This window comes from Pedobacter anseongensis (genome assembly GCF_037482965.1).
In the GTDB taxonomy this organism is placed as follows: Bacteria; Bacteroidota; Bacteroidia; order Sphingobacteriales; family Sphingobacteriaceae; genus Pedobacter; species Pedobacter anseongensis.
On sequence record NZ_JBBHKB010000003.1, the window covers coordinates 230,687 to 288,357 of the forward strand.

Here is a 57,671-nt window from a genome sequence, read left to right on the forward strand (position 1 = left end):
GAGCAATCAAAACCGGAGAAATAATCTCACTTTTTTCCGTTTGTCTCTTTACTTTCTGCTGGGTGGCATAGTCAAGGCTGGCGGTTAAACCAAAATAATCTGTTAATTGTGCAATTGCGTAGAAATTATGATAAACTCTTATAACTCCTATGGTATTAATTCCTTCTTTTCCAACATAATTGCTATAATTCAAGATAAATTTACCGTTAGGTCTATAGGTAAGTTGCAAACCTCCGGCCGGTTTGCTGTTACCATCTAAACGGGTAATGCGCTGCCATCCATTTAAATATAGCAAGCTAGCATTAAACTTCCCTTCTGGAGAACCATACGTAATCTTTGCACCAGATTCATAGTATGGGGTATTTTCTGAGGAAATATTCCTTGTAAGCACCCAGCAGTCTTTTGAGATCGCACTTTCAAAACCGATATGGGAAGAGAAGACCCCGGCATCTAACCATACGTTCTGGCTCTCGCTCAACTTTATTCCGGCATTAGCCTCGAAGATATTCTTGAGTACACCTGGCTCTGCTGCAAGGTTGGCATTTGTATACGTACCAGCCATAAGTGCCACGTTCGCCCTGGTCTTCCCACTGTCATAAGTGGCCTTGATGAAAACAAGGTTCAGATTTACCTCGTTGTGCCTGTTATGAGAATAAATATAACCAGGTCTGTTGTTATTGGCCGGCTTGTTAAAGTCGTAACCATAATAGGTCTCCAGATAACCAGTAACCTTAATTTTAGGTATTTCTTGCGCATGTAAATAGATGGAAATGGCAAGTATTGCAGTGATAGTGAGTAATTTTTTCATATAATTAGTACTCATTACTTATTAAACTTATCCAAGGCTGTATTCAATTTGAGCACGTTAATTGAAGTTGGACCGAACATCCCTAGAAATGGCCCATCGGTATTTTCTACAACTAATTCAGCAATCTTGCGTTCATCGATCCTGCGGGCGGCCGCAATCCTTTTGATCTGGATGATGGCACCCTGCTCGGAAATGTTCGGGTCGATTCCGCTTCCAGAAGCTGTTACCATATCGGCAGGAATATCTGCTTTTTTGATAGTTGGGTTATATTTTAATAGGGTATCTATCCTCTCAGAAACGGTTTTCAGGTAATCTTCGTTAGCAGGGCCCTTATTTGATCCTCCCGAACCCGCAGCATTGTAGCCAACTGCCGATGGACGACCCCAGAAATATTCTGGATTGGTAAACGATTGTCCAAGTAGCGCATAGCCTACTACTTTTCCATTTTTGGTGATTTTTTCTCCGCCTCCGTTACCTTTGCTCATTCTTCCCGCTAGCGCGATGCTCAAGGGATAGATAATGCATAACAGTACGATGAGTACCAGTGTAAGGCGAATTGATTGTATGATGTACTTTTTCATTTTCTTGAATTTTATGGCCTAAACGAAAAGGCCGATCAATAGATCAATTAATTTGATACCGATAAATGGGGCCACCACGCCCCCTAGGCCATAGATGAACAGGTTTCTTCTCAGCAAGGCCGTAGCACCAATCGGTTTATAGGCTACGCCCTTCAGTGCCAGCGGGATCAAGATTGGAATGATGATCGCATTGAAGATTACTGCAGACATGATTGCACTTTCTGGACTATGTAGCCCCATGATGTTAATGCTCTGCAAAGCAGGGATGGAAGCGATAAATAATGCTGGTACAATGGCAAAATACTTGGCCACATCATTAGCGATAGAGAATGTGGTAAGCGTACCACGAGTAATCAGCAACTGTTTACCGATTTCAACAATCTCGATGAGTTTAGTCGGGTCGTTATCTAAGTCTACCATATTTCCAGCTTCCTTTGCAGCTTGGGTCCCACTGTTCATGGCTACGCCAACATCTGCCTGAGCAAGTGCAGGAGCATCGTTTGTACCGTCGCCCATCATGGCAACCAATTTACCAAGTGCTTGTTCGTCTTTGATGTAGTTCATCTTATCTTCAGGTTTGGCTTCTGCGATAAAATCATCAACACCTGCCTTTTCGGCGATGTATTTAGCGGTCAAAGGATTATCTCCTGTCACCATTACGGTTTTAACGCCCATTTTACGTAAACGTTCGAAACGTTCGCTAATTCCCGGTTTGATGATATCCTGTAGTTCGATTACTCCCAATACCTGCTCATTCTCACTAACTACCAACGGGGTTCCACCGTTTGAAGCAATAATTTTCACTTGATCCTCGATATCTAAGGGAAAGCTGTTTCCAGCTTGCAAAACAATATTTCGAATCGAATCAAAGGCGCCTTTACGGATTCTACGACCATCTGGGGTGTCGACCCCGCTCGAACGTGTCTCGGCTGTGAACTTAATAAATACAACTCCAGCAGGTACGGTTTCGATAACGAAATGACCATTCCCTCTTACAAGTTCAATAATCGATTTTCCTTCTGGAGTCTCGTCGGCCAGCGAACTTAATACACAGGCATCTGTAAATTTTTTGATGAGCATTCCGGCAGTTGGATAAAAATTTGTTGCCTTACGATTACCTATGGTAATGGTCCCTGTTTTATCTAACAATAATACATCGATATCGCCAGCTGTTTCTACTGCCTTGCCCGATTTAGTAATTACATTCGCCCGTAATGCCCTATCCATTCCTGCTATACCGATTGCCGATAAAAGCCCACCAATAGTGGTTGGGATCAGACATACAAATAAAGAGATTAGTGCAGCGATTGTAATCGGGGTATTGGCATAGTTGGCAAATGGCTTTAGTGTTACACAAACAATAATAAATACCAAGGTAAAACTGGCTAATAAGATGGTGAGCGCTATTTCATTTGGTGTTTTCTGACGTGAAGCACCTTCAACCAATGCAATCATTTTATCTAAAAAACTCTCGCCAGGCTCGGTACTTACCCGTACCTTTATCTGGTCTGACAACACCTTTGTGCCACCTGTTACTGAAGATTTATCACCACCAGACTCTCTGATCACTGGTGCAGATTCTCCTGTAATTGCAGATTCATCAATGGTTGCGATACCCTCGATAATTTCGCCGTCTGTTGGTATAGTATCTCCAGCCTTACAAATAAACACATCGCCTTTTCTCAGGTTATTGGAAGAACGCAGCTCGGTTTTTCCATTTTCTAAAACTACCTTTGCAGGTGTTTCTTCTCTAGTTTTACGCAAACTATCTGCCTGTGCTTTTCCTCTTGCCTCGGCAATAGCTTCAGCAAAATTGGCGAATAGAACTGTTAATAGCAGTACCAGAAAGATAAAAAAGTTATATAACGGTGAACCTTGTCCTTCGTTACTGATTGAATATATCATAACATAGGCCATAACCAAGGTTCCGATTTCCACAGTAAACATTACTGGGTTCTTAATCATTACCCGTGGGTCGAGCTTGATAAAGGATTGTTTGAGTGCAGTTTGCACTAAAGTGGGTTCGAATAATTTATTATTTTTCATCTGTATAAATTTATTAATACTTGGCTTACTGATTTTCATTTGTATTAATGAACTCGTAAACTCGGTTTGTTTTCAATGGTGATGAAGCTATCATGATTTTATTCACAAGTGGTTTGATTTTGGCATTCAAGAACTCGCAAGCTCGGTTATTCATTTCACTGTGTGATTAGTAAGCCCAATTAACTACTCTCCTCTTAAGATTCGAGGCCGCTTATTGGATGCCTACCCCTCATTGTTAACTTTATACATATTCCCTATTTTCCAACCAATGTAAAATATTCAGCAATCGGCCCCAGTGCGAGTGCAGGAAAATAAGAAAGTGAATTCAATACCAGAATTACAGCAAAGGTCATCAACGCAAAGGTTTTGGTATCTGTTCTTAGTGTACCTGCCGATTCTGGGATGAATTTTTTGGAAGCGAGCATGCCGGCGATAGCGACTGGGCCAATTATTGGGAGAAAACGTCCCAGGAAAATGATTACACCTGTTAACATGTTCCAAAATACGTTGTTATCGGCTAGCCCTTCAAAACCAGACCCGTTATTAGCATTAGAAGAAGTAACCTCATAGAGCATCTCCGAAAAGCCATGGAAACCGGGATTGTTAAGCCAGTTTTTAGGCTGCACAGCCCAATCGGCACCTGCTACATTTGAAAATACGTAACTCGAAATTGCTGTTCCAGCTAAGATCATAAATGGGCTGAGCAGGGTAATGATGGCAGCAATCTTAATTTCTCTTGCTTCTACCTTATGGCCCAAAAACTCTGGCGTTCTGCCCACCATTAAACCCGATATGAAAACGGCAATGATTAAGTAGATGAAATAATTTAACAAACCAACACCACAACCTCCGTAGAAGGCATTAATCATCATTCCCAACAACTGCCATGTATCCGACATTGGCATGGCACTATCGTGCATGCTGTTTACAGATCCTGTTGATATAATGGTGGTTACGGTACTCCAGTAAGCAGATGCGGCAGGTCCGAAACGCACTTCCTTTCCTTCCATGGCACCTGTAGTTTGGGAAATACCCATTTTAGCCAATGCCGGATTACCACCCAACTCTGCACTTAACATGGGAATAAGCAAAAGGAATAAACCTAAGGTCATTACACCAAAAATGGTCCAGCCAATTTTTTTTCTTCGAATAAAGAAACCAAACGCAATAACCAGGGCCATAGGGATGATTACCTGAGCAATTAGCTCGACCATGTTGGTAAAATAGCTTGGGTTTTCGAACGGATGTGAAGAGTTGACACCGAAATAACCACCGCCATTTGTACCCAAGTGTTTGATTGCAATCATTTGGGCGGCAGGTCCACGGGAAACGTTAACTGTATCGCCTTGCATTGAAATGAACTGATCCTTGCCCTCATAGCTCGCAGGTGTACCATTAAAGGTGAGCAGCAATGCAACTACAATAGAAAGTGGCAACAATAATCGTGTTATTGTTTTTACAAAGAATTCCCAAAAGTTTCCAAGGGCAACCGTGGTCTTGTCTCTGAATGCCTTGAAAAGTACAACAGCGGCAGCAATACCAGTTGCGGCACTAACAAACTGCAAAAACATGAGTACAAACTGCTGGGTTAGATAGCTCACCCCACTTTCTCCAGAATAATGCTGCAGGTTACAGTTGGCAACAAAGCTGATTATGGTATTAAAGGCCAGGTCTGGGGTCATCCCACGATTACCATCAGGGTTGAAAGGAAGCTTATCTTGAAAGATCAGAACAAAAAAACCATAAACCAACCAGACGAGGTTGATGGTAAGCAGCGCCTTTAGGTGCTGTTTCCAGTTCATTTGTTCCTTGGTATTAATTCCAGAAAGCTTATAGATGACATTTTCGAGCGGTTTTAGGAAATCCGTCCACACCTTTTCGCCTGCAAAAACCTTGGCAAGGTACTTTCCCAGTGGGATAGCGATGGCCAGTGTAAGCAGGAACGTAGCCATAATGCCGAGTAATTCTGTGTTCATGTTTAAAAATTTTCAGGTTTAATGAGTACGTAAACCATATACAGGAATACCAGTACTGCGATAATAAATAATGCGATCATTGGCTTTTAGATTTTTTCGAACCAGTCGATTGATTTGTACACTGTCCAACAGAGCAGTAGAATTACAATAAATAGAGTAGTAGTCATAATTTAAATTGTTTACATCCCCTATACCAAGTGGCGTACCACAAAAATATATTTATACATAAAATACTGTATTACAATCATATATATTGAAAATCAAAAATTATGGCATAAAAAAACCCTTCCATTTTGGAAGGGTTTTTTTCATTTCTACTCGATTAGGCGATCTGGTATTCTTCGATCTTTCGATAAAGGGTGGTGAGGCCTATTCCGAGCAAACGCGCCGTTTCGGTCTTGTTACCCTTGGCATAATTAAGTACCTTTATAATGTGCAGGCGTTCCATTTCGGCCATTTCCATTGAATTTGAACTCGGTTGATTTGTAGCGACATTAAATTCATAAGGCAGTAGATCTGCCCCAATTACATTACCGCCAGCCAAAATAACAGCTCTTTCGATAATATTCTTTAGCTCTCTGATATTCCCTTTCCAGTGATGATGGATTAGGAAGTCGACAAACTTTTTATCCATTGTTAATTCATTCCGATTTACTTTAGCAGAAAACTCTTTCAGGTAATGCTTTGCCAATAGTACGATATCGCTTTTTCGTTGTGAAAGGCTTTGTAGATGAATAGAGAACACCGATAAACGATAATAAAGGTCGGAACGGAAAAGGCCTTTATCTGAATCGGCTTTTAAATCACGATTTGTTGCCGCAATGATTCTAACATTTACTTTACTGGTTTGGGTTCCACCCATTTTTATAAAGGTTTTATTTTCGAGCACCCGGAGCAGTTTTGCCTGTAGATCGATATTCATCTCTCCAATTTCATCCAAGAACAAAGTACCCTCGTTAGCCTCCTCTAACAAGCCTTTTTTATCTTTATGGGCTCCGGTAAAGGCACCTTCTTTGTACCCGAATAACTCGCTTTCGAGTAGTTCATGATTAAATCCGCTACAGTTCAGTGCTACAAACGGTTTATTCTTTCTAGGGCTACCAAAATGGATCGCCTGCGCAAAAACTTCTTTACCGGTTCCGGTTTCGCCAAGTAACAATACGGTTGTATCCGTTACGGCAACTTTTTGAGCTAAGTTAATGGCTTCTTTAATTGCAGACGAACTACCAATAATGCTATCAAAACTATGCTTAAAGCCCATTTTTTTCTCCAAATCGAACAAACGAGCCTGGAGTTTTGCTTTTTCTAATGCTTTATGCAATAGTGGAATCATCTTGTCGTTATCATCACCCTTAATAATATAATCAAAAGCGCCATTTCGCATTGCGATTACTCCATCGGCAATGGTACCAAATGCAGTAAGGTTGATAACTTCTATGTAGGGCCTACTCTTTTTGAGTTCGATTACGAGTTCAACCCCGTTTGCATCAGGCAATTTTACATCGCTCAACACAACCATCACTTCGTTTGCAGCGAGAAGCTTTAATCCTTCTTTTGCTGTGGCCGCCTGCAGCACACGAAACCCTTCGAGTTCGATGATCCTAGAAAGCAGGCTTCTAATCTTACTTTCGTCGTCTATAATGAGGATAGTGTGTTCCATGTATATGCAAAGTTAATTCATTCCGTCTAAAATAACTTGATTTTTGCTATTGCCCATTAAGATAATCTTAGTATTTGGAAAGAGCGATTTCCTGTTGACAAGATTTTTTGATAATCGGCAATCCCTTCTGCCTCTAAACGCTTACGTTCTGTTCTTGTTTTTCTTTCTGTAGCACGAAGGTCATTTTTGGGCCTCTTGCTCGGGATTAATTTTAGATTCTATAGCGGTTTTACAGAAGCCGGTAAATTAACGTTTCTTACCAGTAACTGCTCTAAATCTAAACCCCGTTTGGCGAAACTCACCGCTATTTTTTTATATTTTTTTTGCCGAAATTCTTCACGTTTTTAACGAGAATAATGCAACAGCTTCGTAAGAAACGGCATTATATTGGAAGCTAGTTCTCCATCATCTGCGACAAGAAGCAGCTTCCCATCTGCAATAAATACTCCTTATCTATTGCAGCAACGACTAGAACTCTTGTTTTTCATCTTAAAGATTGTTCTTCGAAATTACGCTCCAATCGTCTGCACCATGCCCTTTTTCAATCCAATTATCCATCTCTGCAGCTACGGCTGGCAATACCGTTAACTTCACTCCTTTTTCATTTGCAGCGTTCATCATTAATCCTGCATCTTTACGTGCCATATCTAATTCCCACGATGGGTGGCTGAAATCGCCAGCCCGTAACTTTTCTAATCGTGCAGGAGCACCTGCGCCTGGATTCCACGAGCCAAAAAGTGCAGAAATATCTGCCGAATCAATACGAAGTGCTTTGGCCAGTGCAAGGGCATCGGATAAGCCGGCTGTCATTGCAATTAGAAAAAGGTTGCCTACCAATTTTATACCAGCTGCTTTTCCCTCTTCCTCGCCAAAATTAATCAACTTGCCTGTCATCTTCGAAAGTTCGGCCTCCACTTTTTTAATCACTTCTTGATCGCCAGAAACCAGCATATTGCCACTACTTTCTAAGGCATTTGGTGGCCCCATAAATACGGGTGCGTGTAAATACGTAAATCCTTTAGCTTTCCAGGTTGCAGTTCTTTCCACTGCTCCATTTGCAGAAGTGGTAGTGTGGTCTATTATTGTTACTCCGGGCTCAAACCCTGGGCTTGCAGCAGTCAATACTTCATTTACGGCAGCATCGTCTTTTAAAGTGAGGTGTATAACTGCTGCACCTCTTACCGCATCAATTATATTATCGAATGATTTTGCCCCATCGCTTTCGAGCGCCTTTGCTTTCGATGCAGTTCTGTTCCATACTTGAACCTGATCTCCTCTACGGAGCATTGCTTTCACAAAATTTGCGCCTAAAAGGCCTGTTCCCAAAAATGCTTTCATAAAATGTTATTATTATAGTAAAGATATGGACTTTTTATTAGCTCCTCAAGGTTTCGAATCGGCATTTTTTAAAAACATCGTTAATTGATCAATTAGTTATTCATCGCATGAATTTTCTGTTCGAATAATGTTCACATGATCAACAGATCAAAAGCAACCTATACTCGCCATTGTTTTCTATAGGTGCTCTATGAACACAAGGCAAAGCCTGTTGTTCAGGATGATCTACTGCCAATTTCCACAGATGGCCTAAACCTAAATTTAAAGGATTAGCATTGGGTTTGGGTTGATAATGCAAATCGAAAAAACATGCTGTTAGAAAATCCTCAAATTCTGTTTCTGGCCCACCGTATACGTGTTGAAGTTTTTGTCGAATTTCTGGAATTAAAATTTTCTGGTCGACCTGGCTATTCGGTATGATATCACTTGCAGCTCCAAAATACGTACATAAAAAAGTGTCGGCAGCAATAGGACAACGATCTACATGGTAAGAATATACATCTGTTGAAATGAAATCGAATTCTTGATCTCGTTCATAACTTTTGAGTAAATTGAGCACCGGCGATGCTCCCAAATTTACCAATACCTTTAGATCATTTAGGATACAATCTCTTGCTACATTACCTTCGGGCGATAAGGACAACGATAAAAGTTCTTCAATTGAAATATCAGTAACATTTTCTTTTAATTGAAGCTTAGCTACAACTTCACTGAAATCGCCAGCTAAATTTCTGTGCCAACAAATTGCGTTCATTGCCCCCTGAAATCTTGTATGAATGAGTTCATCAAATGTTGAAACGACTTTAACTTGTGCGCTATCGGAGAAATTGTTATTCATAATTTGTAGAACAATTTAGTCAATCCCTTTAAAATAGACAAATGGTTAAATAATTCCAACTTAACTATCCCCACTCAAACAAATAAGCACTAATTGAGTTTATTAATCAGTTTTAAACAAATTTCAATTGATGATACTAGCAATAGACTGGAGTAAATTTTTTATGGGTGAAGAAGATTGGGAGTTTCTTTTCGAAATCGGTCTCCGCACCTTTATTATGTACTTGATTATACTTTTCGGGTTGCGCTTATTGGGTAAACGCGGAGTTAAACAACTTTCTATTTTTGAATTGGTAGTAATTATCTCACTTGGTTCTGCCGCGGGCGACCCAATGTTTTATAAAGAAGTGGGATTAACCGTTCCGGTGGTTATTTTTGCTATAATTGTTGGCTGTTACAGGCTAACCACCTATCTTACGGCTAAAAGTACTAAAATCGATGATTTAGTTGAAGGAAAGGCTACCTATTTGATAGAAGATGGTGAGTTTTCAATTAAGAATTTTGGTAAAGAGACATTGGCACATGATGAATTTTTCTCTGAATTAAGGCAACAAGGCATTTCACATCTGGGGCAAATTTCGACGGCCATACTTGAAACATCTGGTAACATTAGCGTCTTTTTTGCACCAGACGAAAAGGTTAAATACGGCCTACCCATTTTGCCTGCCATATTTGAATCAGGCGAATGTGAGATTAAAACTGGGGGAAAATATGCCTGCTGTTTTTGTGGCAATGTAGAACAACTCAGCAAAAGACAGAACCATACGTGCAAAAAGTGTAGGCACGAACAGTGGGTAAAAGCCATTAATTCCATCAGAATAACGTAATTGGGCGTAGAAAACAGCAGCCCACTCTTCCCAGGCGCATCAGCTTGAAATATGGCTACAGATTGAACACCTAAAAGGAGGTTCGTCGTACAAGACAAATTAATTACTTTAAGACAGGGAAATTTGAACGCCGTTGAACAGCGTAATTCTGATTAAAATCACCTACAGTAATGTCTAGAATCACTTTAGCTTTAACTTCATTAACTAGTTTTGAATGGGTAGAATATAAGAGCAGGCTTGGCCTGTATAACATGTGAATCAAATGCAGCGCAACATAAAAATCAGACGTGGCTTGTTAAGTAGCTGGAAAAAATTTGGCCCTGGACTGGTTACGGGCGCGAGTGATGATGATCCCTCTGGGATAGCAACTTATTCACAAGCAGGAGCCGCATACGGGCTTTCGACACTTTGGACAGCTATATTAGCCTTTCCATTAATGGCCGCTATCCAGCAAATGTGCGCAAGAATCGGACTTGTGACCTCCCAGGGGCTAACGGGTACACTCAAAAAGCACTACTCGAGGCCTATCCTTTACCTTATGTTGTTGTTCAGTTTTCCTGCAATTGTAATGAACATCGGCGCCGACATCGCTGCCATGGGGGCCGTGGGCAATCTATTGTTCCCCGCTATAGATCCGAACTATTTCAGTGTAGTCTTTACCATCATCTTGTTAGGACTGATCATCTATCTTCCCTATCAGAAAATTGCAGCGGTGCTGAAGTATCTTTGCGTGGTGATGCTCGTATATTTCGCCGTTCCTTTTTTATATAAACAAGACTTGATTGCAATTCTGAAGGCTACTTTCATGCCTACTATCAAACTGGACAAGGGCTTTATAGCAATGCTTGTGGGAATACTGGGCACGACGATTTCTCCATATCTTTTCTTCTGGCAGGCCTCTGTAGAGGTAGAAGAAATGAAAACCAGAAAACACCGTATCATGGTCAACAAAAATCTTATCCATGAAATTAACCAAGATGTTGATCTTGGAATGGGGGTATCGGGGCTGGTCATGTATTTTATCATACTTACCACTGGAACAGTACTTTTTAACGGAGGGATCCACCAGATCGATACTGTAGAACAGGCAGCAGCCGCACTCAAACCCCTAGCGGGAAACCTTGCCTATCTTCTTTTTGCTATAGGAGTGATCGGTACCGGGCTAATCGCAATTCCAGTTCTGAGCGGATCGATTTCCTATATTATTACCGAAACGTTCGGATGGCAACAGGGCCTCGACAAAAAATTCCATGAAGCAAAAGCTTTCTATGTTATTATTGCCATTTCGCTTATCATCGGCCTCTCATTGAATTACGTTGGAATAACACCCATTCAATCGTTAATCTACACCGCGATTTTATATGGAGTAACAGCTCCTGTATTGATTGGCATCATCCTGCACATTTCCAATAATAAGAAAATTATGGGCAACAACACCAACACAAGAACAGCAAATTTCCTAGGATTTGTTGCACTCATTACCATGACCGCAGCGGCAGTGGTCCTCCTGTATTTACAGCTGTTTGATAGATAACTAAAAAAACTTCCCTGGTGGGAAGTTTTTTTAGTTTGAATCGATTAAATTCTAAATCCTCCCGAAACCTCTATTCTTTGCGCATTAATCCATTTAGAATCGTCTGAACAAAGGAAAGCCACTACACCTCCGATATCATCTGGCAAACCAACTCTTCCTAAAGCAGTTTGGGAAGAAACTAACTGATTATATTCTGCATTATCGCGAACAGCACCTCCACCGAAATCTGTTTCAATTGCACCCGGAGCTATCGAATTCACTCTAATTTTTCTGCTTCCCAATTCTACAGCCTGGTATCTGGATAATGAATCTATCGCTGCTTTCATCGCTCCATAAGCAGAATATCCTGCAAATGAAAATCTTGCCAAACCAGAAGACGTATTCACCACGCTACTCCCGTCATTCAATAAGGGTAATAATTTTTGAGTTAAGAAGTAAGGTCCTTTGAAGTGAATATTTGTCATAGCATCCAGAACTTCTTCTGTTGTGTTTTCGAAACTCTGATTGATGCCGATACCCGCATTATTAACCAAAGCATCTATTTTTGCAGTAGAGAATTGAGTATCTAAAATATTTTTCACTACACTTACAAAGTGATCAAAACCTGTTGTTGAAGCAATATCCAAAGGCAATGCAAATGCTTTTTGTCCGATGCGTTCAATTTCTTTTACGACCTCATCTGCTGCTTCCTTTTTCGTTTGATAAGTAAGAATGATATCAAATCCTTTTTTTGCCAATGCGATTACTGAATCTTTACCTAATCCACGGCTTGCGCCAGTTACCAGTGCTATTTTATTTGCCATTTTTTCTATTGTTTAAATTAATAGTACAAAGTTGACCAATAAAAGCAATACAGTATTTGCAGAAATCAAATGGAAATTTGTAAAAATCAAACAATTAAAAACTCCCTAAAATGTTGTGGCGATTGCTTGCCGTATTTTTTGAAGAAATTAGAGAAATGAGCAACTTCTTCAAAGCCTAACGTAAAGGCGATTTCCGAAATATTCCATTGCGTTTGGGTAAGAAGCATTTTAGCTTCCTGAAAAATTCGGCTACCAATAATTTCACCTGTCGTTTTTCCAGTTGTATCTTTCAATACTCTATTGAGATGATTAACATGAACACCCAAAATTCCAGCAAAATCTGCAGGTGTTTTCAACTGCAAAAGGTGGCTAATGTTCTCAATAGGGAATTGTCTTTCTAATAGTTCAATAAATAGTGTAGTGGTTCGAGAAGCAGCCGTTTTATTAATTTCAGTGGGGATAATTGGCTTTAATTTCTGTCCAAAATGAACCAATTCCATTAAATAGTTTCGTAGCAAATCATATTTATACACATAATCTGATTTGATTTCCGCATGCATTTTTAGGAAAACTGATTCAAAGATCTGATACTGTTCTGTGGAGATTTGATAAACAAAATCACTATTCGGCGAGAAAACCGGGAGATTATCGATTTCCAGTCCAATTTTAGCCGTGGGTAAAAAATCTTTTGTAAAGACACAGAAATGGCCAGATTGTTCTGTACAAAGATGCGTGTAATTGTACGGGATTTTTGGAGAAGCAAACAAAACGGCACAGTCATCAATCTCAATTGTTTTGTCAGCGTATTCCACTTTGTTCTTACCATTAATCAGACTTATTTTGTAATAAGTTCTCCTATTGTAAGGCATTCCTGTTTTAGACGTGCAAGTTTTTGAGATTTCCGAAATATCAAAAATATTGAAATGGCCAACGTCTTTATGTATATTATCATTAAGAAATTGATTGATATCAGGACAGCTTTCTCCCAAAATATCCTTATAAAAATCTTTGATGGTTATAGAATTCATTTTGTTGTAAAAATCAAATATAGTGATTTGAAACGAATTTTTAAAAATTGCATTCCCACATTATCATTACACCATCGTTCTCAACTCCCCCCTATTTTTACAAAAAAATAGAAAAAACACCCTCAATAAATTAGATTTGCTGTGTACAGGTTTATGGCAAAGAAAATAAATACAATACCCATTGAAAACATTACGTTTAAGGAACGATTATCATCCTTAAGGAATTTGCCAAGTCTATTTAAACTGGTTTGGCAAAGCAGTCCAAGTAAAACCATCATTAGTTTTACACTTAGGATATTACGTTCTGCGATGCCTGTTGCATTGCTTTATGTTGGAAAACTGATTATCGACGAAGTTGTGGCATTGAACACCAGCTCTCTAGGAGGAAATATGGACAGGCTTTGGGAATTGGTAGGGCTTCAGTTCTTTTTGGCGATCATGAACGATGCTCTTAGCAGGATGATTAACCTGACTGATAGTCTTTTGGGCGATCAATTTTCAAATTATACCTCCATTAAAATAATGGAGCACGCTGCTACACTTGACCTAGATCAGTTTGAAGATTCTGTATTTTATGATAAATTGGAACGGGCAAGACAACAGACTGTTGGTAGAAGTGTGATGCTTTCGCAAGTGATGAGCCAAATACAAGATTTAATCTCAATGGCCTTTCTGTTGACAGGATTAATTGCTTTTAACCCATGGTTGATTCTTTTGTTGGTTCTTGCTATTATTCCTTCATTCCTGGGTGAATCGTATTTTAATAGCAAGAATTATGCGTTGTCCCGTAGTCAGACTCCAGAACGTAGGGAACTTGACTATGTTCGCTACTTGGGTGCTAGCGACGAAACTGCAAAGGAAGTGAAGATTTTTGGTCTTTCCGATTTCATAATCAACAGGTTTAAAACCTTGTCGGATAAATTTTATAAGGATAATACCAAATTGGCCACGCGTAGATCAGTTTGGGGCACATTTTTTTCCATCTTAGGAACCATTGGCTATTATGCAGCATACGGATTTATTGTTTACGAAACGGTTACTGGAAAATCAACGGTTGGCAACCTTACCTTTTTGGCGGGTTCATTTCGTCAACTTAGTGGTTTAATGGAAACTATGCTTTCTAGATTTACGATGGTTTCTCAAGGTGCTATTTATCTGCAAGATTTCATTGATTTTTTTCAAATAAAGCCAAAAATTACTAAATCTAAAGATGCCCTTCCTTTCCCAAATCCTATAAAATCAGGTTTTGTATTCGAAAATGTAGGATTCCAATACCACAATAGCGATAGGTGGGCGAACAGGAATTTAAGTTTTGAACTAAAACCTGGAGAGAAGTTGGCTCTTGTGGGCGAGAATGGTGCAGGCAAAACTACTTTGGTAAAACTTCTTGCCCGATTGTATGACCCATGCGAGGGTCGTATTTTATTAGACGGAAAGGATTTAAAATGTTATGATTTGGATGACCTCAGGCATAATCTCGGCATCATTTTCCAAGATTACATCCGGTACCAGATGACTTTTTATCAAAACATAGCTGTCGGCAATATTAAGGAAATTGAGAATGAGCAACTGGTTAAAGCTGCGGCTGAACTAAGTTTGGCAGATGAGCTTGCCCAAAAATTACCAGGTGCGTATCAGCAATGGTTGGGCAGAAAATTTAATGATGGAATTGAGCTTTCTGGTGGCGAATGGCAAAAAGTTGCCTTGGCTAGAGCGTATATGAAAGATGCTCAAGTGTTGATTTTAGATGAGCCCACTTCTGCACTTGATGCCAGAGCAGAGTATGAGGTTTTTCAACGTTTTGCACAACTTACCACTGGAAAATCTGCTGTTTTAATTTCGCATCGATTCTCTACCGCAAGATTAGCTGATAGAATTTTAGTTTTAGAAAAGGGAACACTGTTGGAATCGGGAACCCATGAGCAACTTTTGAAAGCTGGTGGAAAATACGCGGAGCTATTTAATCTACAGGCAAGCGGTTATAAATAGCAAATAGCTTCTTTTAACTTTTTGCTCAGTCTGTCTGAAGAAATACCCGTTCTAATTTGCTATTTTTATGCTCCTAAACCAACCCTGATAAGATGTTAAGACGACAATTTGTTACGCTCGCTGTCACTAGCTTTGCTTCGGCAATCTTCACTAAAATTACCTATGCCAACCCACAAGGTCATTCCCTTATCCATTATCCTGATGAAGCCTGGGCTAAAGTAGATAATAAATGGATTAAAATGAAAAGCGCCAATGGTGCTTTTACCTATCACGACATTCTAACCACGTTAAAGACCAAAAGCAAAACACAGGAAGTGTACATCGAATCAATTTCAACAGCTCTTCAAGGGATAAAGATGGTATGGACCTACCCAACCCCTTCCAAGGCCAAAGTATTGGGCGACCATTGGGAAAGGTCTTACGGAGATCTAGGATGGAAAACTCCTGAAAACGAAGTTAAAAACCCATGGTATATCTTACTCAATGATGATCTTCAGACTGCCTGTTTTGGCGTTAAAACCGGAGCGAACACCCTATGCTGGTGGACAGTTAAGAACGGTGCACTCGAACTAACCATGGATACACACTCAGGTGGATCAGGCGTAAAACTCAATGGCCGTAAACTGCATGCAGCTAGCATCATAACCATGATGAGCGCACCTTTAGAAAGACCATACGCCACAGCCACACATTTTTGCAGACAAATGTGCGATAAGCCGATCTTACCAAAAATGCCAGTGTATGGCATTAACGACTGGTATGTTGCCTATGGTAATAATTCAGCAAAATCGATTATCGAGCAAACCTCCTATATGAGCGATTTTGCCAGCGACAGCCCCAACAGACCATTTTCAGTAATTGATGACGGCTGGCAAGTGGCTGACGATTTTGCAACCGCAAATGCTAAGTTTAAAGATATGCACAAAGTAGCCGATGAGATCAAAAAATGCAACATGAGACCCGGTTTGTGGACCAGGCCCTTAATCGCAAAGCAAACCGATCCTATCACTAGGTTAGCCCCTAAAATTGCCGGGAGAAATGACCCAAATGAATTGATCCTTGACCCCACCATCCCAGAGAACCTTGAACGAATCAGGTTCAACATGTCAACCTATAGAGCCTGGGGCTATGAAATGGTAAAACATGATTACAGCACCTATGACATTTTTGGAAAATGGGGGTTTAGGATGAAAGAGGAATTTACACAAGCTGGATGGAAATTTTATGATCAAAGCAAAACAAACGCAGAAATTATAAATGAGCTCTATGCAACCATCAAAGGCTCAGCAGGGAATATGTATATCATCGGCTGTAATACCATTAGCCATCTTTCGGCAGGGGTTTTCCAACTCAATAGAATTGGCGATGATACCAGTGGAAAGGAATGGGCCAGGACCAAGAAAATGGGCGTAAATACCTTGGGTTTTCGCCTTCCCCAACACAACACCTTCTATGCCGCAGATGGTGATTGCGTAGGGCTTACCAAAGATGTTCCCTGGGAAAAAAACCAACAATGGATGCAACTGCTTGCCGAAAGTGGAAGCCCCCTATTTGTTTCTGCACAGCTTAGCTTCTTAAGGGAAGCTCAAAAAACAGCAATTAAACTCGCTTTCAAACAGGCAGCAAAAGTGCAACCTACCGGCGAACCCTTAGACTGGATGGTAAATTCATGGCCAACAAAGTGGAAGTTAAATGGAAGGGTAGTAGATTTTGACTGGGATTAGTTCACAAGTTTATCAGCAGTTGCAGACCAAAAGATAAGCATGTAACGAAAAATCTAATTTAAGACATCAGACGACTGCTAAAATAAGAAAAGCTAGAATAATATCAGATAAAACCATCAACAAAACCTTAATTGCTGAAGAAATCCAATTCTTAACTTTACTTGCTCAATTATTGATTAAAGTTATTAATTTAAGTCCTGAGAAGCGAACAATGGTAAAAATCCAAAGAAAACTCGATGTAAAATTATCCAAAACCCTAACAAAATAATGCAAATATTATAATGTCTTTATTATTAACACTTTAAGACAAAAAGAAATTAAAATCACAGAAATTTAACAAATCCTAATTATTTGAAAATCAAATAATTAAAAGTGTTCAAAAATCGTACTACGGAGTAAAATCCCGATTTTTAGTTAAATTAAAAAGCCATAACTTATTGATATTCAATTAGTTATGGCTTAAAAATACGTACACCCAATAGGATTCGAACCTATGACCTACGGTTTAGAAAACCGGTGCTCTATCCAGCTGAGCTATGGATGCATATCAAAATAAAAATGATCATAAATGACCATTTCTTGTTGACGACGCAAAGATATAACTTCTGATGAAATATTTTAAGTATTTTTTTGAAAAATATTTATGCAAGAGTAGCAAATTAAAAAACTAATTTATTAACTAAAAAGAAAATTTATTAATCATAAAACATAATAACTCATGCTAATGTAATAAGAATTAACTTAAGGTCTTAAGCATTCAAAATCAAGAAATTAAAAATCATTAATTACCACACAAAATTGCTCTAATCAAAAAATCACGGTTCAATAAATTAGTTTTTTCTATCGAAAAAGCTGTATTTTTGCTTATTATTACTATTAATTAGCATCTTTTTTTTGTAAGACAAATAGCGCTTTCTATTATTTCTAATTATTTCGGTTCCCCATCATGAAAAAAGCTGCCTATTTAAGATTTTGCTTACTGTTTTTAATCCTATCCCTTTCAAATTGTAAAGATCCTTCTGCAGGAGTAGAAATAAACGTAAATACAACTAGCCTATTTAAATCTCCATTTTTAGTACGTTTCGAAAATGCAAATCCAAATTCAGGTAATAAAATTGGAGATTTTGCTATTACCATTACAGGAAAAGACGCTGCTTTTGTGCAAATGGGCACAGGAGGCACTAACTTTAAAGTTTCTCAAGGAATAATTCCCCTAGCCTTAACCGCCAAGGCTAAACCAACACCCTCAAACCCCATTAACTTTACCATTAATGCAGAAATTCCAGGATACGAGACCATTGCCAAAAATATTGTAGTTACTAACGATTCGTCGTTGGTATTTGTAATCCCTGCTTTCGATTTTACCACCAAGGTTAGTGGCACTTCGGTAATAAATTCAGAAACTATTTTAAAGAATGGCATAACCACAGAAGCCATTACCATCACTACCACAACTACACCTCTGCTAAGCGAAAAAGTAACCATCACCATACCTATGGGTACCGAAATGCGAAATGGCAGCAATAAATTAATTGATGCGGATGCGCTTAGATCGACAGTTACTTTTTATGGCACTTCTCCTTCTTCTTTAAAAGCTGCCTTTCCTCAAGGAATAAACACCTTAAACGCCTACAACAGCAGCGGCAACATTATCCCATACGGAATAACTTACGTACCTGCGGGGGTTCTAAAACTAGATATGTTTGCAGGCCCAAGCCAAGTAGCTTATTTTTCGAAACCTGTAGAAATAAGCCAAGAACTGCCCAATGGATTAATCAATTATGAAACTAAAGCTCCAGTAAAAGTTGGAGAAACGATACCTCTGTGGATTTCTTACAGTCCATCTGGGAGATATCAAACTCAAAACACCCCCGCTACAATTGTGGCTGGTACCGGAGGCAAATTGATCGCAAAATACACGGTTTCTAACACTGCCATCGAAAATTTATCTTGGGGGTATTCGACCATCCCACAACCTTTAAATCGTTCATTAGTTGTTAACTTTAACCCTATCGTTAGCCCATTTACAGGCGGATATTCTATTCATGCCCTTACCACAAAAGACATTTATTTATTTTACATCAGTAATTATCAAGCGCAGACTAACTTATTTCAACAAGGGGCATTAGTGAATAATACAACAGTATATACCACCATACAAGGTAAATACGGGTATTCATTTCCAACTACGCCAAATGTAAACTCGATGCGACTCTTTATTTACTCCAGTCAAGGGAAGCTGGTGGGCCAAACTCCTTCATTTGACCCAACCACCACTAGCGTTGTGAACGTAGCTATTGATAATACCCCTGTAATTACAACACCTACAGGGCCTACGGGACCGGTTACGCCGCCAAAACCAATAGAATATATTAAAGTGAAGGCAAATTTTATAGGAAAGTGTTCTAATAAAAACATAACCTCTCCAATAAATACTTGGGTTACCATTAATGATAAAACGAATAATTCGTCTACGTATGTCTATGTTAAAAACGGGATTATTGACAATGCAACAAATAGCATTCAACTCATTGTTGACCATGAGTATAATTTAAGCACTACCTATAATGGCGATACCTATGTAAGTAAAATATTCCCGCTTAGCAAAGCTGATCAAGTACTAAACACTGGAGTAGATTATTTTACGGCTTCTCTTCTTTATAATTCATCCTTAAATATCCTAGAATTGGTAGGTAATTTAACTCAGGAATGTAAATAAACCTAGTAATTTCCAGTAATACCCATTTCTAAGCCTCTTAACTCAGCTAAACCACGTAAACGACCAATAGCAGAATAACCCGGATTGGTGACTTTATTTAAATCATCTAACATTTGATGACCGTGATCGGGACGGAAAGGCATTGGCGTACTGCGCTTTGCATTTTCGGCAGTTACTACTTTCATTACTTCGTACATATTTACATCACCACCTAGGTGATCGGCTTCATAAAAATTACCCACTCCATCTTTGGTAACATTGCGCAAATGTAAAAAGTATACGCGTTCTTTTACGGCTTCAAAAATTTCGACTAAATTATTGCTCATCCCCGCACCTAACGACCCTGTGCAATAACAAATGCCATTAAATTCTTGATCTACGCTTCGTAAAATATCCACTAAATCTTCTTTTGTACTCGCAATACGCGGTAAACCCAATATTGAATACGGCGGATCATCGGGGTGTATGGTCATTTTAATACCGTTCTTATTGCAGGTTTCGGCAATGTTCGCTAAAAACCACGCAAGATTTGCTTTTAATCCTTCTCTGCCAATGGCTTTGTATTCGTTGATACTTGCACGTAAGGTTTCGATTTCGATTTCTTTTTCGTTAGGAATTCCCATAAGTACATTTACCCTAAGCTCGTCCAGTTCGGCTGCACTCATGGTGCCAAATTTTAATTCAGCTTTTGCTAAAATATTGGTGTCGTAATCGGCCGCAGCACCTTCTCTTTTAAAGATGAAAAGATCGAAAATAGCTAGATCGATCCAGTTAAAATACAAAGCCTTCGAACCATCGGCCATGGTTAAATCCAATTGCGTACGTGTCCAATCTAACACAGGCATAAAGTTATAGCATATCGTTTTTAACCCGCATGCAGCTAAGTTTCTTAACGAAGTGTTGTAATTTTCAAGATATTTTTCAGCGCCCGGTCTACGCGTTTTAATCGCTTCGTGTACCGGCACACTCTCTACTACCGACCACGTTAATCCCGCTGCCTCGATAATCGCTTTGCGCTCTTGTATATCGGCTAAAGGCCATACCTCACCATGTGGGATATGATGCAGAGCACTTACAATGCCTGTAGCACCAGCTTGTTTCACGTCTTGTAAGCTTACCGGGTCTATCGGACCATACCAGCGCCAAGTTTGTTCGAGTTTGTTCATGTTAATGGGTGTTTGTTTTTTTCGTTGGTTGGGTGTTTTGTGGGTTAGGTGGTTAGACTGGGCGCTTAATCAGACCCAAAAAACTAAAAAACCACTAGGGCTAAGATAGCTTAAAATTAAAATTCCCTGTAGCGGTATTTGAAAAAATAGTTACGTAAACGTTAGCGTAACTCAAAACTCCCTTCCAATTTAACCTTGTCAGACGAACCACCTATCATTACCTTAAAAACTCCGGGTTCGGTAATCCAACCTAATTTTTCTTTATAGAACGATAGTTTCTCGGGGCTTAATTCAAAAGTAATTACTTTACTCTCGCCTGGATTTAATTTCACTTTGGCGAAATCTTTTAATTCTCTTACCGGCCTAACTACCGATGCCACTTTATCTTGCAGGTATAATTGTGCTACTTCTTCTCCAGCTACTTTACCCGTGTTCGTTAACGTAAAACTTAACTTCATGGTCTGTCCTTTTATTACATCAGGTTGAGCCAATTTTAAATCGCTGTAGGCAAAAGATGTATAACTTAAGCCATAGCCAAAAGCAAATCGCGGATCGTTTGGCGAGTCGATATAGGCCGATTTATAACGAATATCGGTAGCTTTAGTTACGGGTCTACCCGTATTATAATGATTATAAAAGATAGGGATTTGACCAACATTACGTGGAAAGCTCATCGGCAATTTGCCCGAGGGATTGTAAGCCCCACTTAGCACATCGGCAATGGCATTACCACCTTGATCGCCTAAAAACCACGCATATACAATCGCATCGGCTTTATCAGCAATGCTATTAAACACTAAAGGCCTACCCGCCATCATAACTACTACCACTGGTTTACCAGTTGCTTTAATAGCATTGAACAATTCTTCTTGCATACCAGGCAAACTGAGATCGGTGCGAGATTTCGACTCTCCAGTCATCTCGCCATTTTCGCCTAGTACCATTACCACTACATCTGCGTTTTTTGCATTGGCAATGGCTGCACCAAAGCCCGCCTTACTGGTATCGGTAATGGAAGTACCTTCCGTATAACTAAATTGCGTGTTACCAAATTTAGCACGCATGCCTTCGCGCACACTCACAATGTTCGCTGTATCGGCGTATACTACCCAGCTACCTGCTTGGTCTCTTTTTGCATTTACGAGCGGACCAATTAACGCAATTCGTTTTGTGCTTTGCTGCAGAGGCAGGAGGTTGGCCGTATTTTTAAGTAAAACAATCGATTTTTGAGCAGCAGCTAATGCTATTTTCTTGTAAGAAGTATCGTGCATTACTTTCGCTTCACGTTTTTCGTCAGAAAATTTATAGGGATCGTCGAACAAGCCTAATTCGAATTTCTTGTACAAAATTCTTCTCACCGCATCATCTACAAACTTCACATTTACCTTACCGCCAATAACTAAACTCTCTAATTCTTTTTTGTAAGCCTCGCTCTCCATATCCATATCGCTGCCCGCCTCGATAGCTAATTTAGCCGATTCGTTTAAATCTTTGGCAAATCCCCAAGGAATCATTTCTTTAATCGATCCCCAATCGCTCACTACAAAACCTTTGTAACCCCATGCACCTTTTAAAATATCGCGCTGTAAATGTGAATTCCCAGTAGCGGGTATTCCGTTTAAGGTATTAAATGAATTCATAAAGGTAGCTACGCCAGCATCGGCCGCAGCCTTAAAAGGTGGTAAGTAGATCTCTTGCAACTGCTGCTCGCTCATATCAACCGGATTGTAATCTCTACCTGCCATAGCAGCACCATATGCTGCAAAATGTTTAGCACAGGCCATAATTGCATCCACCCCACCGAGTTTGTTGCCCTGAAAGCCTAAAACACGTGCCCTTGCGATAGCAGCACCCAAATAGGTATCTTCTCCTGCACCTTCCATTACACGACCCCAACGTGGATCGCGTGCAATATCTACCATTGGCGCAAAGGTCCAATGAATGCCTGAAGCTGCTGCCTCTTCTGCTGCCACACGGGCAGTAGCACGAATAGCCTCCATATCCCACGAAGCCGATTCGGCCAGTGGAATTGGAAATACGGTTTTATAGCCATGAATTACGTCTAAACTAAACAACAATGGAATTTTTAAGCGCGACTGCATCGCTATTCCCTGAATTTCTCGAGTATCTTTGACGCCTTTTACATTTAACATCGAACCAACCCTGCCATTTTTAATGTCGTTAAGCAGGTAATTCTTACGATCGCTTGCCGGCCCTGTTACTTCTCGTCCAGAGTATTGGTTTAGCTGACCTATCTTCTCTTTCAGGGTCATAAGTTTCATTACCGAATCGACACGCTGGTCTATCGTTTTCTTCTGAGCGCTAACGCTTGAGGCTAATCCTAGAGTTAAAATTAGGACAAGGCTGTTTATTGTATTCATATATTGTTTTTTTTTAACACAGCGGGCACCGAGTTTACACAGCGGCCACTGAGTTCATTTTTTACTAATTTTAGGCACGCAATCTCACAACCCGCAACTCTAAATTCCAAACTCACTTTACGCCATCCAATATTCCCTGATAGGCGGCTTTTCTCGTATACATTTTATCAAACGGCAAGGGCCAATCGGGCCTATTATATTCGGCAGGAATCCAGCTATCGGCATCAGTTACATTCCAGGTAGTAATGCCAAATTGTTGTGCCTTTGGAATCTCATAATAGGTTTTCACGATGAATTTATATTTCGCCGACTGCTGATCGGCCATGGTTGAAGTATAGGTTAAATTTCCAATATTATTTGGATTAAGGGCAATATCCAGTTCAGATATATGCACCTTTAAACCCGTAGCAGCTGCTGAAGTAATAGCTGAGGTAATGTTTGCATCACTTTGATTATAACGTGTATGCATTTGTAATCCAATACCATGAATGGGAATGCCTCTACGCTTCAAGTTGTTCACCAAATTTAATATGGCGGCGCGTTTAATAGCACTATATTCGTGTCCGTAATCGTTATAAAATAAGAGTGCATCTGGGTCGGCCTGGTTAGCATATTGAAAGGCTCTTGCGATATAATCGGCACCCAGTTTTTGTACCCAGATGCTATTGCGAAGCGTACCATCATCTTCAAAAGCTTCGTTTACAACATCCCACGAAGCTACCTTTCCTTTAAAGTGACCAACTACTGTCTGAATATGCGTCTTTAATAGATTCTCCCAGGCTTTTGTATCGCCTTGAAAATTGGTTACCCATGAGGGCAACGACTTATACCAGTTTAAGGTATGGCCGTGCATGCGCTTTCCATTGGCCTGTGCCAAGGCCACAATTTCGTCGGCATCAGTAAAGGTAAAAGTATTTTCTAAAGGATGCGTAGCATTAAATTTCATGGCATTTTCGGCCGTGATGCTGCTATATTCTTTAACTACCAACACCTTATATTGTGCATTACTTCTTAACAATGATGCATTTACCGAAGCTCCGAAAGGAAAGGGCATATCTTTTAACGTACCTGCTGTAGTAACAGGTGGGATAACTGGCGGATCGATGGTAGTTTGTTCTTTTTTTGCGCAACCTAATGAGGATGTAATCGAAAGGGCAAAGAATAGGCTTTGGTATAGCTTCATAATTATTTTTTATCGGAAGTTGCCGAATTGGTCCTCATTTTTTTTAATAGTTTTTATTATCTCAGTTGGCTTCATGAGCACTTCGTGGTTTTCTTTAAATGAAAAAGTAACAAATCTTGAAGCGTTGCGGAAAGCATGTCATTGCAAAGCACCCTCCACTCCAAACCCACAACTCACCATTCAAAACTTCCTTTTATCAAAAAAATCAGCCAGCGAATACATTTGCAGATTCAATTCTTTCATTTTATCCATTAAAGGTGTATACAGTTGGTAATTATTATCTATTACTCCCTTATTTGCATTGGTATTTGAAGGTTCTGCACCTTTTTGCAGGGGATCGTTATCCATGTACTTAAACCAGTGCCAACCCACACAATTCTTCGATTCGAGTAAGCCCAGTGTAAAATTCTGGTAAAACGCACCCCTATCCGCTTGGGTTTTAACTACCCATCCGGCACCAGAGGTATTGCCTAGGCCCGAATCATCACCTTTTACATACCACTCGGTGATAATAAAAGGTTTGCCCGACCACTGCGTCCATTTGGCCATCAAAGCTTGATCTGGTGTCCATGCATTATAATAGTTCATCGAAATGGCGTCGGTGTACTTGCCTGCAGCTTGCCATAACTCGGCCAAATTGCCCTGTTGTCCATGAAACCGACAACCCAAATACATATGGTTTGGGTCGTATTTTTTAAGGGCTTTAGCAACAATTGAAAAATATCTATCGGCCACTACACTTAAAAAAGCGAGACGATTCGCATTGGTTAACTTATCTGCCATAATGCCATTCTCATCGATCCATTTTTTTGCGACAATATAACCGGGGTCATTATGGTCTTTCAACGTTAAATACCCATCCAAATTCTTAATCCCAAGTGGCATTTCGTTATCAGAGAAATAGCCAAAAAGGTTTGGATCGTCTTTATTCTCAATTACTCTTTTGGCATATTGGTCGCAAAACTCTTCGAACGCAGGATCGAACACAAAAATCACATTATTTGGATAGGCTTTATGTCCGGGTACCTGATAGGTTCCCCCTCTTTTATCGCCGTAGGCGCTCATAAAATCGAGATTAATGGTATAGGCTAAAGGCCTAGTTTTTTGCAGGGGCGATTTCGCAATCAGCTTGGCATTAGACCAAGCCCCAGCACCGTTAAAACCATTCTCAATCATCATGTTTTGAGTTTTAACCATCCATTGATCTTCCGTGCCAAAGGTGGTTGCAAAAGCCGTTTTATTACGGTCAGACGTTCCCATACTAACAGCAACCAATGCATTATGAAGATATAAATTCCCCGATGGGTCTATCGCCCACCAACGCCCATTTACTTGTTTTACGTGATAAAACCCGGTAGCTTTTGTTTTTTTATCGGCCCTACCACCATACATGTCCGTTTTAACAAACTTTTTGGTATAGTTACTCAAGCTGGCCACCGTTCGGGTACTGAATTTACCATAAGGGGTAAAAGATGCATTCTCGCTCGAGTTGTTTAATACTTTACGTACTTCTACTTTCTGACTAAAATCTAATGAATCTTGAGCCATAGAAGATATACTGATAAGACTAAATGCTAGAATTAACGAGTTGCGGGTTATGAGTTGCAGGTTGCAGGTTGTGGGTTGCGAGATTGGATGCTTAACCAACCGCCATAAAACAAAAACTATATTTTTCATCTATATCAAAATTTTATTCTTTAATTTTTCGTACCTCGCAATGACGGGACAAATAATACCTCGCAATGACGATTATATTATTTCTTAAAATTCTTATACCTTAAAAGTGCTTCTAAATAATAATAATCGGCATAATTAATGGGTACATCGATCTCTGATTTTGCAGGGCGGTGACCCGTACTGTGCTCTAATAAAAAGCCATAGGATGCGCCCGGTGCACTGGCATATTTTGTACTTAATGAAGCCAATATTTTATCAGCTGCTGCTTTGTACTTTGCCCCGTATTTACTGTATGTTGCCAATTCGTACAAGGCCGACGCCGTGATTGCTGCTGCCGAAGCATCTCGAGAGGTATTTGGAATGGCTGGATCATTATAATCCCAGTATGGAATACCATCTGCCGGTGTGATTTTACTGTTCAAGATAAAACCTGCAATCCCATCAGCCTGAGCTAAATAAGCAGCGTTTTTAGTGTAGCGATAACATAAGGTATAGCCATATAGACCCCAGGCCTGACCACGAGCCCAAGCTGATTCGTTCGAATACCCTTGTGCAGTAAGCTTGTTTCGAACATTTCCGCTTAGTGTATCATAATCGATTACATGCCACGAACTAAAATCGGGTCTGAAATGATTTTTCATGGTGGTATTGGCATGAGTAATGGCAATTTTTGCGAAAGATTGATCTCCTGTAAATTTGCTCGCCTCAAACAATAACTCCAAATTCATCATGTTATCTATAATTACGGGGAATTTCCATTTATCGCCATTGTGATCCCACGATTTAATTACGCCCGATTTGGCGTTAAAGCGTGTTGAAAGAGATTTGGCGGCTTGGATAATCACATCCTTATACGCTGGGTCTTTTGTAAGTTTATAGCCATTACCGAACGGGCAATAAATCATAAAGCCTAAATCGTGTGTAGTGGTATTGAACTGTTCTTTTTTGATGCCTTCTGTATATTTTCTTGCCAATTCGAGATATTTTTTATCCTTGGTATATTTGTAAAAATACCATAGCTCTGCAGGGAAAAAACCGCTGGTCCAATCTTTTGAACTCACCATTTTGAAAACTCCATTTTCTACTGTTCGTGGCGAAACGAGTGTGGGTTTTACATTGCGTGCCGAATCTACGTTCTTAATGAGTATATCGGTTTGCTTTGCGGCTGAGGCAAAGGCTTTCGCCACGTTAACTTGTTGTGCATTGAGGTAAAAACCCGACAACATTATTAGCGCTAATAAATTAACCTTTTTGTTCATAACTTTTTAGTTTTTGTATCTTCTACTTGTTTTAAATATAAGGATGATGGATTTAAGTTCTTCTTATTTTGTCCTTCCCAAATGCCAACAGGTCTTCCTGTTAGTCGACCTTCGTATTTTTGAGCCGTAAAGCCAATGGCGTAATTTTTACCACCTACGTAGGGATTTTGGATGGCGGCTTTTGCTGCTGTCGAATTCCAAATTACTTGATTTATTCCTGCCCAACCATGCCCTGTACCCCAATTTCCTCGATCTTGAATGTTTATTTCACCATCGGTGGTAAGGTTATCGAAAAGTGTACCAACGGCCAAACGGTGGTGTGGTCCATTATCGGCTTGGGCATTTACAGAAGTGCAATTAAAAAACACATTCGGTCCACGCACCTTTGCTCCGGTAACATAATCGTGCCTTCCTTCTGATGCAAAGCAATTCATAAAAAGATTAAGTTGTCCGTCGTTATTAAACGAATACCTTCTGCCCCCTATAATCTGCGATTTTGGCGCTAAGCACTTGCTATCTTTAACGGTGATTTGCTTACTTTCATTACCCAGGTTTACACATGAATAACCAAAATACATACTGGTTACACCACTTACCCAGCTATCGGCTATCCGATTAAACGAAATGGCATCCCATCCATGATCTTCGTCTATTTCACTTTCAAATTCAGATTCGAGCACTAGATCTTCTATTCCAACTTCTGTAATTCTACCATCGAAAGTGTATTTATAAATCTCGCCGCCGCCATATTTCGTTTCCATGGCCAACACAATTGGGTTATCTAAATACACCGTATTGTCTTTAATTGCCATAATTACCCGCTCGAAATCGAAGTTATACGCAGCTCCTGTCCACTGCACGGTATTATTGCCAGGCGCTATCTGATCCATTTTTAGATCATTGATCCAATTATCTGTTCCTGGTCTGAACACCATAATAAGATCGCCAACCTTTAAACCCGCTACTGAGCCTAATCGAAAACTCTTAGCGCCAACGGGAACATAGACATCCGAAATTTTAGTTCTAGTATTCGGTATTTCAATTGCTTTTCCTGTTCCACTTGCCACAATGGTTTTCCGCTGCCCTTTACCGGTAGCGATTAATTTGGTTTCGTTGCCCTCGCCTCTCAGCACAATTCCACTGGTAGAGATTCTAAGGCTACCTGGTATTTTATAGGTTCCTTTTTTTAATAAAATTGCACCGCGGATGCCATCTTTGTTGGCCGGCCTTTTCGCCAATTCGTCTATAGCTTCCTGTATTTTCTGTTGATCATTATCACCAGTTGCCGAAAGAGTGATAACCGTTTTTACTTTAGGAATAGGTTTAGTATTTTGATGATAACCCACTCGACTAAAGTCGGGTATAACATTACCTTGCTCGTCGGGAATGTAGTATAGTTTCCCGTTGGGTTGGATTTTAACATATTGAGATTCCCATTTTTCTTGGCTAAAAGCACCTATAAAACATAGCATTAACGCTAAGGTTAGTATTGCTTTAAGCTGTGAAAAGTATATTGTTTCTTTCATTTTTAAGAGGCATTATTCATTGTCTTACTTCATTTTCACTTTCTTTCGTAATATCGAACGTAGAAATAGTTAGTTAATATTTTTTGTTTTAATCCCTTCTTAGCATCGTCATATCGAACGAGCGTAGCGAGGAGATAGTTATACATTTAACCCCTAGTTCTCTCGTCGTTACACTCACTCGAGATGACGAATCCCTTTAAACCCGCAACTCCTACAACCACAACAGGGCATGCCTTACCGGCAAATTTCGTATCACTTCTTCGTTTGTTGGTTTTTGATCTAATTTTTTCCATGTATTAAACCATTGCTGGTTCTTAAAGTTATTTGCTCCGAATATGAGAAAGGGTTGTGCTACTGGCCAATTGTCCCAAAACATTATATCGGGTTTCAATATCCAATTATTTTTATTGGCAACAAATGGATATAAATACGAAATTCCCTTGTATATCGACTTTTTATCGCCGGTTTCAAATTTCCATAAATTATCGGTTGGAGTCGACAAAATGTGGCATATCAGGGTAAAGGTATCCAAGTTAAAAATCGAGTAGCCATAAGCCTTTGTACGGGCTAATTCTAAAGGGAAACTTCCATCAACTGCCATTTGCTTGGGCAACAATACATTTTTATAGCGCCATCTTAACGAATCCAACATCGCTTGATCATCACATAATTTGGCAAAAGAGGCTACTTGCATTACCCAGCAGGCACTATGATTGTTTGCAGAGAGTTTTTCAGCTACGCCATTTTTACTTGTATTAAGCCAAAGTATATAATCGGCAAACCATTTTTTTGTAGTTGCTAAAATTGACTTATCAAATGCTTTTGCATTTTGCATCACAAAAATTCCCTGCGCTACCTCCATCAAATGAATAGTATCGATAATGCCCCAGCTTCTACCTGATGAGGATCCAATAACCGCTTGAGAAAAGGATAAATTTGGATTCATCAGCGTTTCAGGGCTCACAAACCAAGCGTTAATATGGATTAAAGCTTGGTTAACATATTTTTCTTCGCCAGTTAGCTGATATGCAGACGCTAAAGCGCCAACAATGGTACTAAACCGAATCATCGCTTTGCGGTGCGCTACGAAATTATTCGGATTGGTTTCGCCGTCTTTATTGATATACGGTCCAGTCGGATTTGCAGGATTAGGCCAGAAATAATCGGCCTGAGAAAAGAAATCGTGCCTACCACCTGAGCTTAAAGGAGAACTTTCTGCAGTAACCGTAACTGGTTTTTGCTGCATGGCCCAAGCTGCTTCGGTTAAAATTTGTTGTTTAAGCACCGCTGTTGCTTGGGTTTTAATGGTTTGAGAGAAAGAAGTTAATGCGAATAAGCAAAGCATCGTAACTAGGTAAATTGGCTTGCGTAACTTGCATGTAGTAATTTTTAGGTTCATTTTATTTTTTTATTCTTAATTATTTTCACTGTCGTCATTCCGAGGCGCGAAGCAATCTCCTTACTTAATACCTCTTTAAGATTGCTTCGTACCTCGCAATGACGCTAAGCCTATAAAATCCAAAACAACTCTCCATTTAGATCTCACCTATCGTCGAGATCACGATTTTTCAAGGTAAATCCCCTATACACCCAAGCTCACAACAGGCAACCCCCAACTCATATCTCTAAAAATACCGTCCTCAAATCCTTACTCTTCACACTCACCACACTCTTCCCTTTTACTTTCATTTTAATAATCGCCCTGCCATTGTACAATTGAACCTTAGAAGAAGCTGAAGATGTACCTTGATCTTTAATCAATTCCCCATCACCTATTAAATCGAATTCAACCAAATTAATGGCATCTAAGCACAATATTCCATTTGCATCCAATAACTTTACTTCTAACGTAGCCATCCCATTCTTTTCTTCAATTTTGGTTAAGGTTAATTTTGCCGGTGTAGACCATTTCTCTGTTTGGTATTCTTGCTGAATCTCGTCAACAACCGTTACTTTCCCTTTTTTACCGACTACTTTAAAGCTATACTTCCCTTTATCCATCGGCACTAACCAACGCAAACCCGCGGCTGGAAAATCCTGGCTGTTTCTTTTGTTAACGCCATAACTTTTACCGTTTACAAATAACTCGGCATCATCACAATTCGAATACACTTTCACCATTTTAGCTTCACCGGGCTCGCCCCAACGTACGGGCCAAGTATGCCCATAAATGTGAACCATGGGAGTGCTAGTCCAATAGGATTGGAAAATATAAAAGGCTTCCTTCTTCGTAAAATCACGTTCTACTACTCCCTTTTGGTTTACATAAGGCACGGGGTTTTCGGGCCTAATGGGTGTAGAAAAATCTTTAAAAGGCCAATAGGCCGTTCCACTGAGCCATGGCATGGTTTCTTGTTCTTTTAAATGCCAGTCGATTAGATTAGCAATATAACTTTCACTCCAGTCGCCATCCTTACTCACACGCGCAGCACCACCGTATAACGATGCGTCGCCGGCCCGCTCATCGGCGCCGCCACCTTGTTTAATTTTGCTTAGGGCGTTATCCGGACTTTCTGAATGTCTACGGGCATGACTATCGCCACCCCACTCTACATGTAAAAAGCGATCAGATTTGTTAAATTCTTCGAGCGAAACGTCTTTGTATTCGGTATAAATGCCACGATACCATCCCGCCCAAATTGAGGGAGAGTACACATCTACAATATCTCTACAGAAATCGCATCGCCTAATGGCAGTACTTCTCGAAGGGTCTAATCGATGCGAAAGATCGTTTAGTTCTTTCATAAACGATCTAATTTTCTGTTGATCGAATTCGGTAAAATCGCCTGGCCAATCGTTCTCATTCCCCAATCCCCAAATCAAAATAGAAGGGTGGTTATAATGCTGTTCAATGATATTGGTGAGCATTCGTTTGGCTTGTTCTTGATAAACGGATCCACCTAAACCACCTCTACACCAAGGAATCTCTTCCCATACCAAAATTCCCAAACTATCGCATAGATTAAGTACTATTCGCGATTGTTGGTAATGACCGAGGCGGATAAAATTAACGCCCATTTCTTTCATCAGTTTCATCTCGGTAACGATCATTTCTTCGGTCATTGCCGCTGCAACACCTGCATGATCCTCGTGCCGATGTGTTCCTCTTAGCAACAATCTTTTACCATTGAGCATAAATGGTCCTTTTTTAACGAATTCGAAATTTCTGAAACCAACTTTTTCGGTTAAGGTTGTAGTAACACCACCTGCAGTAACACTAAATGTAACTTGGTACTGTTGGGGAAGTTCAGTAGACCATAGTTTTGGTGTTTTTAACGTGGTTTCCCATAGTAATGAATCGCCGTTAAAGGTGGTTATAGGCTTATTAAAAGTGGCAATACTTTTTCCATTTGGATCAACAATGTTGATGGAAATATCGGCTGTTTTAATATTTTCAGGATTAAATAAACGTGCTTTAACCGTTAATTTCCCCAAACTTCCTTTCGCATCTACACTTGCTTTTGCAAATACCTTATCGACGGATAACGGAGGCGCATACACGAGATTTAAATAACGATAAATGCCTCCATAGACGTTAAAATCAGATAAATTGGATGGAATCATCTCTAAATCTCTCGAATTATCGCAGCGGATAACTAATGGAATCTTTCCTTTAAATTGAGTGGTAAAAACTGGCAATTTCTTAAAATCGGCGATCGCTTTCGTTAAATCCACTGTCCATTCGTCGTATCCCCCTACATGCTCGGCTACTTTAATTGTGTAGATGTATACACTTGTTTTCTGACCTGCGCCTTCAAAATGCAAAAGTGTTCGGCCATTGGCATAAGGATTTTCGACGGTTAAATTGGTTCGGTACCAACCTGGGCCTTGATAATAATTTACATCAGGATCTACGGCATCGGTAGCATTAAAGCAATGCGGTAGACTTACTTTTTGCCAAAAGGGAAGTTCCTCGGGCTGCCCTAATTTAACGGGACGCACCGCTTCCCAAATGCCACCTAAATCTTGCTTAACAAACTCCCAATCGTTTAGCAACCGCTTACTGGTTTGCGCTGATGAAAGTTTGAAAGTAAGTACTAACAATACGAAACAAATTCTTTTTAACATAAATTCTATTTTCTTTATTTATTTGAAACTCTTGGTAATCTGTTCGAGCAAATATCCCTTTTTGTCTGAGTGATATTCCCAAAACATTACACCGCCAAGTTTATTTTTCAGCACATACTCGCATTTGTTGGCTACCGACCATTCATCATCATAGGTAATAAATTGTTTGGTTTCGGTATTAAATAAATAAGGAGCTTTTGCATCGTCGTCTTTAAAGGCTACAAAACCTTTTTTATTAATTAAACTATCTTTTAAAAAGGTAAATCCCTTGCCAGATTGATATCCCGAAGATGCAAGGCTATCGCCTAAGCCAATTTCTGAATTTGACGTTAATTTCAACCCCTTACCATAAAAGGCAATTCCCATTACAATTTTCGACGCCGGAACACCCGCTTCTATATAAGCTTTAATCGCTTTATCTGCCGAATTATCGGATGGATACATTTTAGATTCAAATAAATTGGTATGGTGGCCTGCTACTTTCCAAGGGTAATAATCGTAAGTCATGAGATTAATAAAATCTAAATACTGCTGAGCCTTGCCCATATCGGTAGTAGTTAAGAACGATGGAAATCCGCCTGTTGCGGTGGTTAACCATTTCTTTTTGCCTGTTTCTTTTTCTAGCACATCTAACTCTTTTCTAATGGCTTCGAACATTAAGGTAAAGTTTTGCTTGTCGTCTGGGCGATATACATTTCCAGCTTCACCAGGCATACCTGGATATTCCCAATCGATATCTACCCCATCTAATTGATGCTTACGAATAATGTTTACAGCACTTGCAGCAAAATTCTTCCGTAAGGAGTCGGTTAATACGGCGTTCGAAAAATTTTCGCTCCACGACCAGCCTCCGATAGAGATTAAAAGCTGTAGGGCTGGATTTTTTTGCTTAAGGCTGTTTAATCGTTTAAAATTCTCGGTATCTCTTTTTTCGTTATCGAGATAGGCCTGATTATTCTTTACGTTTACGAAAGCATAATTAATATGCGTTAATTGCTTGGCATTAATGGTCTCGGGATCGATTAAGCCATTATAACCCGTTACATAACCAATTACTACTGGTTTTTTACTGGCCTTTTTCATGGCTAATAACACCACTACCGCAATAAGCATGAAGAAGAGTGTATTTATTTTATTTATTAATGTTACCATAATTATATTTTTAATATTAAGAAGTTAAGAAAATTAAGTTTGACATACCTTAAATTTCTTAATCCCTTAATGGTTTTTTATTTTAACCGCAAAGGACACAAAGAACGCAAAGTTTCTTTTTCCGGCTATTCGTTATGCACCCAATCTCACAACTCACAACTTCCTAAACCTTCAATCTTATCCCCCTATTCTCCATAAGCGCTACAATTCTAATCACTACAAACGCCACAAAGAACGACCTTAATATGCCACCAATCCCATAGGTTAGCGCATACGAATACTTAAAATGTATTAATGACAATAACGAGTAAAGCAAATACGGCACCAAATAACAAGTTAAGGTACTGGTACCTGCAGGTTTAATAAAATTGAACCAGTTCTTTTTGCCTTTTCTATCTACCTTATATATAAGGAGTTCGAATATCAATACTGTTATTCCCATGCAAATAAATACCCATGCAGGCGTACTGTAAATCTTAGAAATCCCCCCGGTATAGGGGCGTATAATAAAGCCGAATAAAATGCAGGCTAAACCTGCAGCGGTTAACCCAATCCATAATTTTTTGTCTTCGCCCTTGCTAATAAATAACGCATATAAGGTAGAAATTACCGTCCCACCCAGCATCAAAGTAATCGAAGAGGCATCGCCAATGGTCCATAACTCTACATGAAGTAGATCCATATGACTGGTAATATTAATTAAGGCGAAAATGATGAAAGCGATTAAAAGCAATACAGGTTTTCTATAGGTTAAAAGATAAACGACTGCCGAAAATAAATAAGCCCAACCAATAATCCCCAATATGCCCCACCATGAGGGTTCCAAGCCTTTTGGATGGTCGGCACTTCCACCCTTGTATAAATAAGCCATTGTTACAACGGTTAAAACACCTAAAGTAATTAACCCATACTTTAACAATTTATTTATTTTTTCGGGATAGTCTAGCCAAATTAAAAAGAAACCAACCGTTAATATGATCATAAAAACAGGATAAGACAATACCGCTTGATCGTAAGTATAACTTTCCATATTTACATGAAAAAAGCCCATTACAATTAAGGCCAATGCCCTTAGTACGATATAAATTACTAGGCTAACATACGAATCGCCGTTCTTAATTCTGCCTTGAATGGCAAAAGGCAAAGACAGGCCTACAATGAACAAAAATGCGGGAAAAATAAGATCCGAAAAACCCATTCCATCGTAATCTGCTGCTGTATGCTCAATCCATTTCGGTATACGATCTACACCCGCAACGTCATTCACGAAAATCATCAAGAACATTATGATCGAACGTAACACGTCTATAGATAAAATTCGTTTTGGCAATTGGTTCATTTGTATCATTTGGTCTTATTCGAAATTACCTACTCCACCCTCCGCACTTGCAGTGCATTTAATACTGCCTTACCCTTAATTCCTTTAAAAATTAACTTCATTCCCTTATCATCTGCCACTATGCACTCTAATTTCTTTTGTACACTATGGGCAGCTCCATAAGTCGAAGCGAGGTTAATGTTTTTAATTACCTGTTTATCGTTTAAATAAACATCAAAAATTCTTTGCTCGGGCATTTCTTTGTTTGTGGCAATTAAGCTATCCAGGTTATAGGGTAAATTCGATTGATTAGCACTGCCCATTAACTCTGCAAAGTGTAAAGTAAGTTCGTATTTACCTTTCGGTACATCTAATTGATAAGCCTCTAAACCAATTAATTGGGTTTGATAAATAGGATCTTGCACTGTACCTATAATATTTTTATCGGTACCATAGCTTTGTCGGCCGCTATTTTTTATTTTAAAAATTTCGCCCCCAATGCTTCCCCAAGAGCCCGGTGCATAAATTTGACTAGGTATCCAAAGTTCGTTCTTTTGCTCGTCTATAAACTGACGCTGGGCGCCCATTAAAATATTTAATGCAAGCGAAGAAGTACTATTACTTAACGAAAATGGTATTAACTTAAAATTAACAGTTATCGTATCTTCAAGTTTTATGCCCTTAACATACGAAACTGCTTTAATTTGATTAATTCCCGAGTTAAAAGGTACAGGCCAAGTGGTTACACCTTTTTGAACTTTATTTTTACCCATAAATCTTCCATTCACCCATAAAGAAATACTATCAGTATTTGCCATTACCTGAAGGTTCTGAGTTAAGGAATTTTCGTTTGGTAAGGCAACTCCACCCCTTAACGGCCAACTTCCGTTTCCAATTTTTAGAAATGGTTTGCTCTGGAAATTTGCTTTGTATAAATAATAGGTGTTTTTTGGCTGCCTATCTAAGGTTAATAAGCCCTTATTGTTTACATGTGGCATGGTTTCGCCACGTGTTTCTGAATTAAAATCAGCTAAATTCCATACTGCAGCACCCGCAACAAATGGCCGTTTTAAAATGGCATCGATATAAATTTGATGGTAAAGCAGGCCATACTCTAAACTTTTATCGAATTTTACCGGCGAAAAAGCATGAATTCTAGGATCTACATCGGCCCCAAATTCAGTTACCAAAATAGGCTTATCGGGCATTTGCGCATGTATTTTATCTAAACCCGGCCCAAAATCTTCCGATTTACCACCATACCAGCCTTGATACAGGTTCCATCCAACAAGTTGTGGGATTTTTACCAATCCTGCTTTAATGTACCCACTTACATCACCATGATTACTTAACATGGTATAACGTGTTGGATCGGTTTTTCGCGTTAAATCGTCTAGCAATTGTGCTAAATTTTCGATGCTTTTTAAATATTTTTGCTTCTTTTCAGGTTCGTTGTTATACCTCATTTTAAGCAGCACCTCGTTCATATAGGCCCATATAATCACACTTGGGTGGTTATAGTTCTGCTTAATCATTTCTAATTGCATGGTTATGCAATTCGCATTAAATGCTTCCGATTCGGTAATCTCATTTACGATTGGAATCTCTACCGAAGTTAAAATACCCAAACGATCACAGGCATCGAGTACAGCCTGATTTTGGGGGTAATGCGCAACCCGTAAAAAATTGCCACCCATTTCTTTTAATAGCGCAATATCTTTAACTTGTAATGAAGCAGGAACGGCATTTCCCATTCGGGCAAAATCTTGGTGGCGACTTGCACCGATAAGTTTATACGACATCCCATTCAAGAAAAAGCCTTTATTCGAATCGAAACTAAAGAAACGTAAACCTATATCGGTCTTTACTTCATCAATAATTTTTCCGCTTTTGCTGTCGACTAATTGCGTGGTAGCTTGGTATAAATAAGGGTTTTCTGGCGACCACAACCTTGGCGAGGCTACCAAAAGCGCAGGGAGTTGGAAAGAAATTGTCTTACCGGGTTCTATGGTAACAGCTGATTTAACTTCCTTAATTTTTTTACCCGTAGCATCTGATAAAGTACTTACCAAGTTTAGTTTTTTGGAAAGGCCAAAAGCACTGGTCACCTGGCCATTTACAATCACTTTTGCCGCGGTTTGTGAAACATCTTCTGCATGCACATATACCCCATTGGTTGCATACTGTTTACCCTCGAAATAGGCATTTTCGAGCACCATTAATGAAACACTTCGATAAATCCCTCCAAAAAACGTAAAATCGGCAGTTAAAGGAACAATGTCTTTATTGTAGCTGTTATCAACTTTTACAGCAATATAATCGGTTCCGTTAAATTTTAACCGTTCTAAAGGCACCGTAAAAGCCGTATATCCACCAATATGGTTGGCTATTTTTTTATCGTTTAAGTAAACTGCCGTTTCTTGATTAGCCCCTTCGAAATGCAAAAAGAGTTTCTTTCCCTTCCATTCAGGTTTAAGCTTTAATTTTTTGTTGTACCAGCCAATGCCCCTAAAATAACCCGGTTCATCATCCATTACATCAAAAGCATTCCATGTATGTGGAAGGTTTATTTTTCTCGCTAACCCGGCTGAAGTTCCTTGATAGAAATTCCAATCGTTGTCTATATTAATTACTTTTCTTGCTCCATCTTGTGCATAACCAAAGCTAAATACACTAAAAAAAACTAAAAAAAGTAGAATTTTCTTCCTCATCGCAACACTATTTGTATTTCGTTTGTATCTGATTATAAAAATCTTGAAGCACAAAGAATGCTTTTTTCTTCTTGCCTGTTTCAGAAATCAAGCCTTTACGATTCCAAAAATTCTGATATACAGGATGCTGTCTTCTTGGCGATCTGAAATCGGCCAAGATCCACGGGGTCATGCCACGTAATGCCTCTATTTTACCCAGCAAGGTAATTTGGTTCTTGTATAAAGCTTCCTGATATTCTTCACTCCAGCGCGTATTTTCATCGGCATGAAAACCCCCTAAAGCATCACCACCAAATTCGGTAATTACCACAGGTTTGTTGTATTTAATATTAAAATCGTATCGCAAGATTTCGCTTGGTGTACCTCCCCAATACCAACCTGCGTATTCGTTAAAACTTACAAGATCTATTTTTTCGCCAAGTGGGTCATTTAGGATTATGGTATTCCCCTCTCTATGCACTTCTAAAGCCGCAGCCACCAAGCGCGTATCGTCTAAAGCACGAGCAGCATCAACCAAATTACCCATAAACAAATGTCTGGGTTCGCTTAACGGTGTTTCGTTACCAACAGACCATACCACTACACTTGCACGGTTTTTATCGCGCACAATTAAGTCGGTAAGCTGTTGTTTTGCATTTGCATAGGTTGCTGGGTTGGTCCACGAGATGGTCCAATACACAGGAACTTCTGCCCAAACCATTAGGCCCATCTCATCAGCCAAACGTACCATTTCTTCGTTATGCGGATAATGAGCTAAACGCACATAATTACAGTTCATATCTTTGGCCCATTGCAACATCATGCGCATATCGCCTTCCGAACGTAATCGTCCGGCTAACAATGGGTTTTCATCATGAATGGAAATTCCCCTTAAAAAAACAGATTTTCCATTTAATAAAATGTTATTGCCTTGTGTGGCGATTGTTCTGAAACCAATTTTGTCTTGAATGGTCTCGGTACTAGATTTGAGGGTTATGTTATAAAGTTTAGGGTTTTCAGGCGACCATAAACTTAATTTATTTAGGGTTAATTGCTGATTAATCTTTCCCTCAGCATCGGTGGTAAATGTTTTTTCGAACTTTAGTTCTGGAATAGCAACCGTAATATTTTGTCGCACAGTAGCATCCGACAAAGCAACCGAGAAATTAAGTAGGTTCGTGCTTCCCTTTGCAAGCTGAAGTTTATAATCGTTAATATAATGCTGAGGCATTTCGGCTAAGAACACATCTCTGGTAATGCCCCCATAATTCCACCAATCGGTATTTACGGTTGGTATTTCATCAGGCTTACGGGTGTTATCGGCCTTAACCACTAACGAATTTTCGCCAGCTATAATTTTATCCGTTACTTCGAACTGAAAAGGAGTAAAACCACCTTTGTGGATGCCCAATTTCTTACCATTAAAATAAACATGGGCCTCGTAATTTACCGCCCCAAAATAAATAAAGTAACGTTTATCTTTAACGGGTGCTGCAGTAAATTTCCTTCGCAACCACACCGTACCTTCGTACAATTCTAGCTTTTCAGATTGAGAGTTCCAATCGCCCGGCACATTCATTTGAGGCGAAAGGTCGAAATTATATTCAATCAGTTCAGTCTTGTCTTTTTGAACTTTATCATCATAAAAACCACCGCTTCCACTTTTCGATTTATCGAATGGATCGTGTCTGTAGTCGTAGTATCCATTTTCGTAAGGATCTACAATATAATTCCATTTGCCGTTTAAGCTTAGGATCTTGCGCGATTGTATATTTTGAATGGAGGTAATTTGGCTATAGCTAATCGAAGCTAAAAGGACAAAGCAAAGAGTAAGGAAGGAAGTTTTTATTTTTAACATTATATTCTTTTTAACCACATAGACACATAGTACACCATAGCTATGTGTTCTCTGTGCCTATATGGTAATTTATAATTAATAACCAGGGTTTTGTTTAAGCGCTGGTGCTCTATTCAGTTCGCTTTGTGAAATTGGATAAAGGTAATTTTTAGCGGTAAAGCTTCTATTTTCTACATTAAAACGGGTGTAGGTAAATGTGGTTGCCGAGGTTGGAACAATTCTCATCCCAGTTACTGGAGCATTAAAAATAGCTTCACCTTCTTTCCAACGGCGAACATCAAAAAAGCGGTGTTCTTCGAAAGCCAACTCTACCCTACGTTCGTTATGAATGCGTTTACGCAATTCTTCTTTTGTAGGCTCAACATAACCATTACCTGAAGGATTTGTGGTCTGCAATGCTGGCATTGCTACTCCTGGTCTCGCTCTAATTAAGTTCACTACTCTTAAAATCTCCGTTAATTGAGCTGGGCCTTGTGCTTCATTTAAGGCTTCGGCGTAGTTTAATAAGACTTCGGCATATCTAAAGAAGATCCATGGTCTACGAATATTAGTCGTTGTACCGGCCCAAGATGCACTTTCACTTAAGAATTTACGCATATAATATCCTGTTTTGGTAGCATTTACATTCAGGTTTAAACCGTCTTTTCCTCCCACAAAAGTTTCGACAGGTTTACCTTTGAAATTATAACTAGAAATCATGGGTTGTACGGAAGCGCTATTAAATAAAACCGTAAAGCCTAATCTTGGATCGCGACCGGTATACGGGTTATTTTCGTTATAGCCAGAAGTAGCATCAGAGATAGGCTTACCTGTTGCTTTCATTTCAAAAGCATCAACAAATCCCTGTGTAGGGTTAGTGCGACCATTTGCGGCATCATAACTAACAGGAGCATTATTTTGCTCAATCGAATTCGTATTTAAGGTACTTGTGGCAAAAATTGTTTCATTATTATACGCACCTACATTCCATAACCAAATGTTTGGATATGACGTGTATAACGTATGTTTACCTGTATCCATTATTCTTTTTGCGGCATCGGCGGCTGCTTGCCATTTTGCAGGATCGCCACTTGGGTTGTATAGTGGACTTGCAGCATACAGTAATAGTCTGGCCTTAAGCGCCATTGCAGCCGTTCCCGTAGCTCTACCACGGTTCGTAGTATTCCACTGTAATGGTGATAAAGGCAAACGAGTTATGGCTTCCTCACAATCGGAAGAAATTTGCGCTACACACTGATCGAATGTATTTCTCGGAACATCTAAAGGATCGGTAACGGCTAAGGGTTTGGTAACGATAATAAAACTTCCGTATCGCTTTAGCAATTCGAATTCGAAAAATGCCCTTAAGAAGAACGCTTGCCCACGTAAACGTTGAATTTGCGAATCATAGGTTTGATTTTCAGGAACGTTAGCTGGCAATAATTCATCTAAAGGAATGATGGCACTACCGTCGGCTTTTTCCAAGAACATGTTGGCTTTTCGAATGCCAACATACATATCGGCATACACATCATCGAATGTTTTTACCGGGCTCCAGGTACCGTTGTTAAGTGTGGTAATGGACGAGTTTAAGTTCGAATTTACCGCTTCGTCGCTCCCTGATGCCAAAATCGCACCATCAGTTAAATTATACCTATCATCTAGTGAGGCATACACGTTATTTAAAAACAACCTAGCATAATCGGGGTTTGCCCAAAGTTGATCTTCAGTAATGTTGTCGGTACCACTAAATTTACCGTCCTGAAGATAGCTATCTTTTTCACATCCTGTAGCGATAAGCATTACAGATAGGAACATGTAGCAAATATTTTTTTTCATCTTAATATTCATATGTTGATAATATTATTGTTAATTGTTATATGGAATAGCCATGTTATCTTCATTTGTGTTTGTGTTTTGGAAACAGGGCAATTTCATAAATACTTAAAATTTCAAATTGATTCCAAATGAATATATTTTCATATATGGATAAGATTGATTATACCCAGACTCTGGTAATTCTGGATCAAGATCTAAGCTTCCCAGTTTATCGAAGGTTACTAGATTTAAACCACCTACGTAAAACCTGAACTGAGAAAGTTTAAGTTTTTTAACAAAGGCGTCGGGTAAAGAATAGCCCAATTCTATATTTTTTAAGCGCAGGTAATCTCCAGAACGCACCCAAAAATCGGATGGCGCAGTATTATTACCCCGATCTGTTAATAATAAACGTGGATATGGAGCAGAAGTATTTGTTGGTGTCCACCTGTCTACACTGTATTGGTTTAAGAAACCATTATTGCTACTACCAGCATTAACAATTTGCTGAATGGTAAGTGAACTACCCAATGTGCCTTGCAATAAAAAGTTAAGATCAAATCCTTTCGTGGCGATGGAAGCTCCAAAGCCAAATACTGATTTAGGTACAAAATTGTAATCTGTTCTTACAATATCCAATCCGTTGATAATTCCGTCGCCGTTTTGATCTACATACCGAATATCACCAGGTTTTACTTCTTTAGCCAATAATTGCTGTGGAGCAGCGTCTATTTCTGCTTGGGTTTGGAAAATACCATTAGAAATATACATGTTGCTTTGATATGCCGCACCTGTAGTTGCGGTTGCTGCAGTAGAAATCACACTTGAGATAGGGTGACCTAAGGCTTTTTGGTACTCAGGAAGATTAGCTGCCTCGTTAATAGCTAATATTTTGCTTGTTTGGTAAGTATAGTTTCCAAATAGATTTACATTTACCGATCCGACCTTTTTATTATAATTAATTGCGGTTTCAAAGCCTCTATATGAAGCTTCACCTTCGTTAACTACTACTAGTGTTTGCCCTAAAACGTTTGGCAATTGCGAATTTGTAGTTAAGTCTTTTCTATCTTCATAAAAATAATCGGCACTCAGCGACAGGGCTTGCTTAAAGAATTTGGCGTCAAAACCAACGCTTGTCTTATAGGCTTTCTCCCAGGTTAAAAAAGGATTAGCTAACGAAATCTGTGCGCTACCACCCACACCCGAGTAGCCCGTTCCAAAGTTATACCCTGTTGTACTTCTTTGAAAAAAGTCGTTGTAAGCAAATCGTCTAGGTAAATTAATGCCGTCATTCCCAACTAAACCATAAGAGGCTCTGATTTTCAAGAAATCAAGAAACGATTTTGAGCTGTCCATAAAGTCTTCATCAGATATAATCCATCCTGCCGAAGCTGCCGGGAAGAACCCAAATCGGCGGCCTGGCATAAAATTCTCAGATCCGGAATAGGCGCCAATTAAATCGACAAAATATTTTTGGTTATAGCCGTAAGATAGGCGATTAGAAATACCTTCTCTTCTAACATCAAGATTGCCAAACGTAGAATAATTTTGTCGTGAGGTTCTTGTGGTAAATTTAATATCGTGTTTACCAAAGATTCTATTGTAATCAAAACCGCCCCAAAATTCACTTTTTCTGACGTTACCCGAGAAAGTATTCGCTTGATAATCTACTTTCGTAGCTGTACCATAGGTTTGATAGATACCTGTTGGTAATAATTCTTGGGTTGCATAATTCTGCTGAAAACCTGAACGGTATGCACCTGCAATATCATAAGCATAATATACTTCAGCGGCCAATCCCTTTAAAATTCCGTCCATTTTCTGACGGGCACTAATGGTAGCAATCATGTTGCGCACCAAATCGGTACTGGCACCCCTTGCTTCGAGCATAGCCTGTGGATTACTTGTTGGAAAGATCGATGTACCACCATACGATCCATTCGGATTTATAACTGGGAATGCATTTGCTGGCGTACTGTAAACGGCACCTAAAAATGCCCCTGTACCTTGATTAGGGAAACGTAAATTGGTAATTCTACCGCCAATATCTAACGAAACATCTAAGTTTTTGTTTACGTGTAAATCTAAGTTTGTTCTTAAATTATAGCGGTTAAAATCGGTATTGGCATCGTAAGTTTCGTTATGTCCACCTTTATAAAAACCACCTTGTTGATAGGCACTTAACAACGTATAAAACTTTAAGAATGCATTACCGCCTGTTACCGACGCAACATAACGTTGTGTTGGTGCAGCACTTTTTGTAAAATCTCTAACAAAATTGTTATTTGGGTACTTAATCGGGTCAGAACCATCTTGGTAGGCTTGTAGGGCTGCAGGACCATAAACTGCTGTCCCACCGCTATTGATAGAAGCTTCATTATACAAGGTAGCATAACTATATGAATCGAGTGGAGTGGTAATGTTTAAAGGTGCTTGCACGCCGGCTTGCGCATCAAAGGTCACTTTGGTTGAGGTAGCACTACCACGCTTAGTTTTTACATATACCACACCATTTGCAGCATACATACCATACCAAGCCAGTGTTGCAGCATCTTTTAAAATGCTCACACTCTCAATCTCACCTAAATCCATCGATTTAAAATCGCGTTCAATTCCATCAACTAAAATCAAAGGGTCTTGATTACTGTTGTAAGACGAGCGACCTCTGATTAAGAAACTAGACACATCATATCCGGGTTGTTGCGAACCACTTGGGTAAATGTTTAAGCCTGCCAAGCGACCTGTAAACACATTTGTTAATGACGAAGATGGAATTTGAGGAAGATTTTCAGCAGTTATCGTACTAATCGTTGCACTAACTTCTCTCTTCTTTCTTACTCCAAACGGGATATATACATTATCATCATCACCAGCGTCGATTAAGCTTTTAGTAAGCATTAATGCTACATCTTCCTTAATTTCGGCAGCTGGCTTTAAGAGCGTACCATAGCCAACGGTTTTAAATACGAGCACATCACTTGTAGTTGCGTCGAGCGTAAAATTCCCATTTGCATCGGTATTTACGGTTCTGTTTTTCCGATCTTCTTGAATAGAAATGTTTACGCCTGGTATTGGTTTTTTATCTTGGTCTACAACCTTTCCTTTTACCGTAATTTGTTCATCAGGCCTTTGCCCATAAACGTTTAGTACTGCCATCCATAAAAACAGAAGGCAAACTATATATTTTGATTTCGATATTTTCATCTTAATTGAATAAATCTTTATTTGCGTTAGATTAATTGACTATTCCCAACCCGGGTTCTGCGTAAGCACTCCTTTACTTTTATAAATTTCTGTTCTAGGAATTGGGTAAAGGTTCTGTTTTTCGGTCCACGTTTTTTGGAAGCCAGTGCCTAACACAAACGGTGTGTAAGTAAATGTTCCATCGGCCTTTTTAAACACGTCCATTCCCTTCATGGGTACGGCAATTGTAGTAGCACCAATTTTCCAACGCATAATGTCATACCAGCGGTGATCTTCGAAAGACAATTCGATAGCGCGTTCGTGTCTAATTACTTCACGCATTTCGGCAGTCGTCATGTTATCTTTTAATCCATAACCATAGGTACCTGATCCTTTGGCAATCCCTGCTCTTGCACGAAGCAATACTAAAGCGTTATAAATACTCGCATCTGGGGAACCTAAGAACTCGTTTTGCGCTTCTGCATAGTTTAATAGTACTTCGCCATAGCGGAAGTAGATATAGTTTAGCAAAGTTGTACTACCCCCTACTGTTCTATATACTTCTGGCCAGTATTTTTTACAATAATAGCGAGTTGCGGTATAGGTAATGTTACCTGGGTTCCAGTCTTTCCCATAAACGGTAGCTGTTCCTTGCAGCGTAGACCACATCTCTATTTTACCACCTTGCCAAGGCAGGTCGTTATAAATAATGTTATCATAAAAACGAGGTTCTCTTCCTACATAGGGTTTTTGAGGATCGTACCCTGATGCAGGATCGGTAATTGGCAATCCATTTGCCATTTCGTACATATCTACGTGGTTTTGGGTTGGATTCATTTGCCCTTGTGCACCACCAGAACCGGGAGACATAGAGAAATCTTGCATCATTTCGCCAGATAAAGGTGTGTTTCCTTTAATTCTGATCATGATGTATTCTGGTGAGTTTGGTACATTTAAAATGTCGCCATAGGTGTCTTGCAATGCATATCTACCATCCATTAAAGCACGTGCGGCATCTGCTGCTTCTTTCCATTTGGCTTTATCGTTAGTTGGATTGTTTAATGGACTAGCGGCATACAGTAATACACGGGCTTTTAAGGCCTGAGCTGCACCAATTGTTGGTCGTCCGTAATTAGAAGCACCATATTCTGCATCTGTACCCAATTTAGTAACAGCAATATCAAGATCTTTCAAAATAAATGCAGTAATTTCCGCAAACGATTTGCGTGGAAGATTAATATCATCATTTACCCCATACACCTTATCTACAAGCGGAACGCCACCAAATCTTTTGGTCAATTCGAAATAAGACATGGCACGAAGAAATCTCATTTCACCTTCTACGCGTACCGGATCGAAAATTGGAACGGTAGCAGGTGGTGCAGGCGGAACATCTGCAATTCGAGAGAGCATTTTATTGGTGATGGCTATTCCAGCATACATTCTTTTCCAGATATCACCAATGTCATTTAAACTAGCTTGTGTAGAATGCTCATGGTACAAGCCCCGGTTTAATGAGGTTACGGTACCCTCAGAGTTACCTGAAACGGCCTCGTCTGATGCTTGAGATACCGTACCACGGTGATCATTAAATCGTACATATTTTGTAATGGTATAATTGTACGCATTATCAGCAAATTTTGCGGCTTGCGCTGGGTCTGCAAAGATCTCGTCCTCGGTTAAAGCCACGCCTGGGGTTCTTTCCAGAAAGTCTTTTTTACAAGAAACGAAACAGAGTGTTAATAAAACAACAGCTGTATATATTTTATAATTTCTTCTCATCATTTAAAAATTAACGTTTAAACCAACATTATAAACTCTCGAGGTTGGGTAAAGAGATTGAATTGGAAAGGCCTGGTTAACCACGTTCAAGTTTTCTGGATCTAAATACATTTTAAACTTCGTCCACGTGTACAGGTTTTGTCCGTTTAGGTAAACCCTTACATTATTCAATTTTACTTTCGCTACCCATTCTTTTGGCAACGTATACGACAACTCTACATTTCGCACCTTTAAATAGGCGGCATTTTGAAGTGTAAAATCATTTAACGCATAGTTTAATGAAGCTGTTCCTCTAGAGTGTAAAGCTGGCCATGTGGCCGTAGCAGCGTTTTCAGGTGTCCATGCATTTAACATGTACTCATACATTTGCTGTCCGTTGTTTTGCTCTGTTAAGATTACATTAGAGCTCACATGGGCTACCCCTTGAAACAATACCGACATACTAAAGCCTTTGTAGGCAAAGCGTGGAGTAAAACTGTAAACATATTCTGGGGTATTGGTATACCCAATCGAAGTTTGATCGAGCGTGGTAATCAAACCATCACCATCTAAATCTTTAAATTTTAAGTCGCCAGGAATGGGATTAAAACCTTGTTGTTTAACAGATGATTCAATATCGGCTGCATCTTTGTAAAAACCATCGTTAACATACCCAATAAACTGACCCACGCTCTTCCCTTTTCTAGCTTGATAGAATGGTAAGCCATCTGGTTCATCGTTTTCAATAATTGTGTTTTTTGTGTAAGAAAATTGGGTGTTTAATCCGATTAAAACCTGACCAATTTTACCTTGGTAGTCTAATTCAAGTTCGTAACCTTTGTTGTGAACTTCGCCTTTATTTAATAAGGGATAGCTGTGTCCGAAAAGCGCGGAACCACTTAGAGATGGTGTTAAAATGTCTTTCCGGTCTTCTTCAAACACATCTACGTTAAATTTAAGCGCATCCTTAAAAAGGCGGGATTCGAAACCAATGTTCTTTTTGGTACCCGTTTCCCAAGTTACCTGATCATTACCCAGCGCACTATCGCCAATAAATAAGGTTGGAAAGTTGGTAATTGATAATGGGTTTCCGAATGGTGCTGAGGCATTACCCGAATAGGTTGTTAAGAACAAAAATCGATTATTCGAAACGTTATCGTTACCTACTAAACCATAGCTACCTCTTACTTTAAAATAACTTAAAATGTTATTCTTTTTCCAAAATGGCTCATTGGTTACCGTCCAACCAGCAGATACCGCTGGGAAAAAACCATAGCGTAATCCGGGAGCAAAGTTTTCTGAACCGTTGTAACTTGCACTGACATCAAAAAGGTATCGATCTTGATCGAAGTTATAACGTACACGAGCAACTAATCCTTGGAATGCTCTAGGGGGAGCGGTAAAAGAGGTTCCACCATCTGTACGCACTAACGTACGTAGACCCAATAGTGTACCATCTACATTGTGCTTACCGAAATCTCTATTATAGGTAAAGCCAGATTGTAAGGTCATATTGGTGCTACCTGTTGTTACACCGCCATTTACAACACCACCTAATGGCTGGTCACGATTACGTGTATCGGTAGATAACGTTACTGCACCTGTTTGTGGATTATATACATAAGCAGCCCAGTTTGCATTTCTTCGTTCTACATTATTATAATATGAATCGAAAGCAAAATTAGTTTTAAAGGCTAAACCTTTAGTTAGCGCACCTAATTTGTAGTCTAAATTAAAAGTACTCTCAATGGTATTAATATCGTCATCACGTGTTCCGAACCGGGTTAATACAGCGAAAGGGTTCCATATGTTCGTACCTACATTTGGGTTAGCTGTTATTCTGCCATCGGGTAAAGTAACCGGATAGGCGTACGCCGGAACTTGTAGGATACGAGAAATCATACCCTCTATGGTATCGTAAGAAAAGGCAGATGAAGACAATAAGCCCGCTGGTTGATAACGATTGGCAAAACGTCCACCCAATTTAATCCCTACTACAAAATCTTTGTTTAAGGTAAGATCAACATTGGTACGGAAATTATAGCGGCTATAGTTAGGCACTGTATTAATGCCATATGGCGAATCAAATTTCTTAAATATTCCATCTTGGAAGGCATAACCAGCGGAAACAAAATACTTGGCAAACTTGGTACCTCCATTAATATTAATATTATGTGTGGTTTGCGAATAGTACTTCTTCGTTAAATAATCGAACCATTGCACATCTGGATAACCAATCGGATCAGATTTATCTGCAAATTTTTGAATTGCATCATCTGAAAAAGGGGCAGCCTTCCCATCATTTATATACGCTTGATTTAATAACGTTGCATTTTCAAGTGCTGGTAAACCTACCGCTAAACCTGTATAGGTTTGCGCAGCATAGTTCCCAGAATAGAATACTCTAGGTTTTCCAATTTTACCTGCCTTTGTGGTAATTACGATTACCCCATTTGCACCTTTTAAACCATACACTGCAGTTGAAGCTGCATCCTTAAGAATAGATACCGTTTCAATTTCACTGGGGTCAATATCTGAAAAACTTGGTCGTTCAATTCCATCAACCACTACAATCGCATTCGCATTTGCTCCATAGGTAGCTACACCACGAATTTTAATGGTAGAGGCGTCGGCACCGGGTTGTCCGCTGGTTTGTACCGCCAATAAACCAGGTAAACGTCCAATTAAACTGTTAGTTGGATTTGGGGTTGGCGACTTCATTAACTCCTCTGCATTAATTTGAGAAACAGCACCCGTTAAGCTCGATTTCTTTTGCGAGCCATAGCCCACAATCACCACTTCGTTTAATCCTTGATTGTCTTCTTCTAAAGTAATTATTAAACTAGTTTGACCTTTGAGAACAACTTCTTGTTGTTTAAAGCCAATACTTGTTACCACAATAATTGCATTTTCGTCGACATTTTTTAAAGTAAACTTTCCGTTTCCATCTGTTATGAAACCATTTTGAGTTCCCTTAACCTTAATTCCAACACCAGGAATCGGATTACCTGTAACATCTCTAACAACACCGGTAACATCTAAAAATGCAAGTGTTGCACTTCTGGACGTTAAAGAAGGATTTGATTTTTTTGGGCTTGTTGCAACAGTAGCAGAAGCGCCGATTTGCAGAAATAAACACCAGAGCAGTGTTACATACATTCTCTGCAAAATTCTCTTTAGTAGAATTTTCCTCATACAGTTTGATTTGGTTAATTAATCTTCCAAAAAATTTGGTGAGGTAAATATAGAGTAATAGCAATTAGAATTGCAAATAAAATAATTCATAAATAACTGATATTTAACGAGTTACAAAAATTTTGATGCGCATAATTCGCAAACCACAAAATTCATAATCATCTGTAATACTGCACCTTATAAGTCTCTTTGAATTTTTATATGATACGCTTTATCCGCAATTAAAAAAAATGATAAAATTATTAACATTCCTGCTTTTTGAGCTTAGGACTAAGATTTTTTTCTAAAAATCGATATCATATCCAGTCCTATCAAAGTTCATCTTGCGATATAAACGTATCAAATAACAGTATCGAAATTAAAAAGCCAGTAAACGACGAATTCGCCTCTTATAAAAAACGCCATTGCAATTAAAATGCAATGGCGTTTTTGGGTTTACAAATAAATTGCTATATCAATTATTTAATTTCCAAGAAGCGTTTAAATGCTTGAGAAAAATTTCCTACGGTATACTGAGTAGTTTCATTTTTTACAATGTTAATTTCAATTTTACGTGTACCTGGTATAGCGCTATTTAATAACTTTACATAAATGGTATCCACCTTTGCTTTCGATTGTTCGAATTTTAAGGTGTACAGGCCATTACTTGCTTGTAGTACATTTCCACTTTTATCAACAAAATTAAAATCTTGCCCTACTATGGCTGGAGCATTTTGACTGGTAGAAATCAAGGTATATTTAGCTTCCGAATCGTAGTCGCGAACAAAAACAGAATGAAACTGTACGGGAAATTTAACTAAGGTAGTTTGTGTTCTGAATACTGATTCAGTAGCCGTATTGTTCCAGGGAAGGAAACCCGCATAATAGTAATTTTCGTATTCTGGCAATCCAGCAGGGTATTCTCTGTCTTCTTTGCAAGACGTAAAAGTAACAGTCATTACTACAATGAGTGCTAGGAATATTTTTAAATGTTTCATTTTCTTAATATTAATTTAGTTATTGCCAACCTGGATTTTGTTTCACATTGCCATCGCTAAGTGTAATTTCTTGTAAAGGCACTGGATATAAGTAATCTCTATTTGGATTAAAGGTTCGAGTAGCAGCAGCTTCTGTAATTAAAACCCCATCGGCATTTAATTTTAGGGCCGAAGCATTTGTACCTATCCATTCGCTAGCGATGTATTTGCCACCAAGTATATCTTTCGGCATTACCGTTTCAGCAGTTTTCCAACGAATTAAGTCGCCATATCTGAAATATTCTAACGATAACTCTACCGTTCTTTCTCTTCTAATCTCTTCGCGCATGCTAAGGTTATTAGCGGTAACAAAGGCATTGGTTAATCGAGGTGCGAAACCCGCGCGTGTTCTTAAGGCATTTACGGTTAAGTTTAAATCCGCATCTGAAATCGATTCAGTCAGTTCAAATTTTGCTTCAGCTAAAATTAAGAGTACTTCGGCATAGCGAATATGTACCTTTTGTACTGTTGCACTATTATTGATGGCCCAATCGGCTGCATCAAATCCCTTTTTTCCTGCATAAGCTGTTCTCGAACCTAATGAAGTTTGTGGCACCCAAGGCCGTTGATAAGATGCTTCGCCAGAACGATACACCAAGGTAGCGATACGAGGATCTCGATTATCTAAAATGGTATTATAGCTTGTTTCTGCTGCCTCTGGAACAAAGAAAGGTGATCGGGTTGCCGACGGCGTTTGATCTGAATTCCAAGCAGGTAAGCCATCACTATATAAAAACTGGCGAATTAGGTTACGCGTAGGCGCAATACGACCATTTTCCAAATCGCGTGAGGTGTTATGAGTTAATATTGTTAACGCATATAGTTTCACGAGTAAGTTTTCTGTATTCGATGCCACATCGCCCAAATGAGTAAATTCGCCCAAGTAATTGGGAAATAAGGTATGGCCTTGTCCCATTACTAATGTAGCAGCGGCTACGGCGACATTTAAATGTTCCTGCCACCCATTAACGCCATGAAATTTAGCCCGAGTACCCTCTTCTAAACCTACTCTAGCTTTTAACGCCCAAGCACTGCTTTTGGTTACTCTACCATATTGTGCAGCGGGTAAAGCGGCCCTGGTGGGTAACCATTGTGCCGCAAAATCTAAATCATCGTATATAGCTTTTGCCACAGTTTCTCTGGCTGTTCTTGGCATCTTAAGATCTGGGTCTTCTACCGTTAACGTTTTTAAAACCAAGGGAACATCGCCATATTTTTCAATCAATTGAGAATAGGCATACGCTCTAAAAAATCGGGCTTCCGCAAAATAACGATTTTTAATGGCATCAGCTACTTGGGCTTTCTGACCTTTTTCTAGGATATTATTTGCCGTAAAAATCATATCGTAAGGGCTACTCCAGTTTCCATCTGTACTTGGTACACCTCTCGAACCTGTACTGATGGTATTTATCGCCTGATTGGTATTGTCATCGGCACGATTATCTGGTCCATACCCCCCCAACTGTTGATATAATCGGTTTGCTGCATTAATTAAATCAGTTTCTGTGTTCCAAAAAGCAACATCAGAGAAATTTGTTTCAGGCACTCTGTCTAATTTTTCACAACCTGTTAACATAACGATTGCGATTAAAACAGTGCTTATTATTATTTTCTTAAATCTCATAATAGTATATCTATAAAGTAACGTTTAAACCAAATGCATATGCACGATAAAATGGATAGGTTTGTGAATTCACTCCATTGGCCACTTCTGGATCAAATACGCTCAACACTTTTGTGCTTTCCCATAAATCTTGCCCAGAAAAGTAAACACGCACGTTTTGCGCATATTTCTTCTTAATTGGTAGCGTATATCCCAGCTGTAGATTCTTTAAACGGATATAACTTCCATTTTGAGTCCAACGGTCAGACGGCTTGTAATTATGATCACTGGTTTGGTACATTCTAGGGAAAAATGCATCTGGATTATCTGGGGTCCAACGGTCCATATGGATGGTCCAAGGCATATTTGCTGTTCCAAAAAAGGGAGACAATGTTTCGGTTGCAATTAGAAACGAGCGTTTTAAAGTTCCTTGAAAAGCAATAGAGAAATCAAATCCTTTCCACTGTGCTCCCAAGTCAAATCCGTAAGAATAACGAGCACTTGTGGTGCCTAAATTCACCAAATCTCCAGGATTTTCTGGTGTTCCTCCTCCGGCACTTATTACACCATCTCCATTTAAATCGAGGTACTTGATATCTCCCGCTTTAGGGTTTGCGAAGAATGGATAGCTTACTTTTGTTTTATATTCCGCAGCTTCAGCATCCGATTGGAAAAAGCCTGCTGTTCTGTATCCCCAAACAGTATTTAAAGGAAAACCTTCAATTGCGTTTACAACGCCGCCCGTTCCGATAGAGTTTCTACCTTCATATTTTATCAATTTGTTTTGGTTATCAGAAAAATTAAAACCCAAATTATACCGTACAGCTCCTAGTTTATCTTTCCATCTGAGCTCGGCCTCCCAGCCATAGCTCTTTAACTCGCCCACATTACTGCTTGAAATCCCTACTCCGATAATACTTGGAACGTTTAGTGTAGCGAGCATGTTTTTATTTCGGTTGTCGTACACTTCGGCTGTTCCAGTTAAACGTTCATTTAAAAAGCCAAAGTCAACTCCTAAGTTAGTAGATTGAACGGTTTCCCAAGTTTTACTTACAGAAGGGAGTGTGTTTTGGTAGAAATAGGAGTTTCTAACCCCATTAAACACCAGTGCATTTCCATTATTCAACAATCCAATATAATCGTAAAGCCCTAAAACAGAACCATTACCTACCTGGCCCCATGATCCACGAATCTTAAAGTTTGAAACAAATGGCAGCGTGTTCTTAAAGAAATTTTCTTGACTTATTCTCCATCCTGCAGAGAAGGAAGGAAACAATTGCCATCTATTTGATGGAGCGAGGCGCGAACTTCCATCGTTACGAACGGTAGCTTCGAACAAGTATTTTTCGTCGTAATTATAATTGAACCTTCCAAAAATTGAACTAAATGCCCAAGATTCTACTAAATCGCTATTTGTTCTGTTTAGTGGATCAGCGTAATTTAAACTAAACGAATCATTACTATACAAAACTGTTGCGCCAGCATTAAATTCATCTTTTCGATATTGCTCAAATGAGCCACCAGCCAAAAGTTTAAAGCTATGTTTCTCTGCTAATTTGAATTCGTAGTTTAAGGTTCCCTGTAAATTGTCGAGGTAGCCACGGTTTTTTGTTAAACCGATACCATTTGGTACATTAACCTGATTTCTGACCGTTGCTGTACTTCTTCCATACCAAGAAAGGCTTCTCCTATCCTGCTCATAATTATAACTATCTTGGTTTCTTGAAGCTATGGCATTGATTGAAAATCCCTTTATTAAATTTTTAATTGTTAAGTCAAATTTACCTGTAAAACTTTCATAGATTGATCTGGCCGAACCTGCATTTTTTTCAATATCTATTGGGTTGATTTGCAAATCCCCATTAAAAGGCTGTCCAGTTTTATCTTCATTAGGCACAAAAATTGGCTGACGATTTCTGACACGATATAAAGCATTGATGATATTCCCTGTAGAATAGGAGTTTTCGTTGGTGATGGTACCGATGTAACCCACTACCAAGCCAAGATTAATATATTTATTCATCTCCGCATTCAAATTCAACTTGATGTTATATCTTGAGTTATCATCTGGTCCATAACGCAACACCCCATCTCTCTGATTATAGCCAGTAGAAAACAGATAATTAAGCTCTTTATTACCGCCTCCAACAGATAACGAGTAGTTTTGAAGTGCATTAACGGTGCTCATGCCTTCTTTTATCCAGTTTACTTTACTAAAATATTCCCAACGATCGGCCGTTAAATTAGGTCGATAATTAAAATTTGGATTTCGTATCCACTGCTCCATTTCTGGGGTATATTCTTTGGCTCCCGTTGCGTTAAAACGAGACTCATCGATTAAGGTTTGTTCGTCCCATGCATTTAAGCGTTCTGGCTGACGAGCCGTTACATTCATACTATATATAGAATTAAAACTCACTCTAGTTTTGCCACTTGTGCTTCTTTTGGTGGTTACCAATACCACCCCACCTGCAGCCCTTGCACCATAAATGGCTGATGCGGCCGCATCCTTTAAAAAAGAAATACTTTCTACATCATCTGGATTAATTAGATTAAGATCCATTTGAATTCCATCTACAAGTACTAAGGCGTCGGAGCCATTAATCGAGTTGGTGCCACGGATACGCAAGCCGAAACCCTCGCCACCTGGTCTACCGTTATTACGTGTAACTACAACTCCAGAAACTCTACCCTGTAATGCCGCAGTAACATTTGGCACGGGACGGCTCATTAATTCTTCGCCGCTGATTTGAGAAACCGCCCCAGTTAAGTTCACTTTTTTCTGGGTTCCATACCCAACAATAACCACTTCGTTCAGTCCTTTGTTGTCTTCCTCCATTACAATTTCGAGATTTTTTCGCCCCTCAACTTTAACTTCTAGTTGCTTAAAGCCAATACTTGTAAACACGAGAATTTCGTCGGCCTTTACATCTTTAATTGAAAATCTTCCTTCCCCATCGGTTACCACTCCTTTTGTTGTCCCTTTAATCTTAACACCCACTCCTGGTAAGGGAGCCCCAGTGGCATCTTTAACGGTACCTGAAATGTCGGCAGGGATTAGATAATTTGTTTTGCTCATTCTTATTTGAGAACTAGCAACAGCATTGTTTTGCAGAAAACAGCACCAGAGCAGTGCGATCGCAGATTTCTGCAAAATTCCTTTTAGTAGAATTTTACTCATACAAGTTTAATTTGGTTAATTATTCGTACCAAAATATTTGGTAGAGTAAATATAAGGCAATGCAAATTAACATTGCAAATAAAAAATTTGCGTAAACACCTGATATATAATATGTTATATAATTTTTAATACGTTTAATGCGCAAAACACAAAATACATAATAAGTTGATAATAAGATATTTAAAAAAATAAATAAAAATTGACTCGATACGCTTAATTCGCATCCAAAAAAAACGCTAAATTTTATTAACATTAAACTTTTAAGTAATATAGAGGGGGTGATTTGGTAACGCCTAATGGCTAAATTGAGAAAATATTGGATTATTTTTCGAGCACCAATTTACTCCAACCTGATTTTCCACTTCCTTTAATGTCTTTTTTACGCTCCTCCATGATTTTTTTTACTTTCGAAGCGTAGGTCCAACATGTACTTTGCCTAATTCCCAATTTTTCAGACAATTTGTGAGAGGAGATTGCACCTTTGTGATTGTACATAAGATACACCAGGTAAAAAGCCTTATTGATAGGGATGCGATTGTTTTCGAATATGGTGCGTTGCAGCACCGACTCTTCATAGGCACATTTTGTACATCTTCTATTAAATGGCACTTTACCATTACAATAGGTTAAATTATGGCATTTAACACACGAATACCCATTTTCCCATTTCATATCGGCTAAAAATTTATAGCAAGAATCTCGATCAGGATATTTTTGACTAAATTCTTCAAAATCGAGGTCGGTCGCGTTAATGCGCGCGTTGGTTACTTTTTCGATGTTTGTTTTTAAGGTTATATTGTCTTTTTCGAGCAAAATATTCATTCTCGAAATCTCTTCGGCTTGCTGCTCTAGTAAAGCATTTATGGATAAGAGTTCTTCATTCTGATCTTCGATGGTAATATTTTTCTGTTGAAGTTCTTCAGATTTTTGTTGAACTTCCTTGGTGCGTTCGGCTACTTTAGTTTCTAACTCTCTATTTACCTTATCTTTAAGCTCGGCATTTACCTGCATTTGCCTAATAATTTGTTTTCTAGCGTTTTCCTTCTTCTTTTTCAATAACCTAACTTGATCGCCAATGGCAAACGACAAGAATAACATTTCTAATAAGAAGCCAAAACTTAGGCTATAATAGCCCAGCACATTGCCAATCATCATTCTAGACCACCCTAAAATGTGTACAATCTTGATTATAAACCCTATATATAAACAAAAATAACCAAGTACGAAGAAACGAGCAGGCCCATATTGCTTTTTCCACCAGATATAAATACCCGTAAAAAAACAGAGCGACAAAGGGATAAATTCTAAAAACTTGTATTTAAACCAATCGTTATTATAAAATAAACATACTAAAAAGAAAATAAGACGAACAACCAATAGTACATTGATAGCTTTATCTAAATTTGGTGCCTTTAATTTAACGTGTAAAAGTTCTTTTGTGAAAATTAATCCAAATGAACCTAAAAAAAACAGAGCAATTCCATACGCATACTCGTTCCAAACAGGATGATTAGGCCAAAGATATTGAAAAGCGATGCCATCGGTAGACATCTCATAAAAACCAACGCTTAAGATGTAAAGAATGTAGAAAAGATATTGCCTCCTCTTTACGGCAATATACATCAGCAAATTATGGAAACTGAAAATCACAATCATCCCATAAAAAAAACCGAACGTTAAGTACTCGGAAAGGGCATAGCCAATAAATCGATCTATGCTTCGATATACAATAATTACATTAACAAGATCTTTAGATTTTACCCTAAAATAATAATATTGCTCTCCTA

At 39.1% G+C, this 57,671-nt stretch carries 35 protein-coding genes and 1 tRNA gene (2 of these 36 running past the window's edge); 5 read left to right on the forward strand and 31 right to left on the reverse strand.

What is annotated here, in order from left to right; all coding sequences use genetic code 11:
* From WG904_RS11810 to WG904_RS11840, 8 genes are all read right to left on the reverse strand, one after another.
* Positions 1-808, reverse strand: partial view of a porin gene (locus WG904_RS11810; protein WP_339579525.1) — the 5' portion only. 263 nt of this gene lie to the left of the window's left edge; 808 of the gene's 1,071 nt are visible here — the first part of the coding sequence; the start codon lies at positions 806-808; the stop codon falls past the left edge of the window.
* A 14-nt stretch (positions 809-822) separates the two neighbouring features.
* Complete coding sequence (locus WG904_RS11815) at positions 823-1,389, reverse strand: K(+)-transporting ATPase subunit C (RefSeq protein ID WP_339579526.1); 567 nt, start codon at positions 1,387-1,389, stop codon at positions 823-825.
* 18 nt (positions 1,390-1,407) lie between these two features.
* Positions 1,408-3,435 carry a potassium-transporting ATPase subunit KdpB gene (gene kdpB, locus WG904_RS11820; RefSeq protein ID WP_339579527.1) on the reverse strand — a complete coding sequence of 676 codons (2,028 nt, stop codon included), beginning with the start codon at positions 3,433-3,435 and terminating at the stop codon, positions 1,408-1,410.
* Between the two features lie 254 nt (positions 3,436-3,689).
* Positions 3,690-5,411, reverse strand: coding sequence for a potassium-transporting ATPase subunit KdpA (kdpA, locus tag WG904_RS11825; RefSeq protein ID WP_339579528.1), 1,722 nt, complete (start codon positions 5,409-5,411; stop codon positions 3,690-3,692).
* 2 nt (positions 5,412-5,413) lie between these two features.
* Entirely contained in the window at positions 5,414-5,491 is a 78-nt protein-coding gene (locus tag WG904_RS19630) for a potassium-transporting ATPase subunit F (protein WP_431844430.1), read from the reverse strand.
* A gap of 242 nt (positions 5,492-5,733) precedes the next feature.
* Positions 5,734-7,071 (reverse strand): sigma-54-dependent transcriptional regulator, encoded by a 1,338-nt coding sequence (locus WG904_RS11830; protein WP_339579529.1) that lies wholly within the window; start codon positions 7,069-7,071, stop codon positions 5,734-5,736.
* Between the two features lie 489 nt (positions 7,072-7,560).
* On the reverse strand, positions 7,561-8,409 hold the full coding sequence (locus WG904_RS11835) for an NAD(P)-dependent oxidoreductase (protein ID WP_339579530.1): 849 nt from the start codon (positions 8,407-8,409) through the stop codon (positions 7,561-7,563).
* Positions 8,410-8,548: 139 nt separating this feature from the next.
* Positions 8,549-9,247 (reverse strand): DUF1826 domain-containing protein, encoded by a 699-nt coding sequence (locus tag WG904_RS11840; protein ID WP_339579531.1) that lies wholly within the window; start codon positions 9,245-9,247, stop codon positions 8,549-8,551.
* A gap of 130 nt (positions 9,248-9,377) precedes the next feature.
* Between WG904_RS11840 and WG904_RS11845 the strand changes: the two genes are divergently transcribed.
* Complete coding sequence (locus tag WG904_RS11845) at positions 9,378-10,073, forward strand: DUF421 domain-containing protein (RefSeq protein ID WP_339579532.1); 696 nt, start codon at positions 9,378-9,380, stop codon at positions 10,071-10,073.
* 262 nt (positions 10,074-10,335) lie between these two features.
* Complete coding sequence (locus WG904_RS11850; RefSeq protein ID WP_339579533.1) at positions 10,336-11,607, forward strand: NRAMP family divalent metal transporter; 1,272 nt, start codon at positions 10,336-10,338, stop codon at positions 11,605-11,607.
* A gap of 44 nt (positions 11,608-11,651) precedes the next feature.
* Here the strand turns inward: WG904_RS11850 and WG904_RS11855 are convergent, their stop codons facing one another.
* On the reverse strand, positions 11,652-12,410 hold the full coding sequence (locus WG904_RS11855; RefSeq protein WP_339579534.1) for an SDR family NAD(P)-dependent oxidoreductase: 759 nt from the start codon (positions 12,408-12,410) through the stop codon (positions 11,652-11,654).
* A gap of 86 nt (positions 12,411-12,496) precedes the next feature.
* Positions 12,497-13,438: a helix-turn-helix domain-containing protein gene (locus WG904_RS11860; protein WP_339579535.1), complete on the reverse strand. Its 942-nt coding sequence runs from the start codon at positions 13,436-13,438 to the stop codon at positions 12,497-12,499.
* Positions 13,439-13,591: 153 nt separating this feature from the next.
* On the opposite strand from WG904_RS11860, the gene WG904_RS11865 reads away from it, so the two are divergent.
* Positions 13,592-15,427, forward strand: a complete 1,836-nt coding sequence (locus WG904_RS11865) for an ABC transporter ATP-binding protein (RefSeq protein WP_339579536.1) — start codon at positions 13,592-13,594, stop codon at positions 15,425-15,427.
* A gap of 92 nt (positions 15,428-15,519) precedes the next feature.
* Positions 15,520-17,151 carry an alpha-amylase family protein gene (locus tag WG904_RS11870; protein WP_339579537.1) on the forward strand — a complete coding sequence of 544 codons (1,632 nt, stop codon included), beginning with the start codon at positions 15,520-15,522 and terminating at the stop codon, positions 17,149-17,151.
* Positions 17,152-17,621: 470 nt separating this feature from the next.
* Here WG904_RS11870 and WG904_RS11875 read toward each other — a convergent pair.
* Positions 17,622-17,695: transfer RNA gene (locus WG904_RS11875), tRNA-Arg, on the reverse strand.
* Positions 17,696-18,097: 402 nt separating this feature from the next.
* Between WG904_RS11875 and WG904_RS11880 the strand changes: the two genes are divergently transcribed.
* Positions 18,098-19,870, forward strand: a complete 1,773-nt coding sequence (locus tag WG904_RS11880; RefSeq protein ID WP_339579538.1) for a hypothetical protein — start codon at positions 18,098-18,100, stop codon at positions 19,868-19,870.
* A gap of 2 nt (positions 19,871-19,872) precedes the next feature.
* On the opposite strand, the gene uxuA is transcribed toward WG904_RS11880, so the two are convergent.
* The 20 genes from uxuA to WG904_RS11980 form a co-directional block, all read right to left on the reverse strand.
* Positions 19,873-21,036, reverse strand: coding sequence for a mannonate dehydratase (gene uxuA, locus WG904_RS11885; protein ID WP_339579539.1), 1,164 nt, complete (start codon positions 21,034-21,036; stop codon positions 19,873-19,875).
* Between the two features lie 161 nt (positions 21,037-21,197).
* On the reverse strand, positions 21,198-23,417 hold the full coding sequence (bglX, locus tag WG904_RS11890; protein ID WP_339579540.1) for a beta-glucosidase BglX: 2,220 nt from the start codon (positions 23,415-23,417) through the stop codon (positions 21,198-21,200).
* 112 nt (positions 23,418-23,529) lie between these two features.
* On the reverse strand, positions 23,530-24,600 hold the full coding sequence (locus WG904_RS11895) for an endo-1,4-beta-xylanase (RefSeq protein WP_339579541.1): 1,071 nt from the start codon (positions 24,598-24,600) through the stop codon (positions 23,530-23,532).
* Between the two features lie 180 nt (positions 24,601-24,780).
* Positions 24,781-26,277 carry a hypothetical protein gene (locus WG904_RS11900; RefSeq protein ID WP_339579542.1) on the reverse strand — a complete coding sequence of 499 codons (1,497 nt, stop codon included), beginning with the start codon at positions 26,275-26,277 and terminating at the stop codon, positions 24,781-24,783.
* Between the two features lie 77 nt (positions 26,278-26,354).
* The gene (locus WG904_RS11905; protein WP_339579543.1) at positions 26,355-27,536 is read right to left on the reverse strand and encodes a glycoside hydrolase family 88 protein; all 1,182 of its coding nucleotides are present in this window, start codon (positions 27,534-27,536) and stop codon (positions 26,355-26,357) included.
* A complete protein-coding gene (locus tag WG904_RS11910) occupies positions 27,533-29,062 on the reverse strand; it encodes a hypothetical protein (RefSeq protein WP_339579544.1) in 1,530 nt (509 codons plus the stop codon). The genes WG904_RS11905 and WG904_RS11910 overlap by 4 nt, the downstream gene beginning before the upstream one ends.
* 211 nt (positions 29,063-29,273) lie before the next feature.
* On the reverse strand, positions 29,274-30,461 hold the full coding sequence (locus WG904_RS11915) for an alginate lyase family protein (RefSeq protein WP_339579545.1): 1,188 nt from the start codon (positions 30,459-30,461) through the stop codon (positions 29,274-29,276).
* A 218-nt stretch (positions 30,462-30,679) separates the two neighbouring features.
* On the reverse strand, positions 30,680-33,130 hold the full coding sequence (locus tag WG904_RS11920) for a glycoside hydrolase family 2 TIM barrel-domain containing protein (protein ID WP_339579546.1): 2,451 nt from the start codon (positions 33,128-33,130) through the stop codon (positions 30,680-30,682).
* Positions 33,131-33,148: 18 nt separating this feature from the next.
* Positions 33,149-34,282, reverse strand: coding sequence for a glycoside hydrolase family 18 protein (locus WG904_RS11925; RefSeq protein ID WP_339579547.1), 1,134 nt, complete (start codon positions 34,280-34,282; stop codon positions 33,149-33,151).
* A gap of 163 nt (positions 34,283-34,445) precedes the next feature.
* A complete protein-coding gene (locus WG904_RS11930; protein WP_339579548.1) occupies positions 34,446-35,630 on the reverse strand; it encodes a DUF5009 domain-containing protein in 1,185 nt (394 codons plus the stop codon).
* Between the two features lie 20 nt (positions 35,631-35,650).
* Positions 35,651-38,311 (reverse strand): glycoside hydrolase family 2 TIM barrel-domain containing protein, encoded by a 2,661-nt coding sequence (locus tag WG904_RS11935; RefSeq protein ID WP_339579549.1) that lies wholly within the window; start codon positions 38,309-38,311, stop codon positions 35,651-35,653.
* Between the two features lie 7 nt (positions 38,312-38,318).
* Positions 38,319-40,148 (reverse strand): glycoside hydrolase family 2 TIM barrel-domain containing protein, encoded by a 1,830-nt coding sequence (locus WG904_RS11940; protein WP_339579550.1) that lies wholly within the window; start codon positions 40,146-40,148, stop codon positions 38,319-38,321.
* A 75-nt stretch (positions 40,149-40,223) separates the two neighbouring features.
* Complete coding sequence (locus tag WG904_RS11945) at positions 40,224-41,966, reverse strand: RagB/SusD family nutrient uptake outer membrane protein (RefSeq protein ID WP_339579551.1); 1,743 nt, start codon at positions 41,964-41,966, stop codon at positions 40,224-40,226.
* A 105-nt stretch (positions 41,967-42,071) separates the two neighbouring features.
* Complete coding sequence (locus WG904_RS11950; RefSeq protein WP_339579552.1) at positions 42,072-45,149, reverse strand: SusC/RagA family TonB-linked outer membrane protein; 3,078 nt, start codon at positions 45,147-45,149, stop codon at positions 42,072-42,074.
* Positions 45,150-45,188: 39 nt separating this feature from the next.
* A complete protein-coding gene (locus WG904_RS11955; protein ID WP_339579553.1) occupies positions 45,189-46,913 on the reverse strand; it encodes a RagB/SusD family nutrient uptake outer membrane protein in 1,725 nt (574 codons plus the stop codon).
* On the reverse strand, positions 46,914-50,084 hold the full coding sequence (locus WG904_RS11960) for a SusC/RagA family TonB-linked outer membrane protein (protein WP_339579554.1): 3,171 nt from the start codon (positions 50,082-50,084) through the stop codon (positions 46,914-46,916).
* Between the two features lie 458 nt (positions 50,085-50,542).
* Complete coding sequence (locus tag WG904_RS11965; protein ID WP_339579555.1) at positions 50,543-51,061, reverse strand: hypothetical protein; 519 nt, start codon at positions 51,059-51,061, stop codon at positions 50,543-50,545.
* Positions 51,062-51,080: 19 nt separating this feature from the next.
* Entirely contained in the window at positions 51,081-52,676 is a 1,596-nt protein-coding gene (locus tag WG904_RS11970) for a RagB/SusD family nutrient uptake outer membrane protein (protein ID WP_339579556.1), read from the reverse strand.
* A 58-nt stretch (positions 52,677-52,734) separates the two neighbouring features.
* A complete protein-coding gene (locus WG904_RS11975; protein WP_339579557.1) occupies positions 52,735-55,884 on the reverse strand; it encodes a SusC/RagA family TonB-linked outer membrane protein in 3,150 nt (1,049 codons plus the stop codon).
* Positions 55,885-56,205: 321 nt separating this feature from the next.
* A protein-coding gene (locus WG904_RS11980) for a 7TM diverse intracellular signaling domain-containing protein (protein WP_339579558.1) crosses the window boundary here: on the reverse strand, positions 56,206-57,671 show its 3' portion. Its footprint extends 457 nt past the window's final position; 1,466 of the gene's 1,923 nt are visible here — the last part of the coding sequence; its start codon lies beyond the right edge, outside the window; its stop codon occupies positions 56,206-56,208.

What these genes read in the sequence shown, in the direction of transcription:
- WG904_RS11915 (WP_339579545.1), bottom strand. Translation starts at nt 30,461, where the DNA reads ATGAACCTAAAAATTACTACATGCAAGTTACGCAAGCCAATTTACCTA.
- kdpA (WP_339579528.1), bottom strand. Translation starts at nt 5,411, where the DNA reads ATGAACACAGAATTACTCGGCATTATGGCTACGTTCCTGCTTACACTG.
- WG904_RS11960 (WP_339579554.1), bottom strand. Translation starts at nt 50,084, where the DNA reads ATGAGGAAAATTCTACTAAAGAGAATTTTGCAGAGAATGTATGTAACA.
- WG904_RS11895 (WP_339579541.1), bottom strand. Translation starts at nt 24,600, where the DNA reads ATGAAGCTATACCAAAGCCTATTCTTTGCCCTTTCGATTACATCCTCA.
- WG904_RS11955 (WP_339579553.1), bottom strand. Translation starts at nt 46,913, where the DNA reads ATGATGAGAAGAAATTATAAAATATATACAGCTGTTGTTTTATTAACA.
- WG904_RS11940 (WP_339579550.1), bottom strand. Translation starts at nt 40,148, where the DNA reads ATGTTAAAAATAAAAACTTCCTTCCTTACTCTTTGCTTTGTCCTTTTA.
- WG904_RS11950 (WP_339579552.1), bottom strand. Translation starts at nt 45,149, where the DNA reads ATGAAAATATCGAAATCAAAATATATAGTTTGCCTTCTGTTTTTATGG.
- WG904_RS11845 (WP_339579532.1), top strand. Translation starts at nt 9,378, where the DNA reads ATGATACTAGCAATAGACTGGAGTAAATTTTTTATGGGTGAAGAAGAT.
- WG904_RS11920 (WP_339579546.1), bottom strand. Translation starts at nt 33,130, where the DNA reads ATGTTAAAAAGAATTTGTTTCGTATTGTTAGTACTTACTTTCAAACTT.
- WG904_RS11935 (WP_339579549.1), bottom strand. Translation starts at nt 38,311, where the DNA reads ATGAGGAAGAAAATTCTACTTTTTTTAGTTTTTTTTAGTGTATTTAGC.
- WG904_RS11905 (WP_339579543.1), bottom strand. Translation starts at nt 27,536, where the DNA reads ATGAACAAAAAGGTTAATTTATTAGCGCTAATAATGTTGTCGGGTTTT.
- WG904_RS11900 (WP_339579542.1), bottom strand. Translation starts at nt 26,277, where the DNA reads ATGAAAAATATAGTTTTTGTTTTATGGCGGTTGGTTAAGCATCCAATC.
- WG904_RS11975 (WP_339579557.1), bottom strand. Translation starts at nt 55,884, where the DNA reads ATGAGTAAAATTCTACTAAAAGGAATTTTGCAGAAATCTGCGATCGCA.
- WG904_RS11870 (WP_339579537.1), top strand. Translation starts at nt 15,520, where the DNA reads ATGTTAAGACGACAATTTGTTACGCTCGCTGTCACTAGCTTTGCTTCG.
- WG904_RS11815 (WP_339579526.1), bottom strand. Translation starts at nt 1,389, where the DNA reads ATGAAAAAGTACATCATACAATCAATTCGCCTTACACTGGTACTCATC.
- WG904_RS11930 (WP_339579548.1), bottom strand. Translation starts at nt 35,630, where the DNA reads ATGATACAAATGAACCAATTGCCAAAACGAATTTTATCTATAGACGTG.
- WG904_RS11855 (WP_339579534.1), bottom strand. Translation starts at nt 12,410, where the DNA reads ATGGCAAATAAAATAGCACTGGTAACTGGCGCAAGCCGTGGATTAGGT.
- WG904_RS11970 (WP_339579556.1), bottom strand. Translation starts at nt 52,676, where the DNA reads ATGTTAACAGGTTGTGAAAAATTAGACAGAGTGCCTGAAACAAATTTC.
- WG904_RS11835 (WP_339579530.1), bottom strand. Translation starts at nt 8,409, where the DNA reads ATGAAAGCATTTTTGGGAACAGGCCTTTTAGGCGCAAATTTTGTGAAA.
- WG904_RS11860 (WP_339579535.1), bottom strand. Translation starts at nt 13,438, where the DNA reads ATGAATTCTATAACCATCAAAGATTTTTATAAGGATATTTTGGGAGAA.
- WG904_RS11830 (WP_339579529.1), bottom strand. Translation starts at nt 7,071, where the DNA reads ATGGAACACACTATCCTCATTATAGACGACGAAAGTAAGATTAGAAGC.
- WG904_RS11850 (WP_339579533.1), top strand. Translation starts at nt 10,336, where the DNA reads ATGCAGCGCAACATAAAAATCAGACGTGGCTTGTTAAGTAGCTGGAAA.
- uxuA (WP_339579539.1), bottom strand. Translation starts at nt 21,036, where the DNA reads ATGAACAAACTCGAACAAACTTGGCGCTGGTATGGTCCGATAGACCCG.
- WG904_RS19630 (WP_431844430.1), bottom strand. Translation starts at nt 5,491, where the DNA reads ATGATCGCATTATTTATTATCGCAGTACTGGTATTCCTGTATATGGTT.
- WG904_RS11865 (WP_339579536.1), top strand. Translation starts at nt 13,592, where the DNA reads ATGGCAAAGAAAATAAATACAATACCCATTGAAAACATTACGTTTAAG.
- WG904_RS11840 (WP_339579531.1), bottom strand. Translation starts at nt 9,247, where the DNA reads ATGAATAACAATTTCTCCGATAGCGCACAAGTTAAAGTCGTTTCAACA.
- bglX (WP_339579540.1), bottom strand. Translation starts at nt 23,417, where the DNA reads ATGAATACAATAAACAGCCTTGTCCTAATTTTAACTCTAGGATTAGCC.
- WG904_RS11965 (WP_339579555.1), bottom strand. Translation starts at nt 51,061, where the DNA reads ATGAAACATTTAAAAATATTCCTAGCACTCATTGTAGTAATGACTGTT.
- WG904_RS11925 (WP_339579547.1), bottom strand. Translation starts at nt 34,282, where the DNA reads ATGGTAACATTAATAAATAAAATAAATACACTCTTCTTCATGCTTATT.
- kdpB (WP_339579527.1), bottom strand. Translation starts at nt 3,435, where the DNA reads ATGAAAAATAATAAATTATTCGAACCCACTTTAGTGCAAACTGCACTC.
- WG904_RS11910 (WP_339579544.1), bottom strand. Translation starts at nt 29,062, where the DNA reads ATGAAAGAAACAATATACTTTTCACAGCTTAAAGCAATACTAACCTTA.
- WG904_RS11945 (WP_339579551.1), bottom strand. Translation starts at nt 41,966, where the DNA reads ATGAAAAAAAATATTTGCTACATGTTCCTATCTGTAATGCTTATCGCT.
- WG904_RS11880 (WP_339579538.1), top strand. Translation starts at nt 18,098, where the DNA reads ATGAAAAAAGCTGCCTATTTAAGATTTTGCTTACTGTTTTTAATCCTA.